Raw genomic sequence first — 56505 nt, forward strand, 5'->3', positions numbered from 1 at the left:
CGCGGCCGCTGCGGCCAAGCGTGTTGCCCAGCCTGGTCGCGAGCAGAAGTCCAGCGATGCCGCCGCCGACGATGACGATCCGGGTGGTCTGGCGCGTCGTCAAATGTCTTTCTTGCATGATTCCCTGCTCCCTTGCTCGCTTTTCAATACTGAGCAGTATAGTTATAGAGGTCGTCCGCGTCAAGTTAAATGAACTGTATGGTTCATGTATCATAAGATCACAACGTTGAAAGTCGAAGGCCAGCCACGGGCGTGCCGCCGGCCATAGCCCAAAGCCCGCAACCTCGGCGTTTTTCTTTGATGCCTGGAAGTCGAGTTGCGCTGACGGTTCACCCCGGCGACGGGGAAGGAATCGACACTGCCAGCGAGAGGAGCCGTAAGCAACGTGGGCGATTGTCCCCAAGGTGAGGTTTTTCGGTAGCCAAAGGCTTCCGTTCTACCCGGATTGAGCAATTGCCGCGAGCGCGAGGTCTCGAATGCGGGGCCGACCTCCTGGAACTCCTCACCATGGCGCACAAAGCGTCGTTCTCTCGACTCCTGGAAATCCTCACCATCCTGGAAGACCTCACCTCAACAGCTCGCTTCAACTTATAGCCCTGCATTCCAGCGTGCTCTTCGCGCACTGGACACCGACGCGCTCCGCGCTCGCTGGTCCGAAACGCAATCGTTCACCGCAACGCTGAAGCCAGCGAAGCACGCGCTGCGCGCTTCGACGCACCTCATCCCCATCGCCGTTCCGACGCAACCACCGCTCCCGTAAACCCTCACCGTAGCGCCATCTCCTGGAATTCCTCACCATTCGCGCGTCGCTCGATCCGGGCGTCGCCCATGCACGCCATTCATATCGATCATTTTTGGCCCGAATTTGACCGCGTTTATCGCCGCTCATATCGTGCAGCCATGTCGTCCGAATGTGATTCGCCCCGCTGCGTAGAGCCATCGTCATGCGGGAACCTCAATCTTCGTTCTCCCTGAGCCATGAACTCTGACGCCGTGAATTCCGATCTGAGCGCCCCGCTCGCATCACGCCGATCCGCCGCCGCGACGGGCGGCGTACGACGCGCGGTCACGACCGCCGTGCTGGGTCAAATCCTCGAATGGTATGACTTCTTCCTGTATGGAACGGCCGCGGCACTGGTATTCGGCAAGCTGTTCTTCCCCGTCGGCAGCGATCCGCTCACCGGCACCGTCGCCGCGTTCGGCGGCTTCACGGTCGGCTTCATCGCGCGGCCGATCGGCGGTGTGCTGTGCGGACATCTCGGTGACCGCTACGGGCGCAAGCTCGTGACGATGCTGACGCTGTTCGCGATGGGCACGGCGACCATGTTGATGGGCGTGCTGCCCACCTACCAGCAGATCGGCCTCGCCGCGCCGGCGCTGCTCGTGTGTCTGCGCATCGTGCAGGGGCTCGCCGCGGGCGGCGAATGGAGCGGCAGCATCCTGCTGATCCATGAGAACGCGCCGCAATCGAAGCGCGGCGCGCTCGCCGCATGGAGTCCGTGCGGCGCGGCGCTCGGCTTCGTGCTGTCGACCGGTGCGTTCCTGCTGGTGCAGAACCTGTCGTCTGCCGATTTCCTGAGCTGGGGCTGGCGCATTCCGTTCCTCTGCAGCGCCGCACTCGTCGCACTGGGCTTGTGGATGCGCCGCTCGGTCGGCGAAAGCGCCGCGTTCGCTCGAGCGAAGGCAAAGCGTCACGAGAGCCGCATGCCGGTGATCGAAGTGTTGCGGCAATGTCCTCGCGAAGTGCTGACGATCTTCGGTTTGCGCTTCGGCGAAGGCGGTGCGTCGTACATCTTCTTCGCGTTCTCGATCGCGTATGGCCAGTTCCTCGGCATCAAGTCGAGCTGGATGCTCGGCGGCCTGACTCTTTCGATGCTGCTGATGATTCCGTTCTCGCTGTTCTTCGGCTACCTGACCGACAAGGTCGGACGCAAGCCCGTGTATCTCGCCGGCGCGATCGCGATGGTGCTCGTCGCATGGCCGTATTTTGCGCTGCTCGGCTCCGGCGAATACTGGAAAGTGATCACGGCCCTCGTGCTGGCGAACAGCCTCACGCTCGGCATCCTCGAAGGCGCGCAGCCCGCGTTCATCAGCGAACTGTTGCCGGTACATCTGCGCTTCTCGGGGCTTGGCATCGGGCGCGAAATCTCCTCGGTGCTCGGCGGCGGCCTGTCGCCGATGATCGCCACGGCGCTGCTCGCGCACTATCGCAGCGCGACGCCGGTCGCTCTGTATCTCGGCGTGCTCGGCCTGATCACCGTGATCGCGACGCTGCTCGCCCGGGAGACCTATCCGAAAGCGATGCGCATCGAAGCGCATCAGAAAACCGAATGACATCGTTCACATTACCGAATCAAGAGGTAACGCGCATGCACGCCGTTCATATCGCCAGCGCCCGCGCTTGCACCGCCGACGCACCCATCATCGACACGCAGGAGGACTACCCCGAATACACGGGCCCGCTGTCGCTCGATGACCTGATCACCGAAGTCGAGCGTCGCCGCGACGAGTTCGATGCGGTTTCACACGTCCCGCGCGACATGATCCTGAAGATGAAGCGCGCGGGCATCTTCCGCGCGAGCACGCCGCAACGCTTCGGCGGCGACGCGCTGCCGCCGCCACAGTTTCTGGCGATGCTCGAACGCATCGCGATCGCCGATGGTTCGACCGCATGGGTCGCGGCCTTTGGCTCCGCGAACACGTATCTCGCGTCGCTGCCGGTCGAGACCCAGGCCCGCATCTACGCGTCCGGTCCGGACCAGGTTTTCGCGGGCGGCCTGTATCCCCTGCAACCGGCCGGGCGTGCGCCCGGCGGCTACGTCGTGTCGGGTCAATGGCGTTTCGCGAGCGGCTGCAAGGGCGCGGACTGGCTCGGCGTCGGCATCGGTGGCGCGCCGGGCAAGGTCGGCGACGCGAACGCGGGCAAGCCGTTCACGGCCGTGTTTCCGGCGAGCGAAGTCGAGATCGTCGACAACTGGAACGTGGTCGGCATGCAAGGCACCGGGAGCCACGATCTGCGCCTGAAAAACAAGTTCGTCGACGAGCAATGGACCTTCGTGCGCGGCGGTGCGCCGCTGATCGACGAGCCGCTCTACCGCTACCCCGTCGTCGCATATCAGGCACAGGTGCATGCGGCTGTGAACCTCGGGCTCGCGCGCGCGGCGCTCGACCTGCTGGCCGCTATGTCCGGCGTAACCAGAACGACGACCGGCGCGCCGCGTCTTGCCGACCGCGCGTACTATCGCTCGGGTCTCGCGCAGGCGGAAGCGAATCTGCGCAGCGCGCGCGCGTTCTTCTTCGAGTCGGCGCAAACTTCGTGGCGCACGGTCATGGCGGGCGACCCCGTGTCGCCCAGCGAGGCCAATCTGCTGCGGCTCTCCGCGACGCATGCCGCGCATACGTGCGCCGAGGTGGTCATGCAGGCGTACAAGATGGCTGGCATCGGCGCGATCTATCGCGAGAGCCGCATGCAGCGGATGGTGCGCGATTCGATCGTCGTCACGCAGCACGCGTTTCTCGGCGAAGGCACCTACGACGCGTCGGGCGCGCTGTTCGTCGGCATACCGCCGGTCACGCCCTATCCCTGAGCGACGTAGGAGCGACTGTCATGACGCACGACGAAACGCGCACGCACTTCCGCAACGCGATGGCTTGCCTCGGCGCGGCCGTCAACATCATCACGACCGATGGTCCGCGCGGGCGCTGCGGCATCACCGCGAGCGCGGTCTGTTCGGTGACCGATACGCCACCGACCATGCTGGTGTGCATCAATCAATCGAGCTATGTGCATGACGTGATGCACGAAAACGCGAACCTGTGCATCAACATCCTTGGCGCGCACTGCCAGGACCTGGCGCGCGTGTTCGCGGGCATGACGGGTTGCTCGATGGACGCGCGTTTCGATCAATGCGCGTGGCAGCCGGGAGCGCTCGGCGCTCCGGTGCTTGGCGAGGCGCTCGCGAGCCTCGAAGGACAGATCGTCGACAGCAAGACGGTGGGCTCGCACTCGGTGATGTTCGTGCGGATCGAACGGATCGCCACGCGCGATGACGGCGATGGACTCGTCTACTTCGGCAGGCAGTTCCACCGGCTTGCGCGTGCCGGTGTCGCGGCTTGCGAGGCGGCATGACGATGCAGGTCTGTCTCTTTCTGATCGGCACGAGCGACGCGCGGCAATCGCTCACGGACCCGCCCGCGCTGCTGCGGGCCGCCACGCAAGTCGCGGGGCTGCGCAAGCTGATCGTGCACGAGCCGATCGCGGGACGGGTCGATGCGCGTATCGCGCCGGCGGCGGATGCGCCGTCGTGCGTGCTGCAGTGGTACTTCGACGAACTCGAGCCGCTCGAAGCCGCGCTCGAACCTGACGGCGCGATCGCGCACGCGTTGCATTCGGCCATGCGCGCCGAATTCAGCCCGCAAAGCTTCTCGCAGCAGGTGATGGCCGTGCGCATGTTCGCGCCACCGCAGGCTGCGTCGGTCGAAGACAACGCGCAACGCTGCACCTATCTGGTCGCATACGAAGGCGTCGCGCAAGACTTCAACGCGTGGCTGACGCACTATCTAGCGCATCATCCGCCGTTGATGCTGCAATTGCCGGCGCTGCGCGAAATGGAGATCTACACGCGCATCGACAGCCGCAGCGGTTTGCCGTTTGCGCGCGCGAGCGCGATGCAACGCAACAAGGTCGTGTTCGACGATGCGAGCGCGCTCACCGATGCGCTCGCGTCGCCGGTGCGCGATGCGATGCGCCGCGATTTCCACGCGCTGCCGCCGTACAGCGGGGCGACGCCGCATTTTGCAATGCGCAGCATCTACGGTAACCTCGCCGCATATTGACCGGCGCGTCGCGCGGCCAGCGACGTGCCTTAGTTTGCGAGAGCTGCGCATGAACAAACTGAATCCCGGCATCGCCGATCTGAATCTTCTGCGCGTGTTCCTCGCGATCTGGGACCTGCGCAGTCTGACGGCGGCCGGCGATCGGCTCGGTCTCACGCAACCGGCGGTCAGTCATGCGCTGCGCCGTCTGCGCACTCTGTTCGAAGACCCGCTGTTTTCGCGCACGCCCAACGGCATGGTCCCCACCGATGCCGCGTACCGCCTCTATCCGCCGCTCGCGCAAGCGTTCGCGATCATCAACGAAGCCGTGCAGCAGCTGGCGAAGTTCGAGCCGTCGACCGCGCGACGGGTGTTTCGCGTGTCGATGTCGGACATGTCGGAGTTCTACTTCTTGCCCCCGCTCGCCGCGCTGCTCGATCGCGAAGCGCGCGGCATCCGCATCGAGGTTGCCAATGTGCCGGTCGAGTCGGTCAGCGCGGCGATGCGCGCCGGCGAAGTCGATCTCGCGCTCGGCTATGTGCCGGGTCTCGACGCGGGCTGCGTGAGCCGGACGCTGTTCGTCGACGAGCACGTGTGCGTGGTGCGCGCCGGTCATCCGCTGCGCAAGACGAGGCCGAGCCGCGAAGATCTGAGCGCGCTACGCTACGTGTACGCGAGCACCAATGCGACCGGGCATCGGATGGTCGAGCAATGGCTCGACGAGCTGAACCTGAAGCGCGAGGTCGTGCTGCGGCTGCCGCATTTCGTCGTCGCGCCCGAGATCGTGATGAATACCGATCTTGCCGTGATCTTTCCGAAAAGCATCGCGAAGCGCTTCAACCGCGGCAAGGCGTTCCGGATTCTGCCGCTGCCGTTTCCGCTGCCGCCGATCGAAATCCAGGTGCACTGCCACTCGCAGTTCGCGGCGGACCCCGGCATCGCGTGGCTGCGCGAGACCATCCATACGATGTTTCATCAGCCGGCACGCTGAGCGCCCGTGAGCTTGCCCGCGGGTGCCCGGGCACGCCGGGCATATTAGCTGCACTGATACCCGCCCTGCTTTTCGGCTAATTTGACGCCACTATCTGTCGCCTCGACACTGCGTATCGTGCGAAGCCTTTTCTGAAAGGCCGCCATCCCCCCACTTCAGATGCGAGCAGACATGTCCTCCGTTCAATCCCCGATCGCGGCCGGGCGCGCCACGGCAGAGTCGGATCGCGCACTCAGGAAAATCATCATTGCGTCGGTGGCCGGCAACGCGATGGAGTGGTACGACTTTTTCGTGTACGGCACCGCGGCTGCGCTCGTGCTCGGGCAACTGTTCTTTCCCGCCCACACGGACCCGTTGATCGGCACCATCGGGGCGTTTGCCGCGTTTGCGATCGGCTTCGTCGCGCGTCCGCTGGGCGGCATCGTGTTCGGGCATATCGGCGACCGCTATGGACGCCGCGCGTCGCTCGTCTGGACGCTGCTGATCATGGGCTTTGCGACCTTCGGCATCGGGCTGTTGCCGACCTATGAGCACGTCGGTCTGGCCGCCCCCGCGGCGCTCGTGGGCTTGCGCTTGCTGCAAGGCATCGCATCAGGTGGCGAATGGGGCGGCGGCGTGCTGATGATCAGCGAGAACGCTCCGCCCGAAAAACGCGGCTATTTCGCGGCGTGGAGTCAGCTCGGCGTGGGCGGCGGCTTCGTGCTGTCGGCGGGCGCGTTCCTCGCGGCGCAAGCGCTGCCGCACGATCAGTTCATGTCATGGGGATGGCGTCTGCCGTTTCTCGCGAGCATCGTGATTTTCGCGCTCGGCGTGTACATCCGTCACAACCTGCCGGAGAGCCGCGACTTCGAGAACGCGGAGAAAGCCGGCAAGACCGCGCATATGCCGGTGCTCGAAGCGATCAAGCGTCACCCGAAAGAGATCCTGATGGCGATGGGTCTGCGGGTCGCGGAAAACGGCGGCGCCTATATCTTTCTCGCGTTCTCGCTCGTGTACGGCAAGTTCGTCGGCATTTCGAATTCGGTGATGCTGACCGGCGTGATGCTCGCGATGGTGGTCGAAATGGGCGCGATGCTCGCGTGGGGCAAACTGTCGGACCGCATCGGGCGCAAGCCGGTGTATATGATCGGCGCGGTGTCGCTCGTGGTGATGGCGTTTCCGTTCTTCTGGCTGCTCAACACGCAGTCCACGCCGCTGATCTGGCTCGCGCTTTTGCTCGGCACGGCCGTCTGCCACGGCGCGATGATCGGCACGCTGCCAGCGCTCGTCGGCGAACTGTTCAGCACCGAAGTCCGCTATTCCGGCGTGGCGCTCGGTCACGAAGTCGCGTCGATCTTCGCGGGCGGCCTGTCGCCGCTGATCGCGACCGCGCTGCTCGCGCACTACCAGGCCTACTGGCCGGTTGCCGTGTTCCTGATCTTGCTCGGTCTCGTTACCGTCGTCACGCTGAAGTTCACGCACGAAACGCGGCAGCCGTAATGCTTCGCCTGCCTGGCGTGCAAGCCTTCGCGCGGTGACGTGTATCGCGCGAAGGCTTCGCTTTGGCCCGCGCAGTCTGAGGTAAAGGAGTGCGGTAACATGGCACTCCCCCAAAGACCCGGTCCTCATGTCAGCGCATGAAAGTCGACACCACCACCGTTCGTCTCGTCGTCGCGATGGTCGAAGAGGGCAGCATCTCGCGGGCGGCCAACCGGCTGGGGCTCGCGGTGGCGGCGGCGTCGCGGCGCGTGTCGGATCTCGAGGAGCAACTCGGCACGAAGCTCTTCAGGCGCGTACCGCACGGCGTGGAAATGACCGAGTCGGGTGGCAAGCTGCTCGGCTATCTGCAGCAGGTCGACACGCTGGTGGAGCGGCTCGCGAGCGAGGCGCAGGCACTCGTGAGCGGGTTCGACGGACGCATCGTGATCGGCGCGCCGAAAGCCGTGATCATCGAGTTTCTCGCCGCGGATATCGCCGCGATCCGGAATGCCTATCCGGGCATCTCGCTGAAGATCGTCGAAGAGAACAGCCGCATCGTGCAGCAGATGTTGCGCGACAAGATGATCGACATCGGCATCTACGAAAAGAAGAGCGGCTTTCTCGATCTGCCGCCAATGCGCTATCGCGAGGACCGGCTGGTGCTCGTTTATAGCCGCGCACACTTCCATCTTGATCCGCAGCCGATCACGCTCGACGCCTTGCTCGAGCTTCCGCTCGTCAGCCTCGGCAAGGGCTCGGCAATCCTTGCCGCCGTGCAGCGCGCGTTTCACAGCCGCGGCCGCCGCTTCGATTGCGACTATCTGGTCAATGGTTTCGACACGATGCTCGCCGTCGTGCGCCACGGGCTCGGCGTGGGTCTGATGCCGCCCGACGTGCTGCGCAGCTTCCATCCCGAGGACGGCCTCGGCGTCGTCGAGCTCGCCGGTGACTGGCATCAACGTAGCTACGTACTGTCTTGTGTGGAAGGACATGCGCAGGCGCAGACGCTGCGCAACGTCGAAGCCGCGCTCACGGCCGGACGGCGCGTGGCCGGCCGCTGAAGCGCGGGCGCAGCAGTTCCTGCGCTCGACCCCCTCGACTGCAAAGCACCCCCTTCGTCTTTTGCGAAACCAGGTATGACCGTCGCATTCTTGCGGCGGCACCCTCGCGTGCGCGACAGTTGACGCACGCCAACACGGTGCTGCAACGGCCGGCCGCGCGACGCGCTTCGCGCGACAGCGGCCCGGCAGGAAAAACAGGAGACGACATGACGCAAAGCCACGCACAAACACCATCCAGCGACGACGCGGATACGGACAACCGGCCGTTGCCGCTGCAGGGCATCCGTGTGCTCGACGTCAGCCAGGTGATGGCCGGCCCGTTCGCCTGCATGATGCTCGCCGATCTCGGCGCGGACGTCATCAAGGTCGAACCCCTCGAAGGCGACCAGACGCGCGGCGCCATGGGCTTCAAGATGAAAGGCCCGGACAGCATGGGCTTTCTGAACATGAACCGCAACAAGCGCTCGGTCGCGCTGGACCTGAAGACCGACGAAGGGCGCGAGTTTTTCTACAAGCTGGCCAGGACCGCCGACGTGATCGTCGAGAACTATCGACCCGGCGTGGTTCAGCGGCTGCGGATCGATTACGAGACGATCCGTGAAATCAACCCGAAGATCGTCTACGCGAGCATCTCGGGCTTCGGTCAAAGCGGCCCGTGGTCGCAGCGCCCCGGCTTCGACCTGATGGCGCAGGCCATGTCAGGCGTCATGAGCGTGACGGGCTACAAAGGCGGCAAGCCCGTGAAGGCCGGCGTGCCGGTGGCGGACATCGGCTGTGCGCTGTTCGCCGTGTACGGCGTGCTTTCCGCTTATATCGGCGCGCAGAAGACCGGGCAGGGGCAACACATCGACGCGTCTCTGTTCGATTCGGCGATGGCCTTCTCGATCTGGGACATGTCGGATTACTGGGGAACGGGTGTCGAGCCGACGCCGCTTGGCACAAGCAACAAGATGAGCGCGCCGTATCAGGCCGTGAAGGCGCGCGACGGTTACTTCGTGATGGGCGCAACCAACCAGAAGCTGTGGTCGCGTCTTTGCGAACTGCTGGAGCGGACCGATCTGCTGACGAATCCCGAGTTCGAGACCGTTTCCCTGCGCCTGAAGAACCGCGAAGCGCTGATCGAATCGCTCGAGAAGTCGTTCGGCCAGCGCGACTGCGAGGCATGGATCGAGACGATGCTGGCCGCGGGCATTCCCGCCGGACCGATCCTGTCGTATCCGCAAGCCTTCAGCAGCGAACATGCGCAGTATCGCCGCATGTGCATGGAGATCGACCATCCGGTTGAAGGCAAGGTCAAGAACATCGGCTTTCCGGTCAAGATGCTCGGTACGCCGCAGCGCGTGCGACGCCATCCGCCGCGGCTGGGCGAGCACAACGACGAGCTTTACGCAGAGATCAACGGGGCCGCGAAATGAGCGAAGCGACGAGTGAGAAAGTCAGGCTCGAACGTCTGACGGAGTCGGTCGCGCAGATCGTGATCGACCGCCCCGAGCGGCACAACGCGATGTCGATTCCGATGTACGAGACCTTGCTGGCATTGATCGACCAATGCCGCGCGGACGAAACCGTAGGTTGCATCGTTCTACGCGGCGCGGGCGGCAAGTCCTTTATCTCGGGCACCGACATCGACTACTTCCGCGACTTTACGGCAGGCTCGCAGGGCGTCGAATACGAAGCGCTCGTCGAACAGGTGATCGACGCGGTCGAACGCATTGCGGTGCCCACCGTCGCCGCGATCGACGGTTGGGCCGTGGGTGGCGGACTCGCCATCGCTACCGCGTGTGACTTCCGCATCTGTGCGGAGGGCTCGCGCTTCGGCGCGCCGATCGCAAAGACGTTATCGAACACGCTGTCGTCACGCAATCTCGCGAGGCTCGTGGCGGCATTCGGCGTGCCGCGCGTGAAGAAGATGCTGCTGCTCTCCGATTTCCTCAGCGCCGCCGAAGCGCACGCGTGCGGCTATGTGTATGACGTCACGGCGAAGGAACAGGTCGGCAACGCGGCGTGCGCGCTCGCCGAGCGGCTCGTTGCGCTATCGCCCGTGACGCAGCATGCGGTCAAGGAGAGCTTGCGGCGCATCGTGATCGATCAAAGCCTCGCAGACGAGGATCTCGTCGAGCAGGTGTACGGCAGCCAGCGGTTCCGCGACGCCGTCGCGGCCTTCGGCTCGGGAACGTTGAAAGGCTGAGCGTCCCGGATCGCACGCGCAATCGCGTGGCTTCACCACAAAAAATAAACCGCATCTGGAGGACGACACATGAAACGCCTGTCGCTGAAGGCCACTGTCGATCGGCGTGATGCTCTTCGGCATCGTGCTGAGCTTCTTCATGAAGCCGAACATACCGTTTTCGAATGACGCGACGCAGCCGCGCAGCGAATCGCAACGCAAGGAGGACGCGCTGTCGGGCGCTTGACACTTCAGCATAAAATAAATCGCATTGATGCAAGCACGGTTTTTTAGTCTATTTTGCTTATCCGATGCGGGGCGCTAATCTCGGCATATCGTCCCCCCCAGGAATACATCGGAAGGCAATCATGCAAGCGCAAACCCTGAAGGTTCGGGTCGACGCCTTGTGCGAAGAAGCGCACGGGGTCCGCTCGTTCAGCATTTCGCGGCTCGATGGGCTGCCGTTCGAGCGCTACGAACCCGGCGCCCATATCGACGTCACGAGTCCTTCGGGCGTCACGCGGCAATACTCGTTGTGCGGCGACCCGGAGTGTATCGAGTCGCAGATTTTCGCGGTGAAGAAGGAGGAGCAATCGCGCGGCGGCTCGCGCTCGCTCCATGAAGAGGTGAGCGTCGGCACCGAGCTGTCGGTCGGCGCGCCGCGCAACCTTTTTCGTCTCGAAGAAAGCGCGGACGAGCACATCCTGATCGGCGCGGGCATCGGCATTACGCCGTTGCTGTCGATGGCTTATCGGCTCGCCGCGCGGCACGCGCGCTTCACGCTGCACTATTTCGCCCGCAGCGAGGCGCACGCGGCCTTCATGACGCTGCTCACGCGCGAGCCGTTCGCACGGCATGTGAAGCTGCATTTCGGCGTGCAGCCCGAGGAGCTGAAACCCGCGCTCGACGCGTGCCTGCTCGATGCAGGCGCGAACGCGCATGTCTACACGTGCGGTCCCTCGCCGTTCATGGATTTTGTCGCAGCGAGCGCTCAGCAACGCTTGCCCGCGGAAGCGATTCATCTCGAACGCTTCAAGGCGGAGCCGGCTCCCGTGGCCGAAGCATCGCTCGACAGCTTCGACGTGCAATTGGCGAGCAGCGGTCAGACGGTGCGAGTCGATGCGAACACGTCGATCGTCGATGCGCTCGCGTCGATCGGTATCGAGGTGGACACATCGTGCGGCGAAGGCGTGTGCGGTACCTGCATGGTCGATGTGGTTAGCGGCGAGCCCGAGCATCGCGATCACTGTCTGAGCAAGGCCGAGCGCGCAAGCAATAGCGTGATCTGCTGCTGCGTGTCGCGCTCGCGAACCCCCGTGCTCGTGCTCGACCTCTGATTCACCTGCGCGCAATCACATTTTCTCGAATCCCGCGAGGATCTCGGTGATGAGGCCGCGCATCCACGCGATGCCTTCGTCTTCGTGGAAGTGCTCGTGCCAGTGCATCGTCACGGCGGCCTTCGGCAGCGGCACGGGCAGTGCATAGATCCGGAACGCGTCGCCGCGATTGAGGATATGCGCGAGCCGTTCGGGCAGCGTCGCGAACAGATCCGTCGCGGCCAGCACGCCAGGCACCGCGACGAAGTGCGGCAACGCGAACGCGATATTGCGGCCGACGCCTTGCGCGCGCAGCGCGTCGTCGAGCGCATGGTGACTGTGTTCGAGCGAGCGCACCTGGATGTGCGACGCGACCAGAAACCGTTCGAGCTTCAGCGTGTCACCGCTCGGCAGGTCGCGGCGCTTGCGCGTCATGCACACATACGATTCCTCGAACAGCAGGCTATGCCGCGTGCGCGGCAGCAGCGACGGCAGATTGCCGATCGCGAAGTCCAACCGGCTCGAGCGCAGCGCCTCCTCGATCTCCTCCACCGGCAACGGCTCGACGACCAGCTTCACGCGCGGCGCGGACTTCTGCAGCGCCGCGCACAGCGCGGGCAGATAGGCCATTTCGCCCGCATCCGATAGCGACAGACGAAACGTGCGCGTGCTCGTCGCCGGATCGAAACGTTCCGCGTAACGCAGCGCCTGACGCACGATATCGAGCGCGTGGCCGACGATTTCCGCGAGCTCGAGCGCGACGGGGGTCGGCTGCATACCCGCGCGCGTGCGGATAAAGAGCGGATCGTCGAACATCGTGCGCAGACGGCCGAGCGAGTAGCTGACCGCGGGTTGCGACAGCGCGAGGCGTTCGCCCGCTTTCGTCAGGCTGCGCTCCTCGACGATCGCCTGAAACACCCTCAGCAGATTGAGATCGACGTGGTCGATGGAGGTCATGGGGTCTCTTGTGATATCAGCCGAACTTATTCGGCAACCTGTTTTTAATCGATTTGACGCATGATCGTCGCAAAGCGAGACTGATGTCAACGAGAGGATGCGCTGATGTGTGGCACGCGACTCGTCGCGTCGATGTGCGTCTTCATTCCAATCACGCAACTGTCCCCCGCATACGATGAGTACGCCGACCTATCAAACCATCGACACCAGCGCTTTAGCCAGGCGCGCCGAGGCCGATCGCATCGCGCCTTCCCTCTACTACGATCCCGAGCTGTTCGAAGTCGAACTGGAGCGCATTTTCTACAAGACGTGGATCTGGGTCGCGCATGACAGCGAGCTGCCGAAGCCCGGCGATTTCATCACGACGACGATCGGCCGGCAGCCGGTGATCGTCGTGCGCGACAAGAGCGGCGCGGTCAACGTACTGCAAAACCGCTGCCGGCATCGCGGCGCGACCGTGTGCGAAGAGCACAAGGGCAATGCGAAGGGCTTCACGTGCCCGTATCACAGCTGGTCTTATGCGCTCGACGGCACGCTGCGCGCTCTGCCGTACGGCGACGGTTACGAAGGCGTATGCGAAAAGGGCGATCTGCCGCTCAAGCAGCTGCGCGTGGGCGTCTATCAGGGCCTCATTTTCGCGAGCTTCAACGAAACGATCGAACCGCTCGAAGACTTCCTCGGCGGCGCGAAGCCGTGGATCGACCTGTTCATGAAGCAGGGCGCGGGCTATCCGATCAAGGCCAACGGCGAGCACAAGTTCAAGTTCAAGGGCAACTGGAAGATCCAGCTCGAAAACACGACGGATCTGTACCACTTCCCGGTCGTGCACAAGTCGTGGATGAAGTCCATCGACGACGAAACCGCCGCCGCGATCACCAGCTTCATGACGAGCGACCAGGCGTTCTGCCGCTCGCTCGGCAACGGTCACAGCCTCGCGGTGCTGATGCCCGAGATCGTCGATCTGGACCGCGACGATGGCGCGCCGCTGCCCGAGCGCTTCAGCGAACTCGCCGCGCAACTCGCGCAAAAGCACCCGCCGGAAGAAGTGCGCCGCATCGTGCGCTCGCTGATGGGCGTCGGCTTCAACCTGAACCTGTTCCCGAATCTCGCGCTGTCGATGGCGTTTTTCCGTGTGCTGCGGCCGATTTCCGCCGAGGAAACGGAGATTCGCCACGTCGCGCTCGCGATGGACGGCGGTCCTGAAGAAGCGAACCGCGTGCGCCTGCGCATTCACGAGCACTTCCAGGGCCCGTTCGGCTTCGGCAGTCCCGACGACGCCGAAGCGTGGGAGCGCGTGCAGCGCGGCTCGCATGCGGGACCGGACGTACCGATCCTCGTCAATCGCGGTCTGAATCGCGAAACGACCGCCGCGAACGGCGAGAAAACCGCCCACGCAACCGATGAAACCGGCATGCGCGAAGCCTACAAGCAATGGCGCGCAATGATGGAGCAGGCATGATGGACGACAGAAACGCACTCTTTTCCCACCAGACCTTTGCGCGCGCGATCGAGTTCATCTGGCGCGAAGCCGAATTGCTCGATCGACGCGACTATCGCGAGTGGCTCGAGTTGTGGGACCCGGCGGGCCACTACGTGGTGCCGATCGATCCGAAGGCGACCGATTACGCGGCAACGCTGAACTACGCGTACGACGATCGGCACATGCGCGAGCTGCGCGTGCAGCGCATGACGTCGGGCTATTCGGCATCCGCGTCGGATGCCGCGCGCACGGTGCGCACGGTGTCGCGCTTCACGCTCGCGAGCGATAGCGCGGACGTGGTCGAAGTGAAGTCGTCGCAGATCGTCATTGCGTACAAGCGCGGCACGTCGACGATCTTCGCGGCCGATCTGACGCACAAGATCAGCATGGCGAGCGGCGAGCCGCGTCTCGTCGAGAAAGTGATCCGCCTGATCGATTCCACCGATGCGCTGAGCGCGATCGGCTTCCTGCTCTGACCGGTCATCATGCCGACACTCGAAGTCTATTTGCCGCAAGGCCATCCAGACGAACGCAAGGCGAAACTGATTCAAGGGTTGACCGATGCGACCGTCGAGGCAATCGCCGCGCCCGCGGAGTCCGTGCGCATTCTGCTATCGGAGCTGGCGGCAACGAACGCCGGTCTTGGCGGCAAGCTCACGCCTGCCGCGTTGCCGGTCATCATCGCAATCCTGATAGCGGGTCGCACCGACGCGCAGAAAGTCGCGTTGATTGCCCAGCTATCCGAAACGATCGCCGCGATCTTCGACCTGCCGTTGCCTTCCACGCGCGTGATGATCAAAGACATTCCCAACACGGACTTCGGCATCGGCGGCAAGACCGCGCGGGCGCTGGGCCGCTAGCTTCGCGATGCGCTCAGGCTTGGGACTGCAGGCGCAAGTGCTGGCGGTCGTCAATCTGGGCCTCGCGCGCGCGGCGCTCACGCAGATCGCGCGGGAAGGCGCCGACGTCGTGAACCGCGCGTATCGGCTGGGCGGCACGATGGCGATCTATCGCAACCATCCGCTGCAACGTCTCGCGCGCGATGCGATGGTCGTCACGCAACACGCCTTCCTCGGCGAAGGCAATTACGACGGAGCCGGCGCCGTGTTCGTCGGCGTGCAGCCGATTCCCGGCTACCTGTGAGCTCTCTTCAATCAATCGAACCAAGGAACGTTCCCATGAGCGACAACCGAAACCTGCCTTTGCGTGTGCTGTTCTGCTGCGGCGTCTCGCAGAACTTCTTCGACTTGCCGCGCGAACAGATCGGCGAAGTGTGGCAAGCGTACGGCAAGATGCTGAACGCGATCGAAGCGATGGAAAACGTGCGCGTGCTGGGCGTGATGGACGACGATCGGCTCGTAGTCGGCAACGCCGATGGCGCGCCGTGGACGTTCTACATCATGGCCGACGTCGCCGACTTCGATACCGCGGTGGCCGTGTGCAATCTGTATCGGACGACGCCGGTCGGCGACTACAACCTGTGGCGCTACGGCAAGATCGAGGCGCGCGTGGGCCGGGCGCTGACGGTGCCGCCAGCGGTCGCCAACCATGCGTGACGCGATGACCGATCCGGCTATCGACGCGCTGCTCGCGCGCGTCAAAGCGCTAGAAGCACAGAACGCGGTGCGTAAGACGATCGCGCGCTACATGGCGCTGTGCGATGTGCCCATGCGCGCGCTCGAGGGCGAGGCGCTGGCCGCGCTGTTCGCCGAAGACGCGATCTGGGAAGGCATCGGCCCGCAGTACGCGAACAAGTTCGGGCGTCTCGAAGGGCCGGCGCAGATCGTCGCGATGCTGCAGCGTTATCTGCCGCCCACGCCGCACTTCGCGACCAATGTGCACTTTCTGACTGCGGAGCATATCGAGGTGAACGGCGACACGGCGAAGGGTCGCTGGATCATGTTGCAGGCTTCGGGTTATGTCGATGCGAAAGCGGAACTGATCGCGGCGCGCCTCGAAGTCGACTTCGTGCCCGCCACTCACGATGCGGGCGCGACATGGCTGATCCGCCATTTCCGTACCGAGCGTCTTTTCGATGCACCGTGGCAAGTCAACCCGGCCCAGGGAGTTTCGGCATGAGCGCATTTCTGCAGACATTCGATCTGAGCGCGACGGACAGCGCCGACGCGCCGACGATCGCGATCAAGGACAGCATCGACGTCGCCGGCTACGCGACGACAGCGGCAAGCCGCGCGCTTGCCGACGCACCGCTTGCATCGGAGCACGCCGAAGTCGTGCGGCGTTTGCTCGACGCCGGCTGGCGCGTCACTGGCAAGACCAACATGCACGAACTCGCGTTCGGCATGACCGGCATCAACGACTTTTCCGGCACGCCGGTCAATCCGCAGGACGCGGCACGCATTCCGGGCGGATCGTCGAGCGGGTCCGCGTCGGCGGTCGGGCAGAAGTTCGTGGACGCCGCGCTCGGTACCGACACCGGTGGCTCGGTCCGCGGCCCGGCCGCATGCTGCGGCGTTATCGGCCTGAAGCCGACGTTCGGCCGCGTGTCGCGGCACGGCGTGGCGCCGCGCGTCACGACACTCGACTGCGTTGGACCGTTTACGCGCGAGACGGACACGCTGATTCGCGTGATGACGGCGATCGATCCTTCGTTTCGCGCTGACGATGCGCGTCGAGACGTTTCGCAGTTGCGCATTGGCATGGTCGCAGTCGACGCGGATGACGACATCGCCAAAGCAATCGCCGACGCTGTTGGAAAGTCCGAACTCGCCACGCAAGCGATCGAACTCGCGTCGCTGAAGGACGCATTCACGGCCGGCCTCGCGGTGATCAACGCGGAGACATCGCGCGCATTCGGCCATCTGGTGGCAAGCGGCAAGCTCGGCGCCGATATCGAAGCGCGCCTGCGCGCGGCCGCGGCCACGAGCGCCGCCGATCTCGACGCGGCGGAACGCGTGCGCCGCACGTTCACCGACGAAGTGGACCGCGCGCTCGACCGGGTCGACGTACTCGTGCTGCCGACGCTGCCTGCATTGCCGATCACGCTCGAAGCAGCACGCGCAGGCACGTCGGTGATCGGCATGTCGTCGTTGATCCGGCCGTTCAACCTGAGCGGGCATCCGGCGCTGAGCCTGCCCGTTCCGATCGAACGCTCGACGCTGAAGGCGGGCCTGCAAATCATCGGTCGCAAGAACGACGACGAAACGGTGTGCGCGCTCGCCGCGCACCTCGAAGCGCGCCTCGCGCAATCCGCCTGAACGCAATCAAGGAGTCAGCAAGATGTCGAACAGAATCGCGCTCGTGACGGGCGCCGCGCGCGGACTTGGCGCCGTTGTCGCGCGTCGTTTTCACGAAGCAGGCTACAGGGTAGCACTGGCCGATATCGCGATCGAACCCGCGCAAGCGCTTGCGCATGAACTCAGCAGCGACGGCTCGAGCGCCTGCGCAATCCGGCTCGACGTCACGCGCAAGGCGGACTTCGAGGCAGCGCGCGACGCGTTGCTCGAACGTTGGGGTGGCGTGGACGCGCTCGTCAACAATGCGGGCGCCTCGAAGGTCGTGCCCGTGATGGACATTACCGCCGAGCAGTTCGATCAGGTCATCAACGTGAATCTGCGCAGCGTGCTGTTCGGCTGCCAGGTATTCGGGCAGTACTTCGCGCAGCGCGGCGTGGGCCGCATCGTCAATATCGCGTCGCTGGCGGGGCAGAATGGCGGCTCGGCAACGGGCGCGCACTATGCGGCCGCGAAGGGCGGCGTGCTGACGCTGACCAAGGTCTTCGCGCGCGATCTCGCCGCGCGCGGTGTGACAGTCAACGCGATCTCGCCGGGGCCGCTCGATTTGCCGATCGTTCACGAGAGCGTGGCGGCGGACAAGCTGGCAAAAGTGATCGAAGCGATACCGGTCGGCAAGCTCGGGGCCGCGTCGTATGTTGCCGATGTCGCGGTGATGCTCGCTTCCGGTGACGCTTATTTCGCCAACGGCGCGTGCTGGGACGTCAACGGAGGCCTGTACATGCGCTGATGCGTCTGCCAGGGCCGAGGCGGCCGGGTCATTCCGGCCGCTCGTCCGACGGGCTCCATACTTCGAGCACGCCACGCTCGCGAGCTTGCAGGGGAAGATCGTGGAAGCGAAGGAAGTCGGCTCGCACTCGGTCATGTTCGTGGAGACCACGCAGATTCGCGTGCGCGCCGACGGCGACAGCCTGATTTACTTCGACCGGAATTTTCACCGGGTGCCGCGCGCGTGGAAGGGGCAATGAGTCATTTGAAGCGCTGCCGGCCAGCTCAGGCTCCGGCAGCGCTTGCGTTGTCGCTCCCGACATGGCTCCCGTAAAACCTCACCATTGCCCGGACCTCCTGGAACTCCTCACCATTCGCACTACTTCAGCAACGCCATCTGCACGACCTTGACGATCACGAGCGCGATCGCGAGCAGCAGATAGCCGCGCAGCACGCCCATCCAGACGCGTTTGGCGAGCGTCAGACGCGGCGGCGGCAGTTCGTCGAGCGGCGGCATGCGCCACGTGTTGCGCGCGTCCTTCGCATAGACCGGAGCCGGCTCGGCCGCGGACTCGCCGCGCAGCTTGCGCATCCCGAAGCTCGCCACATACCCGACGACCGCGAGCAACGTGCCGCCCGCCAGGACTTCGATGATCGTTTCCGCCGCGAAGTCCGGATAGATCACCGACGCGGTCAGGATGATCGACAGCATCACGAGCACCCAGATCACCGCGCCGGTAAACAGATTGAGCTTCTTCGAATTGGCCCACGGACCGAGCACCGCGCGATCGTTGCACAGCAGCAGCAGGAACACGGTCGCGCTCGGCAGCAGTACGCCGGCGAGCGTCTGCACCGCTTCGGTCAACAGACCGAGCGGGCTGCCTGGAATCAGCACCAATGCCGCGGCGGCCGCGACGATCGCGAAGTACACGACGTAGAAGCCCTTCGCATCCGACACGCTACGGTGCAGCGAATGGCGGATCTTGAACACGTCGCCGATCGCATAGGCGGTCGATAGCGACACAGCCGCCGCGCCGATCACGCACGCGTCGAACAGTGCGATCGCGAACAGCACGGCCGAGGTACGTCCCGCGTATCTCTCGAGACCAGCGATCACACCGCCCGCGTCCGTGAAGTTGCCGAACCCGGGCCGTCCGTCGAACAGCGCCGCGCTGAACGAGATCATCGCGACCGCGCCGATCAGTACGAACACGATGCCGATCCACAGGTCGGCTTTTTCGTAGTTCATGAAGCGCGGCGTGATGCGCTTGTCGACCACATAGCTCTGCTGGAAGAACAACTGCCACGGAGCAACCGTCGTGCCGACGATGCCGATTACGAGCAACATCACGTCGGACAGCTTCGAGTGCGCGGGCCAGTTCGGAATGAAGAAGTCGCGTGCGATCTGGCCGACCGGCGGGTGAATCGACACGAGCACCGGCACGAGCAGCAGGCTCAACACGCACAGCGCGACCGCGAAACGCTCGAAGCGGCGGAAGTCGCCGGTGCTGACGGCGGCCATCGTCAGCGCCGCGGCGATACACACGCCCGCGACCTTCGAGACGCCGAAGAAGTCGAGCACGAACGTGATGCCGATGAATTCCGTCACGATGGTTAGCGCGTTCAGCAGGAACAGATCGACGACGCTGAACGCGCCCCAGAACTTGCCGAAGCGCTCGAAAATAAGCCGCGCGTGGCCCACGCCCGTGACCGCACCGAGCCGCAACACCATCTCCTGATTGACGAACAGCACCGGCACCAGCAACAGCATGGTCCACAGCAACGTAGTGCCGTAGTTCTGGCCGGCCTGCGTGTAGATGCCGAATGCGCCCGCGTCGTTGTCGCCGACCATCACGATCAGACCGGGGCCGAGGATCGCGAGCAGCGTGCGCAGGCGCGCCCACCAGCTCGTGCGTGGCGCGATGTCATGGTGAGCGATCGTGCCGAGCGCGCCCTTGATATCGCCGACGTGTGCCGAATCGAGCACGGCGCTGCGCGCGGAGGAAATGTTCGTCGGAGTAGACATGTCGTTCTCTCCTGGTTGTATTTGTCGAAGGATCGCGAAACGCTATGCCACGCGCGACATCACGCGACGGCAGAAGGCGATGAACGGATGCGGTGCGTGCAGCACGAGCATGCCGTCGTAATGGGCGCGCGATTCCTGCACACGCGGGAACTGCGAAAGAAGGAGGCCGAATTGCATGAGGGATCTCCGTGCGCCGGTTTCGACGCGCTGGTGGAAAGCCAGCAGACACGGAGGCCGCGTATGTCCGGGCGCGGCGGTGGAGGTCTACTCGCTTTCCTCGGTTGATAGAACGGGGAAGCGGCATAAGGGATAACTGTCACTGTCGGGCATGGCGGCTCCTTGTCGGTGTGTAGCGGGGACTGCGTTCGAGCGTGTGAAGCGTTCGCTACGCACGTTCGCTACGCACGTGTTTATCCACGCGTTCGCGCGCATTGCGTTGACTGACAACGCGCGCGCAAACGCGACCGCAAGCGCAAGGCTCGCGATGCGACGCCGTATCGGCGCGGGAACGCGCGTGAACGCGGCGTTCCTGTCATGCGGATACGACGTTGCTTTAGGTGCACGGGAAGAAACTGCGGCGCACACCGTCTGCCAACTGGCAAGACGGCGGCTGATGAAGAGAGCGCGGACGTCCTGCCGGTCAGGCAGCGAATCTGTTCGAAAGTCGGCTACTGCAGGTGTCCAAGGCATGAGCCCCATTGGTGATGATTTTTGAATTCTAGGGTTCGCCTTCCGCCGAGGTCAACCTGTTTCTTAAGCAGAGCAGAAAAAATGTGCGGCGCGCGACGGTGGGCACTTTGAATGACATGCGGGTCGAGGCCGATATAGGGGGAGGTCGAACAGGCGGCACCGATCCGTCCGGCCGATGCCACCACGCCGTGCTCACTGATTGGCGCGCCGTCGCTCGGTCAGCCGGTTATGCACGCTTCTGACGCCGCGAACCGATCGCGCGGCGTTGCCGGCTCGCGCGATTTGCGATTGCCGCGGCACGGTGCCGGTCAGCGTAACGATGCCGTGACGCGCTTCGACACGGATGTTCGCCGAATTGAGGTTCGTGGTGCGCGTGAAAGCGCGGCGGACGTCGCGGACGATTGCGCTGTCGGACCGGTTGTTGTTCCGGTTCGAAGCCGCTGGGACCGACTGGCTTTGCATCGACGCATCGTTCGGCATCTCGCGCGTCTGTGCGTTTGCATAGGTCGCGCAAGTCGCGATGGCCACCGCGAACAGTGCACCGAGGATTCTGCTCGCGCCGTTTGTTTTCATTCTTCCTCCTTTGCCGGTTTGTCAGGAACTGCCGTTCGAGCCGCGTGCTGCCAGCGGGGAAGAGGCGGCGCAACGCACTACCGCCTCGCGACGAGTCATCGACCGTCGGCCCCGATTATATTCTGCGGCGCACGCGCCGATACTGATAGGTGAGAAGATTCGGGAGCCGCCGAGGTGAGAATATGCGCACCTGTACGCGCACTTCAAAATCGAAGGTGAGGGAATTCGGGAGTCGCCCGGACGGCGCTACAAATTGCGAATGCTTTCCTGAGAAACTAATATCGCATTCCCAACCTTGCTTCCTTTTCGTCAGGTTCGCCCACGTCGATGCAACGTTTCCGTCAGAGGCGTCATGCGGTCAGACCGTCTAGCCGGAAGCCGGCGAAGGCGGCGCGCACAAGAGACAAAGAGGCTGCTCGAACGCGAGACGGTCGACGAAGACCGTCGCAATCATCTGATCGCGTTAAGCGATGCCGCACAGGCGCTCGTCCCCGAACTCGCGCAATTGGACGATCAGAACGACGACGAATTTTGCGGCCATCTGCCCGCGCAGGTTAGAACGGCGCTCGTCGACGCGATGAAGAACGTCGTCGCGGTGCGTGGGCTGAAGAACGTGCCGATCGAATGAACGTGGCGCGTGGATCGCGTCAAAGGTGAGGACTTTCGGGAGTCGCGCGCGGGCGGTTCTTTTGCAACTAACCGGCCGGGCCAGGAACGGCACAAACCGCGCGGCAAGAGGCTCGCGGGAATGCGCGCATTTATGTCGGTCAGCCATAGGTGAGGATATTCGGGAGCCGTCGATGCTGTATCGGGCGACGGCCCGTCGTGCGACGCACAAAACGCGCTTCATGCAGTCGCTAATCATGGCATCCGTCGCGGTGACCGTGCGCCGGCTGTGTAACGTAAGTCGTTGAATGTCCAGGCGATCTGCCGCGTACGCGGCCGGCATCGGCGAAGCGATCCGGCTGCGTTCGATCAAAGGTGAGGGATTTCGGGAGCGGTGTGTGAGCGCCGCAATGCGCTCGCTGAAATGCCTCCTCGAGTCCTCTTTTAACCTCAAAGGTGAGGCTTTTCGGGAGAAACGACGACGGTAGCAGGCGCCGATCCGCCACTGCTCCGTGCTTGAGGTGAGGCTTTTCGGGAGCGCAAATACCCTGCAGCAATAGCCCGTTCAGGCCGATTTCGCGATCTCGCGAATGTCCGCGACCGGCGTCTGCCCGAACGCATCGCTGAGCGCATAGTCGATCAGCTGCGCCGCGCATTGCTCGGGCGTCGACAGTTGGCCGTTGCGCTTCAGCTCGTCGAAGCGCTGGCGCATCGGGAACTGCTCTGCGCCGCTACCGCGAATTTGCGCCTGCATGTCCGTATCGATCACACCCGGCGCGAGGCTGCAGATGCGCAGCGCGCGATTCGCGTCGAGCGCGACGGCGCGCGCGTGATGATCGAGCGCGGCCTTGGTCGCGCAGTAGATGCTCCAGCCCGCATACGCGTTGCGCGCCGCGCCGCTCGAAATGTGCACGATGCGGCGGTCGGTTGCGTCGACGGCCGTGGCGGCGAGCGCGCTCGCGAGCATCAGCGGCGTCGCGACGTTCAGGCTCACCGCGTCCGCGACGCTCGCGGCGTCCTGTCCTTCGATGGGCCCGATCGGCTGCATCATGCCCGCGTTGTTGATCAGCAGCACCGTCTGCGCGCCGCGCACGAAGTTGCTCAGTGCGTCGGTGGCGATCCATTGCGCGACGCGTGCGGGCTCGGCCAGCGGCAGCTCGATCTCTTCGAGCCGCGCGGCAAAGCGCGACTTCAGCGCGGCATGCCGCGAGCGCGACAGACCCAGCACCGTGACGTTGCGCGCGAGCAGTTGTTCGGCGAGCGCCGCGCCCAGGCCGCGCGTATGGCCGGTGACGATCGCGCGAATCGGAGAAGAGGAGGTCATGTCGTTCCTGGTGATCGTTGACGTGCAGAGTCGACGATTTTCTCACGCCGTATTCACACCGGGCGAAAGCGCTCGCGATACCGCATCGGCGTCACGCCAAGCCGCTTCGTAAACACGATGCGCATGCGGTCGGCGGTGCCGAAGCCGCAATCGTAGGCGCTCGGCTTCTTCGCCGCGGGATTCTTCGACAAGCAGACCCCCTTGCTGGTGGTCGCGCTTGCCGTGATGGGCGCGGGCGTGGTCGCGTCGATCCCGGCATTCTGGGCGCTGCCGCCAAAGCTGCTGACGGGCGCGGGCGCCGCGGGCGGTATCGCGTTGATCAACACGCTCGGGCAACTCGGCGGGATCGTGAGCCCGGTGATGGTCGGACGTGTGAAGGATCTGACCGGCAGCACGACGCCGGCGCTGTATGTGATCGGCGCGATGAGCGTGGTGTGCGCGCTGATCGTGCTGTATGGGTTGCCGGAGTCGTTGCGCAGTCGTGAAACGACGCAGTGAAATCGAGGGTGGAGGGCGCGGCCGTTGGCTTGCATCGCGTGAGGTGCCGCGCCGCTGCCCGCTCCCGCATCCGCGCACGATAGGCCTGCCGTATCAAACACTTGGCAGGCCTGTGCGCAGGTTGTCCACAAGCTTGTTCCCAAATTATGTGGACAACTGGACTTCGAGGTCGGCGCGAGTGAGACGGCATCCTTGCGAAGCCCACTCGCCAGTATCACGGACTCCACAGCGACGCTCACTGCCTACGCGTGCACCGCGCGCGGATAGTTCTCATGCTTCAAGCACTTAAGCTCGCTGTGCGAAGGTTGTCCACAGGCTTGCCAACAATTTAGGTGGACAAGTTTTGTTGCCGACGGAGTGGCGAGGAGCGGGATTCAACATCAGTTGTCCGCATCACGCCTTCAACCCGGAGGCCGAAGCGACCACCTCCTCCTGCACCTGCACCTGCAAAACCGCATCCCGCTTATCGAGCAGATGCTGCCGCAAAATCGCGCTGAGCTTCTTGCCGTCGCGAGCCTCGAGCGCCTTCAGCATTTCATCGTGATCGTGAATCGCGCGGTCCCACTTCGGCGTTTGATAGTTCGAGCGAAAGCGCAGCGCCTGCAGCCGCCGGTTGACCGACACATACGTCTGCCGCAGCGCCGAATTTCTCGCCGCTTCGTTGATCTTGTCGTGGATCGCCTGGTTGCGACTGTAGTAGCCCGGCAGATCGTTCTGCGCGCGGCACGCCAGCATCGCGTAATGCAGCGCCTTGATCTCTGCGAGTTCGGCCGCGGTGATGCGCTCGGCCGCGAGTTCGCCGGAAAACGCTTCGAGGCCGCTCATTAGCTCGAAGGTCTCACGCACCTCCGCTTCCGACATCTTCGATACCGACGCGCCCCGGTTCGGCGAAATCTCGATCAAACCTTCGGCAGCCAGCACCTTCAGCGCCTCGCGCAGCGGCGTGCGCGAAATGCCGAGCGTTTCGCACAACTCCCGCTCGTTCAGTTTCTTGCCGGGCTGCAGCGCTCCCTCGACGATAAAGCGGCGGATGTGCTCCACCACCGTGTCGTGCAGGCGCTGACGCTCGACCTTCGGCATCAGCGGGGCAGCGGTCAGACCCGCGTCGAGATGCGAATTTTGCATACAAAAACCCTCAGCTTCATATGAATAGGATTTTATCGGAACCATATCGATTAGTTAATCCATGCGCACACGCGGGTAAACACGGGCCTTAGAGGCCAATTTTCGTCTTGGGAGCATCACGGTTCCTCTGATATAGTTTTTTGCATGCAAAATTCAATTGGAGGAGTTCGATGCTGAAGCTAGATTTTCATCCCGCTGGCCGTCACTTCCTGCAGATTCCGGGGCCGAGTCCGGTGCCGGATCGCATCCTTCGCGCGATGAGCTATCCGACCATCGACCATCGCGGACCCGAATTCGGCGAGCTGGGTCTCAAGGTGCTCGACGGCATCAAGAAGATCTTCAAGACGCAGCAGCCGGTCGTCATCTATCCGGCGTCCGGCACGGGCGCATGGGAAGCCGCATTGTCGAATACGCTGAGCCCCGGCGATCACGTGCTGATGTTCGAGACCGGCCACTTCGCGACGTTGTGGAAAAAAATGGCCGTGCAGCTTGGCCTGAAGCCCGAATTCCTGGGGCTGCCAGGCATCGAAGGCTGGCGGCGCGGCGTGCAGCCGCAGATGATCGAAGAGCGTCTGCGCGCCGACACGCAGCATGCGATCAAGGCGGTCTGCGTCGTGCACAACGAAACCTCGACCGGCGTCACGTCCGACATCGCCGCCGTGCGTCGCGCGATCGACGCCGCGGGCCATCCGGCGCTGCTGCTCGTCGACACGATCTCCGGTCTCGCGTGCGCTGATTATCGTCATGACGAGTGGGGTGTCGACGTGACCGTGTCGGGCTCGCAAAAGGGCTTGATGCTGCCGCCGGGCATTAGCTTCAACGCGATCTCGCCGAAGGCGATGGCCGCCAGCCAGCACGCGAAGCTGCCGCGCAGCTTCTGGGACTGGACGGAAATCGTCGAGATGAACAAATCCGGCTACTGGCCGTACACGCCGAACACGAACCTGCTGTACGGGCTGCATGAAGCGATCGAAATGATTCTCGGCGAAGGGCTCGACAACGTGTTCGCGCGCCACGAGCGGCTCGCCGAAGCGACGCGCCGCGCGGTGCGCGCGTGGGGGCTCGACATCCAGTGTGCCGATCCCGCCGTCTATAGCCCGGTGCTGACGGGCGTGATGATGCCCGACGGCGTCGATGCCGACGCGGTGCGCAAGCTGATCTACGAACGCTTCGACATGTCGCTCGGCACGGGCCTCGGCAAGATGAAAGGCCGCATGTTCCGCATCGGCCATCTTGGCGATTGCAACGATCTGATGCTGCTCGCGACACTGGCTGGCTGCGAAATGGGTCTGCGGCTTGCTGGCGTGCCGCTCAAGGAAAGCGGCATGCCGGCCGCGATGGAGTGGCTGAGCCAGGCACCGAAGACGCCGGGATTGAAGGCCGCGGCCTGATTGTCGGGCGCAGGGAGCGCTTCCCTCATCGAGCCGCGCGCAGAACGCGGCCAGAACAACATGCAATGCGTCCATAGCGGCTCTCGCGGCCGACGGGCGACGACGCAGCGCGCCACTTCAGGCGCGCCGTCGACACATGCCATGGAGAGAGACGATGAAGCGGTTTCGTTTGACCAGTGCGACCAGTATCGTTCTAGTGATGCTCTGCATCATGTACTTCATCACGTACCTCGATCGCGTAAACGTCAGCACCGCGGCGGCGGGTTTCGGCAAGGAATTCAATCTCACGCATACGCAGGTCGGGCTCGTGTTCTCGGCCTTCGCGTATCCGTATCTGCTGTTTCAGGTGATCGGCGGCTGGGTCAGCGATCGCTTCGGCGCGCGACGCACGCTGCTGTTCTGTGGCGCCATCTGGGGTCTCGCGACGGTGTTCACGGGCTTCGCGGGCGGGCTCGCTTCGTTGCTCGCCGCGCGGCTCTTGCTCGGTTTCGGTGAAGGCGCGACGTTCCCGGCTGCAACGTCGGCGATGTCGCGCTGGGTCGCGAAAGAAAAGCGCGGCTTCGCGCAGGGCATCACGCACGCGGCGTCGCGAGTCGGCAACGCGGTCGCGCCGGCGCTCATCGTGATCGTGATGACCAACTGGGGCTGGCGCGAATCGTTCTTTATCTGCGGCGCGCTGAGTCTGGTGTGGGTGGTCATGTGGGCGCTCACATTCACCGAGCATCCGAAAGATCATCCGCGCATCACGCCCGAGGAACTCGCGGTGCTGCCCACGCCGAAGCCGAAAGTCTCCGGCCTGCCGTGGGGCAAGCTGTTTCGCCGCATGACGCCGGTCACGATCGTCTACTTCTGCTACGGCTGGACGCTGTGGCTGTTCCTGAGCTGGATTCCGCTGTACTTCCTGCATAACCATCATCTGCAATTGCAGAAGTCGGCGATCTTCGCGTCGGTCGTGTTCTTCGCGGGCGTGATCGGCGACACGCTCGGCGGCATCGTCACCGATGCGATCTTCAAGCACACCGGCAGCCTCAAACGCGCGCGCAGCTGGATGGTGTCGGTGTGCATGCTGTTCTGCCTGCTGTCGCTGATTCCTCTGATGTTCACGCATGACCTGACGCTGTCGATTGCCTGTCTCGCGTCGGGCTTCTTCTTCGCCGAGATGACGATCGGCCCGATGTGGGCGATCCCGATGGATATCGCGCCGGACTTCTCCGGCACCGCGAGCGGCATGATGAACACGGGCTCGGCGCTCGCCGCGATCATCTCGCCGGTGATGGGCGGCTTTCTGATCGACCGCTTTGGCAACTGGGATCTGCCGTTCGTGGGCAGCATGTTGCTGATGGGCATCGGCGTCGTGCTCGCGTTCCGCATGCAGCCGGAGAGCCGCTTCGAAGTTGGCGCGTCGGAGAAGGCGCACGTTTCCACACGGATGGGCGTGTAAAACATGACTTCATCATTGAGTCAGCTGCTTGCCGATGCGCGTCGCAGTCGTACGGTGCTCGATACGTTGCCGCCGGAGCAGCTTCCTTCCGATGCCGACGCGGCCTACGCAATCCAGCACGAAATCTTGAGCGCATGCGGCGCGCGAATCGGCGGCTGGAAGATCGGCGCGAAATCGGCGAGCGGACCGATTCAAGGCGCGCCATTGCCCGACACCGATCTGCACGCCGACGGCGAGCGTCTGTCGCGCGAAGGCTTCGCGCCGCTCGGGCTCGAACTCGAAGTCGCGTTCCGTTTCGGCCGGCGTTTCGAGCCGTCCACGAAACCGTACCGCGAGGACGAAGTGCTCGCGGGCATCGGCTCGATCGGCGCGACCATCGAGATCGTCGCGAGCCGCCATGCCGCGTGGCCCGCCATCGACAAACTCGCGCAGCTCGCGGACCTGCAAAATCACGGCGCGCTGATCGTCGGTGAATTCACACGGTATCGCGAGGATTTTCCGTTCGTCGCGCCGTCGCTGCGTTTCGCGTTCAACGGAGGCAATGTCGTCGAAACGACGCCCGCGAATCCGGCCGGCGATCCGCGGCGGCTGTTGACGTGGCTCGTCAATCACGCGAGTTCGCGCGGCATTGCGGTGACGCCGGAGATGGTGATCACCGCCGGTTCGTACACCGGCATGTTCTTTCCGCGCGAGGCGGGCGACGTGAGCGCGCATATCGAAGGACTCGCGCCGGTGCATCTGACGCTGTACTAGGTAATTCGAGCTGCGCGGTTCAGGCGCGCTCCTCACAGGCCGACGAAATGACGAATCCCACTGCGGGCTTGCTCGTCAAGCCGATCCATCTGGTCCCGTCCGCCGCGCGCGCAACGAGTCCGCTCGCGCAGCATCTGCGCAAAGCGCTGCGCGGCGACGTGCTGTTCGATCTCGCCAGCCGCGGCCGCTACGCGACCGATGCGTCGATCTATCAGATCACGCCGGTCGGCGTCGTGGTGCCGCGCGATCAGGACGATCTGCGCATCGCGCTCGAGATCGCGCGCAGCGAGAAAGTACCGCTGCTCGCGCGCGGCGCGGGCACGAGCCAGTGTGGGCAGACGGTCGGCGAAGCGCTGGTGGTCGATACGAGCAAGTGGCTCAACAACATCGTCGCGTTCGATGCCGACACGCGCACCGTGACGGTCGAGCCCGGCGTCGTGCTCGATCATCTGAACGCGTGGCTGAAGCCGCATGGACTGTGGTTCCCGGTCGATGTATCGACGGCTGCCCAGTGCACGATCGGCGGCATGGCCGGCAACAACTCGTGCGGCTCGCGCTCGATCGAGTACGGCAACATGGTGCACAACATCGACGCGATCGACGCGATTCTCGCCGACGGCAGCGAAGCGCGCTTCGCGTCGCTGCGCGAGCCGCCGCAAGGCGAGCGCTTGCAGCAGATCGTTGCGGGCGTCACGCGGATCGCGCAGCGCGAGCGTGACGAAATCATCGCGCGCGTGCCGAAGGTGCTGCGCCGCGTCGCGGGCTACAACATCGATCTGTTCGATTGCCAGAATCCGCGCGCCTATACCGATGACGGCAGCGCGAACCTCGCGCATCTGCTGGTCGGCTCGGAAGGCACGCTCGCATTCAGCCGGCAGATCACGTTGAAGCTCGCGCCGCTGCCCGCGCACAAGGCGCTTGGCGTGGTCAACTTTCCGACCTTCCGGCAGTCGATGGCGCTCACGCAGCACATCGTCAAGCTGAAGCCGGTCGCTGTCGAACTCGTCGATCGCACGATGATCGATCTCGCGTTGAGCAATCCCGCGTTTCGTCCGGTGATCGAGAAGGCGCTGGTCGGCGAGCCGCAGGCGATTCTGCTCGTCGAATTCGCGGGCGAGGATCGCGACGCGCAGCTCGCGTCGCTGAAGCAGCTCACGGAGTTGATGGGCGAGTTGGGCCTGCCCGATGCGGTCGTCGAGATGGCGGACGCAAATGCGCAAAAAGCGCTGTGGGAAGTGCGCAAGGCTGGTCTCAACATCATGATGAGCATGAAGGGCGACGGCAAGCCGGTGTCTTTCATCGAAGATTGCGCGGTGCCGCTCGAACATCTGGCCGACTACACGAGCCGGCTGACCGACGTGTTTCATCGCCACGGCACCGAAGGCACGTGGTACGCGCATGCGAGCGTCGGTACGCTGCACGTGCGGCCGATTCTCGACATGCGCCGCGACGGGGCGACAAAAATGCGGGCGATCGCCGAGGAAGCGGCCGCGCTCGTGCGCGAGTACAAGGGCGCGTATTCCGGCGAGCATGGCGATGGGCTATGCCGTGGCGAATGGGTCGCATGGCAATACGGGCCGCGGCTCAACCAGGCGTTCAGCGAGATCAAGGCATTGTTCGATCCGGACAACCGCTTCAATCCCGACAGGATCGTGCGTCCGCCGAAGATGGACGACGCGCGCAATTTCCGCTTTGCGCCGGGCTATCGCGAACAGCGCATCGAAACGGCGCTCGACTGGTCGACGTGGAACGTGAAGCGCGACCCGCTGACGGGAGAAGAAAGCGCGCCCGGCAGCGGCGACGATCTGAGCGGCGGCCTCGCGAAAGCGGTCGAGATGTGCAACAACAACGGCCACTGTCGCAAGTTCGACGCGGGCACGATGTGCCCGAGCTATCGCGTGACGAAGGACGAGCAACATTTGACGCGCGGGCGGGCCAACACGTTGCGGCTCGCGATTTCGGGGCAACTCGGCGAAGGCGGGCTCGCGAGCGATGACGTGAAGGAAACGCTCGACCTGTGCGTATCGTGCAAGGGCTGCAAGCGCGATTGCCCGACCGGCGTCGATATGGCGAAGTTCAAGATCGAGGCGCGGGCGGCGCGTGTCAAGACGCATGGGGTGCGGCTGCGCGACAGGCTCGTCGCGTTCATGCCGCGCTATGCGGGCGCGGCGAGCCGCATGCCGAGGCTACTGGCGCTCGCGGACAACGTGCCGGTGCTGTCGACGTGGTTCAAGCGCTCGGTCGGCTTCGCGACCGAGCGGAGTTTGCCGCGGTTCAAGAAGGCGTTTCTGGCCGATGCGGTGTCCGCGAAGCCTGCACGCAACGCTGCGCAGGCGTGCGCGCTGAAAGAAGTCCTGCTGTTCGTCGATACCTTCAACAATCACCTCGAGCCCGACAACGCGCGCGCCGCGCAACAGGTGCTCGAAGCGGCGGGCTACACGGTCCACTTCAATGCACGCCCGGGAGAGCGTCCGGTGTGTTGCGGCCGCACGTTTCTCGCGGCGGGTCTCGTCGACGAAGCGAAAGAGGAAGCGCGGCGCATGCTCGAGCTGTTCAGGCCGTTCGTCGAACGTGGCGTGCCGGTGGTGGGGTTGGAGCCATCGTGTCTGCTGTCGTTGCGCGATGAATTCCTGCAGTACGGTTTCGGCGAAGAGGCGCAGCGCCTCGCGCAGCACGCGTTTCTATTCGAGGAATTCCTCGTGCGCGAAGAAAAGGCCGGACGATTGCAGCTCGAATTGAAGCCGCTGCCGATGCAGCAGGCACTCGTGCACGGCCACTGCCATCAGAAGGCGTTCGACGCATTCACGCCGGTGCAGACCGTGCTGAAGTGGATTCCCGAGTTGAAGGTATCGACGGTCGAATCGTCGTGCTGCGGCATGGCCGGCAGCTTCGGCTATGAAGCGGAGCACTACGCGAGCTCGCAGGCGATGGCCGAGCTGTCGCTGCTACCCGCGGTGCGCAAGCTGGACGCGGCCACGCTGATGGTCGCCGACGGGACTAGCTGCCGGCATCAGATTCACGACGGCGCGGGCGTCGACGCGATCCACGTCGCGCGCGTGCTGGCGATGGCGCTGCGATGACGCGGGGCTAACTGCAAAGCGAAACTCAAACGCGAATCTCAAACACCGATAGCCTGCCGGAACCCACTCGGCGTCACCCCGACAGCCTCGCGAAACCGGTGACTAAAGTGACTCGCGTTCGCATAGCCACACTGCCCGGCGATCTGCGCGAGCGGCAACGTCGTCGTGCGCAGCAGCGTGCGCGCGCGATCGAGCCGCTGCCGCGCGATCCAGGCGGCGGGCGGCAACCCGAACGACTCGCGAAACATCCGCGCAAGATGAAACTCCGACAGCGCCGCGACACCCGACAACTCCCCGAGCGTCAACGGCTGCGCAAGATGAATGTCGATATAGTCGCGCAGGCGGCGCCGCGTCGCGGCCGACAGCCCGCCTTTCAGCGCCACGTTCGCGCGCCGTACGCCTTGGCCGCGCAATAGCAGGCTCAACACTTCGTGCGCGGTCTCGTTGGTGCGCAGCAGACCGTCGGGACTTTCCCACTCCTCGTTGACGAGCGACTGACACAGACGCGCAATGCGCGGGTCCTCGAAATAGGTGCGATCGGCGAGCGTCAGTTCGCGCGGTTCGCGGTCGAGCTCCTGCACCGCGCGTCGCGTGAAGTGCTCGGGCAGGAAGTACAGATGCATGAAGTGCATGTGGCCGCGCACCCACCAGCGCGATTCGTGATCGCCGGGCAGTGCGCACAGCCGCGACGGCGCGCCGTAGTGGCCCGGCATTTTCTGGCGCTCGGTGCGATAGCCGCCGTCCAGATAGCACGACAGCGTGTGATGGCCGGGCCGTTCGTAGACGGTCTCGTCCTCCTTCGTGTCGCGAGTCCATAGCGCGATCGCGAGTCCGTCGCCGAGCCACGCGAAGCGGTCCAGATGCGCGTTCGCACTGGCGAGCGTGTGACAGACCGACTGCAGGCCAAAAGGCATGCCGGCGGTGGATATCACGGGGACGGACGGGGCGGGGTTCACGGCGGCGCGCGGAGGTTTTCCGGTGTACGGTGCTGGTTGAGCGGCCAGTATACGGCGCGTCCCGTCAGCCTGCGCATCGGCGCGAAAAAGTGCGCAATTTTGGACAATTGCGGGCGGCGGCGCGGTTCCATAGTCGGGCTTTCTTCCATGCTGCGCGTCATCGCAGTCCGTCATTGCAGTCTGAGGCCCGACCATGAATCTCCTCCTTTATGCCATCACCGTGCTGATCTGGGGCACCACGTGGATCGCAATCAAATGGCAACTCGGCGCGGTGCCGCCACCGGTATCGATTGCGTGGCGTTTCTGGATCGCCGCGCTGCTGATGTTCGCACTGGCGCGCATCATGCGCCGCCCGATCTGGCCGCCGCGCGAAGCCTGGCGCTACCTCGCCGCGCAGGGTCTCGCGCTGTTCTGCCTGAATTTCCTGTGCTTCTACTACGCCGAAGAGCTCGTGCCGAGCGGGCTCGTCGCGGTGGTGTTCTCGACCGCGCCGCTGCTGAACTCGATCAACGGGCGGCTGTTCATGGGCCGGCCTCTGCAGCCGAGCGCGATTGCGGGTGCGTTGCTCGGGCTCGTCGGCATCGTCTGTCTGTTCGTGCAGCAGATGGCCGGGCATCTCGGCGATCACACCGCATGGCTCGGGCTCGGCGTCGCGTTTCTCGGCACGCTGTGCTTCTCGGCCGGCAACCTGCTGTCGAGCCGCATGCAGTCGATGGGCCTGCATCCGTTCGCGACCAACAGCTGGGCGATGCTGATCGGTGCTGCCGTCCTGACGCTCGGTAGTCTGTTCGCCGGCTATTCGTTCGCGGTGGAACCGTCGGCGCGCTATCTCGGTGCGCTCGCGTATCTCGTGGTGTTCGGCTCGGTTATCGGCTTTACGGCGTACTTGATGCTCGTCGGCCGTATGGGCCCGGAGCGGGCCGCCTATTGCACGGTGCTGTTTCCGATCGTCGCGCTCGCGGCATCGACGCTGTTCGAGGGCTATCGGTGGTCAGCGCTCGCGGTGGTCGGTCTAATGCTCGTGGTGGCCGGCAATCTGGTGGCGTTCGATCTGACGCGGCGGATTTTCGAGCGTCGCCGGGCGGCGCGTACATGATGAGCGTCTCGCTTAAGGTGAGGATTTACAGGAGCAGAAAAAGCGACTGAATCTCTGATCGGTGAGTCTTTACGGGAACCGGTTTTTACCGGTTTCGTGAAGGAAAGATTGTGTCGGAAACATGATTCGATGCAAATGGAATGAATTGGATGAATCGGCATTCAATAATCATTTTTTCATCAATAAATTTACTATTTTTATATGAGAGGATAAAACGCCAAATCTGATGTGCGCGTCTCGCACCTCGCAAGGATCGACTGCCGTGAAGCCTTTCTCCCGCCTTGGCTTGGCCGTGGTGTTAATCCACAGCCTGATCTCGCCGAATGTTTCCGCGCAATCCCAATTGAATTACACGACCTCATGGATCGGTAATAGTTTCGGATTCGGCGACGGCAAATGGATGCAGCAGGATATTCAGTCCATTAGCGTCGGCGCCAATGGCACCGTTTATACGAATGCGCCGTGGGACGAAAGCGGCAGTGAAATCGCCGCCTATCGCGCGGGCGACAAGCTCGCGGTGGCCGGTTCGACGCATGGCTGGGGCGCGGCCGGCGGCGACGCGGTGGCCGTCAACCAGACGTACCTCTATGCGGCGATGTCGATCGGCAATGAGAACAATGCGCTGGTCGGCGCCGACTATCCGCCGGCCAATCAGACCTGGTACGGCATCACGCGACGCACGCTTGCGAATCTCGCGACCGGCGCGCCGTTTTCCGGCGGCATCGGCAATAGCGCGAATGCGACGAAGAACAGTTTCGTCGCGGTCGATACGGTGAAGACTGGCACCGACGCGAGCATTCGCGGCCTCGCCGCAACCGACAGCGAGCTCTACGTGGCCGACACGTACGGCAACCGGATCGCCGTGTACGACGCGCAGTCCATGCAGCCGCTGCGTTCGTGGAGCGTCGCGTCGCCGGCCCGCATCGCGATCGACACCGACTCGACGCTGTGGATCATCAGCGGCTTCGGCACAGCCAATCTGAGCATCCTGCACTACCGCGCCGACGGCACCGCGCTCGCCGGTCCATTGACGCTGCCCGCCGGCACTGTGCCGAGCGACCTCACAGTGACGCCATCCGGCCAACTGCTGGTCGCCGACAACGGCGTTTCGCAGCAGATCCTCGTGTTCAACAAGGGCGCTGGCGGCCAGATGCAGGCGGGCGCGTCGATCGGCACGCGCAACGGCATTTTCCACCCGGTGCGCGGCGTGCCCGGCGATACGCGTTTCAACGGCATCACCGGCATCGGCGTCGACGCGGCCGGCAATCTGTACGTCGCGCAAAACGGCGAGGGACCGCGCGCGCTCGGCTCGGCATCCGTAGGGCAGGGCGCAGTGCTGGAGAGCTACGTGTACGGCACGCGCGTGCTCAACTGGCGGCTCTACGGTCTGAGCTTCGTCGATAGCGGCGCGTTCGACCCGGCCACGCCCGCTTCCATCTACACGGGCTCGAAGCGCTTCACGCTCGATTACAGGCAGCCGGTCGGCCACGAATGGTCGTATGCGGCGTTCACGCTCGATCGCTTCGACTACCCCGACGATCCCGCCTTTCACGAGCCGCGCGGCGTGCGTGGCGAACCGATGGTGCGCAGATTCGATGGCCAGCGCTTTCTCTATACGCTCGATCCGGGCGCGCACTATCTGAACGTCTATCGCTTCGATGCCGCGCATGGCGAGATCGCGATACCGTCGGGGATGCTCGCGCAGAATCCGCTGCCCGGCGCATGGCCCGCCGCGCAACCGACGTACGGCGAATGGCTGTGGCGCGACAGCAATGGCAATGGCGCCGTCGACGCGAGCGAGATCAGCGGCAATCCGTCGACCGGCAGCACGGTCGGCGACGGCTTCTGGTGGGTCGACGAACCCGGCAACGTGTGGCTTGCCACGCCCTTGAGCGGCGTGCGCGAGATGCCGCTGCAAGGTCTCGACTCCGCCGGCAATCCGATCTACACGTACGCGAGTGCGAAGATGTTCGCGATGCCCGCGCCATTCACGCGGCTCGCGCGGCTCGTCTACGTCGCAGCGACCGACACGATGTATCTGTCCGGTTTCACGAGTGCGATTCCGTGGGACCCGACGCACTGGAAGGAAGCGGGTCCGGTGCTGGCCCGCTACGACAACTGGAGCAGCGGCAACCCGACGCTGACATACACGGTCTCGCTGCCGTGGAACACGCAAAGCGATCCGCAGACCACCACGGTCGGCGTCGCGGTGGCGGGCAACTATATCTTCGTTGCGGAGCTGTACACCGATCGCATCGACGTCTACGACGCGCGCAACGGCGCGGCGGTCGGTTACATGACGCCGGGCGCGAGCGTCGGCGGCACGAGCGGCTGGGTCGACGTGTATCTCGGCATCAGCGCGGTGCAGCGCGATAACGGCGAGTACGTGGTGCTGGTCGAAGACGACGCGCGCGCGAAGCTGCTGATGTATCGCTGGACGCCTTGACGTGGATCGCTGTCGCGCCGAACACGAATAGACGGCGGCGCACGATCGGTATATAACAACTTTACCGATGCACTCAATGGAGCGATGTTCGATCATGACGCAAGACGTTTCTCCCAAGCCGCCCCCCGACGATCGTCCCGAGATCGAGCAGCTCGACGCGGCGCTCAGTCACGTCGATCAGCAGGTGTCGTCTGGCGGCATTGCATCGGGCGCCGCGAAAGGCATTGTGTACAGTCTGATCGAAACGCTCGGCGCACTGGTCGGCGATCCCGATCTGCCGGAGCACGCACGTTCGGGTTACGAGGGACTGCTGGAGGCCGCGCGCGAGTTGCGCGCGAAGTTGGACCGCTGAGTGGACCGCTGAACACGCGGGTCCGCTCCGGCGCAACCGTCGTGCCGTCTGTTATACAAAAGCGCACTGTGTAACTCACCGTGCGCTTTTTTCATGCTCTCTGAGGCTCACGCCCCGAGCGTCACCTCTTCACCGCTCGTCTGCGCCAGCAACTGGTGAATCTGCGCGACCACGGCCGCGCCTTCGCCGACCGCCGCGGCCACGCGTTTCGTCGAGCCGGCACGCGCATCGCCGATCGCATAGACGCCTTCGACCGTGGTCCCGAGATCGCACGCGGTGGCCGAGCCATCCGCGCTGATGCCGGTCAGCACGAAGCCTTTCGCGTCGAGCTGCACGCCGCAGGTACGCAGCCATTCGGTGTTCGGGTCCGCGCCGGTGAACAGAAACAGATGCCGGGTGTCGAAGTGATCGACGCCGCCGGGCAGCGGCCGCTTCAGCGCGACCGACACGAGCCCGTCCTCATCGCCTTCGAGCCGGCCGACTTCCGAATTCGGATGCACGAACACGTTCGGCAGCGAGCGGATGCGGTCGATCAGATAGCGCGACATGGTCGCCTCGAAACCGCTGCGGCGGATCAGTACGTGAACCTTGGCCGCGTGCGTCGCCAGATAGACGATCGCCTGGCCGGCCGAATTGCCGCCGCCAACCAGCACGACCTCCTGGCGCTTGCACAGCTTCGCCTCGACCGGCGACGCCCAGTAGTAGACGCCGCGTCCGTCGAAGCGCTCGAGCCCGTCGAGCGCCGGGCGCCGGTACACGGCGCCGCTCGCGATCACGATCGCCTGCGCGCTGATGTGGCCGCCGCATTTCAGCTCGAGCCGATACGGCGACTGCCCGCAATGCAGCGCTTTCACGTTGACTGGGATCGCAACGTGCGCGCCGAACTTCTGCGCCTGCACGAACGCGCGGCCGGCGAGCGCCTGGCCCGAGATGCCGGTCGGAAAGCCGAGGTAGTTTTCGATGCGCGAGCTCGCGCCCGCCTGGCCGCCCGGCGCGCGGCTGTCGAGCACGATCACCGAAAGTCCTTCGGAGGCCGCGTACACCGCGGCGGCAAGTCCCGCCGGCCCCGCGCCGACGATCGCGACGTCGTACACGTACGTGTCGTCGAGATCGGGCAGCATACCTAAGCGAGTGGCAAGCTCCGGCATGCTCGGATGACGCAGCACCGAGCCGTCCGGGCAGATCACGAGCGGCAGGTCCTCGCGCTGCGCGGCGAACTGCTCGATCAGACGCAGCGCGTCTTCGTCGCGTTCGTCGATCACGGAATGCGGATGGCCGTTGCGCGACAGGAAGCCTTGCAGCGTCACGAGCCGTGCGTCGCTGCTATTGCCGATCAGGATTGGCCCGCCCGCGCCCTTTTCGATCAGCGACACGCGCCGCAGAATCAGCGCGCGCATGATGCGCTCGCCGAGTTCCGCTTCGGCGACGATCAGCGCGCGCAGGCGCTCGGGCGGAATCAGCAGCGCTTCGACGGCGCCGATCGCGAGGCCGTTCACGAGCGCGGGCTTGCCCGACAGTTGCCCGACCTCGGCCAGAAAATGTCCGGCGCCGTGCTCGCCGATCAAGACTTCGCGGCCGATGCCGTCACGCTGATAGACCTTCACGCGTCCTTCGAGCAGCACGAACATGCCGGGCCCGGTGCGCCCGGTCTCGAACAGCAGTTCGCCGGACTTCCAGTGACCGATCTCGCCGAAGCGGCGCAGCCGGTCGATCTCCGCGCAGCTGAGCGCGGGAAACATCTGGTGCATGCGCGTCGATAGCGACGAAAACGGCGCGTCGGCGACGACCCCCTGCTGTCCTTCCACCTCTTGAGTCGAAACGTCCTGAGTCGAAAGCATTGAACCGCTCCTTCGATATTCATTGCACGATTGAACGCGAGGCAACGCGATGCGCGTTCGCACGCCGGACGAGCCGTGCCGCGCGCGTCAGGCGGACGATGCCGCCGCTGATTACGGCTAAACGGCTTTGGGCGCGATGTCGTCGACCGCGACTTCCGGCGGCGGCATCGCGGGCAGCGAGTCGACCGGCTTGCCCGAATCGCGCCAGGCTTCCATGCCGCCGCGCAGCGGCAGCACGTCGGAGAAGCCGGCTTCGTTGAGCTGCTTGGCCATCCATGCCGCGGAAATCTCGTTCGGGCAGGAGCAGTAGATCACGAGCTTCTGATCGTGCGCGTAGGTGGCGACGATGTCGTCGAGTTGCCGTTCATCGGCGAATTGCGCGCCGGGGATCACGAACGGATCGAGCTTGCGCTTCTCCTCCGAACGGATGTCGAACACGACCGGCGCCCGGTCAGCCGCGAACAGCTTCGCGAGTTCGTCGACCTCGATGCGCGCGGACGCGAGCTTCGCGATCAACTGACGGCGCCGGATCCACCGGTACACCGCGTACAGCACCAGCAACGCGACGACGACGAGCGCCGCCGTGCGCCCGAGCCGCCCGGCAATCGCGAACAGCATGTCGATCTGCCGCGCGAACAGCGCGCCGATGATCAGCCCGGTGCCGGACCACAGCGCGGCACCAACGCCGTCATAGCTGAGGAAGGTGCGGTAGCGCGTGCCCATCGCGCCGGCCATCGGGATCGACACGATCGACAGCCCCGGCACGAACTTCGCGACTGCGAGCACGCGCACGCCCCAGCGGCCGAAGAAGCGCTCGGTCTTTTTCACGCAGGTGTCACGCGACAGCGACAGCCGGCAGATCGTCTTCAGCGTATTGCCGCCGTAGATGCGGCCCGCGACGTACCACGCGCTGTCGCCGATCAGCGTCGCGAAGATCGACAGCACGAGGACCGGCAGCAGTTGCGTGCCGACCGAGCCGGGGTGCATCGCGGCCATCGCGCCGAACAGCACGAGCGACGGCATGGCCGGCACCGGCAGCCCGAGCGCGGCGGCCAGCACATTGAGGAAGACGAGCGCCGGTCCATATTGCGCGACGAGGTCATGTAGCATCGGTTTAACATCCGCGGCCCTTGCGGGCGCAGCGCGGTAAGGAATGCAAAGGGGAATGCAAGGATTATGGACGTATTTTCGAGACGTGCAACCGGCCCGGAAATTGGCCCGTCTTCTGGCTGCGATCAGGTTGCCCTATGTCGCCGCATGCCTCGATACACAAGCGTGGCAACCGCTTGTGACAAGTTGCTGAAGGCCGGGTAAGCGCGCTCGACGAGACGCGAAGGCGCTTGCAAAAACCCGTAGGAAAGCGGGGATTGGCGGCGTGAACGGAACAAACGGAAGCACGGCGACGAGCGCAGGCGCGCCCAATGCGAATAATCCCGCACTGGCGCGTCGAAGCGCGACGCAACCGGCGCGAGAGGCTGCCGAGTCACGCGACGGTCACACCCGCCGCGCGCCTGCTTCACTGACGATGATTGTGCTGCTCGCCCGGCAACTCGGCGCCATGCGCGCGGATCGCGGCGATCAGCTCCGCGGGCGTGATTTCGTAGCGCACTTCGCGATGGATGCCCGGCTTGCGCTCATCGACCTCGATCAGCAGGATGCCTTTGCCGTCTTCGGTCGATTCGAGGCGCAGCGAGCGAAGTTCGCGCGCCGTTGCGTCGTCGTATTCGGTGAGCAGGGCCATTGACCCGGAGGACCCGGTGATGCGCATCGAAGTTGTCCTTGTTGCGTTGGTGATGGAACCATTGTACGGGGCGGACGGCGTGCCGTCTGCCGCGTCGTCGTGCCGTGTCGCGTCTGCCTCTGTCTCGCCGGGGTTTTAGTCGAGTGTGACGCTGCCGCTAGCGGATTCGCGGTTGCGGAGCGAGCAACCAGTTTAACGCGACTCCTCGTCGCGACGGACGCATTTTTCATGCCCCGCGGTGGCGCGTCGTGCGTTCGGGTTTTGTCATGCGGGTGACGCGGGGGCGGGCTAGGAAGCGTTGGGCGCGCGCAAAAAAATAGCCCGTCCGGACAGGGACGGGCCGTTAAACGCCGTTGTTACTCGGGTCAGCCTGCCCTTGCAACATTGGGCGCTGACGGCTCCATCCTCGTGCTTCGTTGGCCGGCTGTCGAGGTGGGAGTAATGCGGATCTATCAGATCAAAGTACTGTTTTCCGGTTCGGCGTTCACACGAGGCCGGTCGTGTAATACACCGCGATCACGAAGAACACCGCGAGCGTCTTGATCACGGTGACCGCGAAGATGTCGCGATACGACTGCCGGTGCGTGAGACCCGTCACGGCGAGCAGCGTAATCACCGCGCCGTTGTGCGGTAGCGTATCCATGCCGCCGCTCGCCATCGCGACCACGCGATGCAGTACTTCGAGCGGAATATGCGCGGCTTCCGCACCCTTGATGAACGTATCCGACATCGCGGCGAGCGCAATGCTCATGCCGCCCGATGCCGAACCCGTGATGCCCGCCAGCGTGCTGACCGACACCGCGGCGTTGACGAGCGGATTCGGAATGCTTTTCAGCGCGTTGCTGACGACGAGAAAGCCCGGCAGCGCCGCGATCACACCGCCGAAGCCATATTCCGACGCGGTGTTGAGCGACGCCAGCAGCGCGCCCGCCACTGCCGCCTTGGTGCCCACCGCGAAGCGCTGGCTGACGCGACTGAACGCCGTCACGACGACCATCACGATGCCGAGCAGCAGCGCGCCCAGCACGGCCCAAATCCCCACGAGAGCCTTGACGCTCGTTTCTACCGGTGCATGCAGCCCCGGCAGGATGTCCGGGGTGACCGTGAAGGACGGACCGTACCAGGTCGGAATCCAGCGCGTCAGCAGGAAGTTCGCGACGCCGACCATGACGAGCGGCGCGAGCGCCAGCAGCGGATGCGGCAGCTGCTTCGACTCGACGCGCTCCGGCTCGTTGACGAGGTCGGTGCCGTAACCCTCGCCGGTCGCCATCGCGGCGCGGCGGCGCCATTCCAGATACGACAGACCGACCACGATGATGAACAGCGAGCCGAGCACGCCGAGCGTCGGCGCGGCCCACGAGGTGGTCTTGAAGAACGTCGTCGGGATGATGTTCTGGATCTGCGGCGTGCCGGGCAGCGAGTCCATCGTGAACGAGAACGCGCCGAGCGCGATCGCGCCGGGCATCAGCCGCTTCGGAATGTTGCTCTGGCGATACAGCTCGGCCGCGAACGGATAGACCGCGAACACGACGACGAACAGCGACACGCCGCCGTAGGTGAGCAGCGCGCACACCGTGACGATCACCGCGTTAGCGCGCGAGCGGCCGATATAGCGGATCGCGGCCGCGACGATGGACTCCGAGAAGCCCGACAGCTCGATCACCTTGCCGAATACGGCGCCGAGCAGAAACACCGGGAAGTACAGCTTCACGAAGCCGACCATCTTGTCCATGAAGATGCTCGTGAAAACCGGCGCGACGGCGGCGGGCTCGGTGAGCAGGACGGCGGCGAGCGCCGCGATCGGCGCGAACAGGATCACGCTGTAGCCGCGATACGCAGCGAACATCAGAAACGCCAGCGCGGCGATAACGATGAGAAAGGTCATTGAGTCTCCATAGCCCGGTTGTTCTACATGTTTGCCGTCCCGATCGAGCGACGGCGCGGCGCGCTCGGAACGCAGGTTCCATGCCATGCCTGCCGTTTTGCTGCCGGCCCGCCGTGGCGCATGGCGCGGCCGCGCGGCGGCGGGCCGAGGCATCGTGGGCGGATTGTACCCAAGTGTCTCCGAAACGGGACTTCCATTCGGTGAAGAACACCTGAAACCAGGGTAAGTCATGATGCATAAGGCCTATCGTGTGTCTCAATTTGGAGATAAATTCGTCCACTGATTGAGATTGATGCAATCAAAACGATAAGCGGAGACAGCGACAGCATGTTGACCGACTGGACGGGCCTGCCCGCCACCTATGACGACGTGCTTCGTCGGGCGATGGATTCGCTGTTTCGCACGTTCGAAAACTTCAGCGAAGGCACCTTCATCGTCGATGGGCAGGCGCGCGTCGTCTGGATCAACAAGCGGTATGCGGCGCGCTTCGGCTTTGCTGACCCGCAGCAGGCGATCGGCCGGGATTGCGAAGCGGTGATTCCAAACAGTCTGATGCGCGAGGTCGTCAACACCGGCAAGCCGATCCTGCTCGACATCATGGAGACCGATCGCGAGCCGCTCGTCGTCACGCGCCTGCCGCTCAAGGACGATGCCGGGGTGACGATCGGCGCGGTCGGCTTCGCGCTGTTCGACGAGCTGAAAGCGCTGTCGCCCCTCTTTTCGCAGTACTCGCGGTTGCAGCAGGAGCTGATCGCGACGCGTCAGTCGCTTGCGCAGGCGCGCCGCGCGCGCTATACGTTCGGCAGCTTCGTCGGCACGAGCGCGGCGTCGCTCGAAGTGAAGCGCCAGGCGCGGCGCGCGGCGCAACTCGAAGCGCCGGTGCTGCTGCTGGGTGAAACCGGCACCGGCAAGGAGCTGCTCGCGCATGCGATTCACGGCGGCTCGGCGCGCGCGCACAAGCCGCTCGTCAGCGTCAACGTCGCGGCGATTCCCGACACGCTGCTCGAAGTCGAGTTCTTCGGCGCCGCACCCGGCGCGTACACCGGCGCGGATCGCAGGGGCCGGGTCGGCAAGTTCGAGCTCGCCAACGGCGGCACGCTGTTTCTCGACGAGATCGGCGACATGCCGCTGCCGTTGCAGGGCAAGCTGCTGCGCGTGCTGCAGGACAAGGAATTCGAGCCGCTCGGCTCGAATCGGATCGTGCGCGCGGATGTGAGGTTCATCGCGGCGACATCGGCCGATCTGCCGGCGCTCGTCGCGGCCGGGCGTTTTCGCGCGGACCTGTTCTACCGGCTCAACGTGCTGACGATCCATGCGCCGGCGCTGCGCGAGCGTCCGTCCGACATCGAGGCGCTTGCCTACGCGATGCTCGAGGAGCTGGCCGCGCAGGCAGGCGGCGGCAGCCACTTCGAATTGCACGACGACGCGTTGCGCCTGCTGTGCGCGTGCGACTGGCCCGGCAACGTGCGCGAACTGCGCAACACATTGGAGCGCGCCGTGATGCTGTCCGACAGCGAGCGCATCGATGCGCGTGTGCTCGCGCCGTTCATCGGCTCGGGGCAGGGCGGTGCGGTGGCACCGGCGCGGACCCCGTCTGTCGCGGCCGCCAGCGTGGACGTGGCCGCGACCGCCGAACCCACCTCGTGGAGCAACGCGATGGCCGCGTTCGAAAAGCGCTTTCTCTGCGACGCGTTGCGCGCGAACGGCGGCCGCGTCATTGACACTGCGAAACAGATCGGCATGGGCCGCGCGACGCTGTACAAGAAGATCGCCGCGCACGGCATCGACGTTTGACTCGCCGCGCCCGGCCAGCCGCACCACGCCAACTGACGCAGCACGAGAGCAGCGTGGCACAATCGCGAGATCGAAAAACAAGACGTGACCGGGGTCTCCATGAAATGCCATTCCTTCTTCGCGCGCCGCTCGCGCGGCATACTGGCCGTCGCCGCGATCGTCGCGCTTGGCGGTTGCAGCAGCAGCGCGCCGCTGTTCCTGCCGGACGGCCGTGCGACCACGCTCGTGCAATGCCCGGTCGGTTCCGACTTGTGCTCGCAACAGGCGGCCGCCAGTTGCAATGGCGCGTTCGACGTCGTGCGCCAGTCGAGCGAGGGCGGTACGTTGAGCCTGATCTACGCCTGCCGCGCGACCGCGAAGTAAGTACCTGATTGATGCCGTGCCGGTGCAATGCCGGCGCGCGCGGCTGGCCGATCCGCTGGCGGCCTTCGGTTTTTTTCACCTGTTCGCAGTTATTCCCTGGCAATTCCCGATACGCTCGCTGACCACGCTCGTGTCATTCCGGTTACCACATGGCCGTCATAAATTCATGCGCCTAATGTGTGTCCGATAAGCGGTTTGCATGCGAATTGGATAAGTAAGCCGCATGCGGCATTTTTACAACGTTGAGTCACCGCGCACCGATTATCCTTTGCGCCCGGACCATGATTTATCTTTACCCTCGGGACGTGGAACGCAGTCAGTGCGGCAGGCAACGGAACGTGAAATTTGACGGCAGTATTCTTTTTTAAACCGTTGGGATTTAACCCGGCGAGCAGAAATTGCCGGTTTTTTCCGACGTAGAAGAAGTTCAGGAAGTTTTTTCCGCTGCTGGCGGGCATTACCTTGGGCCGCGCGGGCCAACGCGGCTTCATGCTTTCGATTTTTTTGCTTCAACACTAATTCAATAGAATCCGGGGAAAGCAATGAATCATCAGCAACTCGAAAAAGACATCGAGCATCTCGAGCAGATAATTTCCCATATTTCCGCAGAAGACCGTATTCCTTTGTCTTACTGGCGTAACCGCCTTCAGCACGTTTCCGGCGCGGTTCTCGTGCCGGCGCAGGCAACCCGCGTCAAACGCCTCGATGCCGCGCTTTGCGCATTGGAAAAACGGCAGAAAGCCTGAGGGTCGTCATTGTGTCCGCCAATCGGGTTCGGCAATTAGGAAAGCCGTCGTGTGCGCTTTCGCCGGACAGGGTTTATCTTTCGGTTTGATCGCCCAAAGCGACCTGGGCGCGCGCACGTTTTCTTTGACCGACACAGGATGTACATGCAGATAGCAGGACTTGCCGCGACCCGCCTCGCGACGCTGACCAACGCGATGCAGGGCTACGTGGAGCGGGGCGAAGTGGCGGGGGTGGTGTCGCTCGTATGGCGGCGCGGCGAAATCGGCTACTTCGAACCGGCAGGCCTACGCGACGAAGCCGCGCAATTGCCGATGGAGCGCGACACGCTGTTTCGCATCGCGTCAATGACGAAGCCGGTGACGAGCGCCGCGATCATGATGCTGATCGAGGAAGACCGCCTCGCGCTCGATGCGCCCATCTCGCGGTGGCTGCCCGAGCTTGCCGCGCCGCGCGTGCTGCGTGACCCGACCGGCCCGCTCGACCAGACCGATCCGGTACGCGCGCCGATTACGGTGCTCGACCTGCTCACGCATCGCGCGGGCTTCGCGTATCACTTCACGGCGACGGGTCCGCTTGGCAAAGCCTACGCAGCCGCGTTCAGCGGCTTCGAGGCGAGCGGCGGCAACAGCGCGTGGCTCGCGCGCATCGCCGCGTTGCCGCTGATGTTCCAGCCCGGCTCGCGCTGGCACTACGGCGTGGCGACCGACGTGCTCGGCGTGCTGATAGAACGCGTGAGCGGCATGACTCTTGGGGAGTTTTTCCGCACGCGCATTTTCGCGCCTCTCGGCATGCGCGACACCGCGTTCTGGGTGCCCGACGCACAGCTTGCGCGCCTCGCCACCGCGTACAACATCGATCCCGGCACGCGGCGTCGTGTGGTTGAGGATCATGCGGCGGCGAGCCGCTGGGCCAATCCACGACGCTTTCAGAGCGGCGGCGGCGGGTTGGTCTCGACCGCCGAGGATTATCTGCGATTCGCGCAACTGCTGCTCGGGCGCGGCCGCGTCGGCGACACGCGGCTGCTGTCGCATCGCTCGGTCGACTTGATGCGCAGCAATTTCCTGAGCCGCGACCAGCGCCGCCTGCCTGCCTTCGGTCACGTGATCTGGGCGGGGCAAGGCTTCGGCCTCGGCCTGTCGATCGTCGATGATCCGGCGCAGCAATTGCCGCTCGGCTACCGCTCGCTCGGCTCGTTCGGTTGGCCCGGCGCGTACGGCACGAGCTGGTTCGCCGATCCGGTCGAGAACATGATCGGCCTGATGCTGATCCAGCGCCGCTCGATCGACCCCTTCCCGATGGCCATCGACTTCGAACGCCGCATCTACGATGCGATCGACGATTGAGCGCAGCCGCCGCGCATGCGCTCGGCCGCGCGATTCACTATCCTGTGATTTATTCGTCTGATAGTGTCCGCCAACCATTCATCGCGATTCATCGCAGTGCGTCCAACCGAGGGGGAACAACGGCATGGCCTCTTACAAACAGCTGACTGCGCAACTCGAAAAACTCCACAAGGAAGTCGCAGCCGCGCGCGAAAAAGAAGTTTCGCAAGCTATCGCCGATATCAAGCAGAAGATTGCCGAATACGACCTGACCGCCGAAGAACTCGGCTTGACGAGCGCCTCGCCGAAGCCGCGCCGCAAGTCGTCGACGACGTCGGTCGCCAAGTACCGCAATCCGAAGACCGGCGAAACCTGGAGCGGCCGTGGGCGCTCGCCGGCCTGGCTCGTCGGCAAAAATCGCGAGCGGTTTCTGATCGAAGGTTGAGCTTCGTCGTGGGCGCCGACGCGTCCGTGTTCTCTGAAGTGATGTGTGGTTTGATCCGTTCCGCACCGTTGCAAAGGTCCCGAAAACGCTCACCTTTGCGTGACGCCCGAACGTACACGGCGATATTTACCGATGCATTCGAATCTCGCGGGATGCTTCGGTGAGCCAGGCTTTGTCGCGCGACGCACCTCCCCGGGTGCGAATCGCCATCGTGCCGCACCGCCCCGCGCCGCTCGCCGCAAACCCGCGACAGCCTTTGCTGGCGGGCGTTTCCAGGCGTCGAGCCGGAACCCGTTCATAGCGGTGCGAAGCTTTATCGCCGTTTTCCCGCGCATCGGGTTGGTGGCGCCCGCGACCTGGCAGGTGCGTGCACGCGCTTCGCGATCCTCACCTTTGACCGCAAATCGATATTCGCCGCCGCAAGTCCCGAAAACGCTCACCTTTGCCACAAGCATGCGCGGCGCGCCGACCCTCGCGCCGTCGCCCCGTCCGGCGCCGGGGCCCTTTCCCCCGGCCGTCGCGCCAGACGTGTATCATTCGCACCTTGCGCCGTTTTGCGCCAGCGATTCCCGCATTGTCGAACGCTGGGTCGTGACCCGTTCGCCACCGTTTTCGGACGCGGCGCGAGCGCCGGCCGATCCGGGCCCGCGCCCGATTCTCGCAGCTCGACGCCGCCGCGCCACGCGCGGCATACCGGCCGCCCACGGCCGCCGGGAACCGCCTGAACCCCTTTCCGTGACCGCCAGACCCGATGTCAGTCTCCGAACTCAAACGCCGCCGCACGTTCGCGGTCATTTCCCACCCGGACGCGGGTAAAACCACGCTCACCGAAAAACTGCTGCTGTTCTCGGGCGCGATCCAGATCGCCGGTACCGTGAAGGGCCGCAAGAGCAACCGCTACGCGACGTCCGACTGGATGGAAATCGAAAAGCAACGCGGCATTTCGGTCGCGAGCTCGGTGATGCAGTTCGAGTACGGCGATTGCGTGATCAACCTGCTCGACACGCCGGGCCACGAAGACTTCTCCGAGGACACCTATCGTGTGCTGACCGCGGTCGACGCCGCCGTGATGGTGATCGACGGCGCGAACGGCGTCGAAGCGCAGACGCTGAAGCTGCTGGAAGTCTGCCGCAGCCGCAAGACGCCGATCGTCACGTTCATCAACAAGCTCGACCGCGAAGTGCGCGAGCCGCTCGAACTGCTCGACGAGATCGAGCAGCACCTCGGCGTGGCGGCGGTGCCTTTCACATGGCCGATAGGCATGGGCAAGGATTTCCAGGGCGTCTACGATGTCCAGCGCGATCAGGTGCGCGTGTTCCGCGCCGGTCAGGACACGGCCGGCGGCGCGGTCGAAACGCTGCAGGCGCTGAGCAACGAGGAAGGCGAGCGTCGTTTCGGCCACGCGTGGGTGCGTGCGAAGGAAGAAATCGATCTGATCACCGGCGCGACGCCCGAGTTCGACCGTGAGCAGTTCCTCGCCGGCCAGCAGTCGCCGGTGCTGTTCGGTTCGGCGATCAACAACTTCGGCGTGAAGGAGATTCTCGACGCGCTGGTCGACCTCGCGCCGCCGCCGTCGATGCGCATGACCGTACAGCGTCCGGTGCAGCCGGAAGAGTCGAAGTTCACCGGCGTCGTGTTCAAGGTGCAGGCGAACATGGACCTCGCTCACCGCGACCGCGTCGCGTTCATCCGCGTGTGCTCGGGACGTTTCGAGCGCGGCATGGCGGTGAAGGTCACGCGCTCGAACAAGACGTTCCGCGCAAACAACGTGGTCACGTTCCTGTCGCAGCGTCGCGAGACGGTGAGCGAGGCGTATCCGGGCGACATCATCGGTATTCCGAACCATGGCACGCTGAGTCTCGGCGATACGCTGACCGAAGGCGAGCAGCTGCAGTTCGTCGGCCTGCCGTTCTTCGCGCCGGAAATTTTTCAGACCGTCGAAGTGGTCGATCCGATGCGCGCGAAGCAGCTCGGCGAAGCGCTGAAGCAGCTCGGCGAGGAAGGCGCGATCCAGGTGTTCCGTCCCGAAGCCAGCGGTCTGATGATTCTCGGCGCGGTCGGGCAGCTGCAGTTCGAAGTGGTGTCGCACCGTCTGTCGACGGAATACAAGGTCGACGTGCGCATGGCGCCGGCGCGTTACCGGCTGTCGCGCTGGGTGACCTGCGACGATGCGGCGGAGCTGCGCCGCTTCACCGACTCGTACTCGGCGCGAATCGCGCTCGATGCGTCCGATGCGCCGACCTATCTGGCCTCGCACGTATCGGAGATCGAAGTCGCGCAGAAGGCGTGGCCGAAGATCGTGTTCAACGAGTTGCGCGAGCACTCGGGGGCGCCGTTCAGAAAGGCGATGTAAAACCGCGAGTCCGCTGGTTTCGAAGCAAAAAAGCCGCGTCGTTCGACGCGGCTTTTTACTTTTCCGCCGCAACAACGTCCCGCGCCAGCGCGCGACTTCGCCTATGCTGACGGAACCACCCGCCTCGCCGCGAAGCCGGCTCCAATTCCTGTCCAACCGCATGGAGCGCCCGTGACCGTTCGCAACCTCGACGCCTTGTTTCGCCCGAAATCCGTCGCCGTGATCGGCGCGTCCGAGCGGCCGGGCAGCACCGGCGCGATGGTCTGGGCGCGTGTGCTGGAAGGCGGCTTCGACGGCCCGCTGTGGCCGGTCAATCCGAAGCACGCGACGCTCGGCGTCCACCCGGTGATTCCCGACGTCGGCGATCTGCCGCAGGCGCCCACCGTCGCGGTGATCTGCACGCCGCCCGCGACGTGGCCCTCGCTGATCCATAAGCTCGGTGGCATGGGCACGCGCGCCGTCATCATCGTCGGCGAGGTGCGCAGCGATGAAGACCGGCTCGAGCTGCGGCACGCGCTGTCGGCGGCGCGGCCGCATCTGTTGCGCATCGTCGGACCCGGCAGTCTCGGCGTGGTGTCGCCGGCGCTCGGCGCGCATCTGGGCGCGCCGTCGTGCACGGTCAAGGCGGGCGGCGTCGCGTGGGTGTCGCAGTCGAATGCGCTGACCAATGCAGTGCTCGGCTGGGCACGAGCGCGCGGGCTCGGTTTTTCGCACGCGGTGGCGCTCGGAGCGGAGGCCGACGTCGATGCCGGCGACGTGCTCGATTACCTCGCGAGCGACCCCGGCACCCGCGCGATCCTGCTCGAACTCGACAGCGTGCGGGCGGCGCGCAAGTTCATGTCGGCCGCGCGCGCGGCGGCGCGCAACAAGCCGGTGCTCGCGCTGCGCTCCGGCCGCGACGATCCCGCCGACGGTCTCTACACAGCGGCGTTCCGGCGCGCGGGCCTCGTGCGCGTCGACGCGCTCGACGATCTGCTCGACGAAATCGAAACGCTCGGCGTCGGCCGCGTGGCGGCGGGCGCCACCGCCACGCTGATCACTAGCGACCGCGGTCTCGCGACGCTCGCGCGCGACGCGTTCACCGCCGCCGGCGGCCTGCTCGCGCCGTGGCCGGCCGCGGCGTCGGACGCGCTGCGCGAGGCGCTGCCGCTCGCGGTCGGCGGCAATCCGCTGCTGCTCGGCGACGGCGCGCGTCCTGAGCACTTCGGCACCGCGCTGAAGCTGCTCGGCGAGTATCGCGAGACCGGCACCGCCGTCGTGGTGCACGCATCGACGCATGGCGCGCCCGTCGACGACGTCGCGCAGGCGCTGATCGAGCATCAGCGCTTTGCGTATCGCGGGCTGCTCGCGTGCTTTTTCGGCGGTGTCGATGCGATGAGGCGCGACGCGCTGCATGCGCAGGGCATCCCGGTGCACACGACGCCGCAGCGGCTCGCGCGCGCCTTCGCCCGTCTGGTCGATTACCGGCTGGGCCGCGAACTGCTGATGCAAACGCCGGAAGGCCTGCCTGCCCAGATTCCCGAGTCGATCGACGCCGCCCAGGCGCAGGCTCGCGAAGCGTTGGCGGCGGGCGCGAGCGTGCTTGCCGGGGCGGCGGCGGCGCGGTTTCTGTCGCGGTTCGGGTTGCGGGCGGAGGGTGCGCAAGGAGGGGGCGCCCACGCGTCGGGCGCCGATGCCGACGGCGCCGCAAAACCCATCGTCGACGTCGCCGTCGAACTGCACGACGACGACAACTTCGGCCCCGTGTTCCGCTTCGCCGCACCGCCGATCGACGGCGTTTCCAGTGGGTTGCACGTGTACGGCCTGCCGCCGCTCAATCCGATGCTCGCGCGCGATATCGTCACGCGTTCGCACTACGCGAGGCTGGTCGCGCCGGAGCCGACGCTCGCGGCGTTGACGGCGGTGTCGCAAGCGGTTTGCGACGTGCGCGAGATCGTCGGCCTGTCGTTGAAGCTCAGGGTCTACCGGGACCGCGTGACGGTGGTCGATCCCGTGTTGCGGCTCGGCGCGCAGCGCAGCCGTCTCGCGATCGTGCCGTATCCGCGGCGCTTCGAGGAAACGATCGACTGGCAGGGGATGCGTGTAACGGTGCGGCCGATTCGACCCGAAGACGAAAACGCGCATCGCGAGTTCGTGCAGGCGATGACGCCGGAAGATTTGCGGCTGCGTTTTTTCGCTTCAGTCGGCGCGTTCGACCACTCTCAACTCGCGCGCATGACGCAGATCGACTACGACCGGGAAATGGCGCTGATCGCGACGGTCGACAACGAAGACGGCGTCGCGCAGACGCTCGGCGTGGTGCGTGCGGTGGCCGATCCCGACAACGAGACGGCCGAATTCGCGGTGACCGTGCGCTCGGATCAGAAAGGGCGGCGCCTCGGCCAGTTGCTGATGCAGCGGATCATCGCGTACGCGCGGGCGCGCGGCACGCACTGGCTGATCGGTGAAGCGTTGCGCGAGAACACCGCGATGATCGCGCTCGCGAAGGCCAGCGGCTTCACGATCACGCGGACCGATGACCCCGGTGTGGTCGGCTTCCGGATGGCGCTCGACGAAACGGCGGGGGCGGACCCGAAGTCCGCCGCGCAGAACCAGCCGGCGCGTTGAGCGGCTGACGTCGCGAGGCCGCTCAACGCATGGCTTCACCGCCTCACGCCGCCAGCTTCTGTGCCGCCTCATCGACCTGCGCGCGCGTGACCGACAGCTCGTCGAGCCATGCCTGCGCATACACGGCGCCGGTTTCGCGTTCGAGCCGCGCGATCGTCGCGGCGCAGCGGTTCGCGTCCTTCAGCGTCGAAATGAACGCTTTCACCGACTCACCGCCCTTGAACGCGTCGAACAGCGGCACGCGAATTTCGTCGGGCAGCGCACGGGTGGTCCATTGGTACGGCTTGCCGTTGAACGTCAGCGACGGCGGCAGCACGCGCTCCTTGCGCGCGGCCGGAATCAGGCCGTAGGTGCGCGCCGCTTCGCCGATCTGCTCGGGCGAAAACAGCTCGTCGGGCGTGATGTGGAACTGCTGGATGAAGGTCTCGATGCTTTGCATCGCGGCGGCGCGGTCGTCGCGGCGCTTCTGCGCGTGGGCGACGATGTCGCGCAGTTCGTCGGCTTCTTCGGCGGTGATCGTGAAGCTCGACTGCTTCTGCTGGAGTTCGGAAAAACGCTGGAATTCGGAATCGGTCAGAAGTTTGGCCATTGCTCAATCGATGCGCGCGCATGAGCCCGTCATGCGGCGTTATTTTGGAAGGGCCGCCATTCTAAACCATGTGCGCGTGCGCGCCGCCGCGCAACTTACCGATCACGCCGCCTGCTCGCGGAACATCGACAGCGCCTGCACCGTGTCGCGCAGCAGCGTGGTGGCCGCTTCGAGCGTCGGCGCGACGTATTCGTCGATCCGCCGCAGATACGGGCAGGTCAGCACCGCGATCGCCTGTCCCGACGGCGCGAGTATCGGGAACGTCACGTCGGTGACGCCGAAGGTCTGCTGGCTGTCCTTCTGCCAGAAGCCCGCCGCGCGGACGCGCTCGCAGGCCTCCTCCAGCGCGTCGCGATCGAGCGTCACTTCGCCCTTCACCTTCGTGTGCTCCGCCAGCATCTGCTGGCGCTGCTCGACGCTCTGGAACGCGAGCATCACGCGCCCCGAACCGGTGTCGATCAGGCCGACCCGCGAACCGAGCCGCACTGACATGCCCCATGTGCCCGGTCCGTCGACTTGCGCGATCACCAGCAGGTTGCCGCGGTCGTAGACGACGAGGTGGCAAGACTGCTCGGCCGCGTCGGCGAAACGCTGCATCAGCGGCAGCGCTTCTGCGATCAGCCGGTTCATTGGCGGATGACGGTGCGCGAGCGCGAACAGCTTCAGGCTCAGCGAGTAGCGGTCGCCAGCCGCCGAGCGCACCACGTATTGGCGCGCGACGAGGCGTTCGAGCATCCGGTACATCTCGCTCGCGTTGCGGCCCAGCTGCCGCGTAATTTCGGCGCGCGTGAGTCCTTCCTTCTGCGCGGACAGTAGCTCGAGAATGTCGAGGCCTTTATCCAGCGCGGGGGCGCGATAGCGGTCGTCGTCCTTGTCTTCGGCGTCCATCGTGAGGGTCCGAGAATTCCGTGTGGAGTTTTTATTATCTGGTGTGCGCGGGCGAGTGCGTAGCATTTCGCGAACTGGAGGGCCTATGTCCAGGGAAAACCCAGGCATCCGCGCCGCGTAGTTTTCTTGACTTGGAAAAATTCGAATATGAATAATACGTTCATTGGTGAATGAATGCACTTCCCAAGCGGTGCGCGGAGTGTGACCGCCGCACCCTCGCCGCCGCATGGTAAAAAGACCACAAATCTGGAGACACGCTCATGTCGGCATCGATCGGATCGAAAATCGGGCAGCGGCGCCGTATCGGCCGCGGCTCGTTGCAGGTGAGCGGACTGGGGCTCGGCACGGCGCCGCTCGGCGGCCTGTACCGCGACCTGTCCGACGAGGAGGCCCAAGCGACGATCGCCGCCGCCTGGGACGCGGGTGTGCGCTACTTCGACACCGCGCCGCACTACGGCAACACCAAGGCCGAGCATCGGCTCGGCGCCGCGCTGCGCCACTATCCGCGCGGCGAGTATGTGCTGTCGACCAAGGTCGGCCGCCGCTTCGTGCCGCGCACGTCGCCATTCGACGACCGCGAAGGCTGGCAGAATCCGCTGCCGTTCGAAGCGATCTACGACTACACGCACGACGGCATTCTGCGTTCGTTCGAGGACAGCCAGCAGCGCCTCGGCATCATCGATATCGACGTCCTGCTCGTGCATGACATCGGTCGCGTCACGCACGGCGACCAGCATCCGCACTACTGGCGGCAACTGACCGAAGGGGGCGGCTTCCGTGCGCTCGAGCGCCTGCGCTCGACGGGCGCAATCAAGGCGCTCGGCCTCGGCGTCAACGAGGGCGCGGTGATCCTCGACGCGATGGCCGAGTGCGATATCGATTGCGCGTTGCTCGCGGGCCGCTATACGCTGCTCGAGCAGACCACCCTCGACGACCTGCTGCCCGCCTGCGAGGCGCGCGGCGTCAGCATCCTGCTCGGCGGCGCGTTCAATTCGGGCATTCTGGCGCGGGGCGTCGAAGGCGATCTGAAGTTCAATTACGGCGCCGCGCCGCCCGAGGTGATCGAGCGCGTCGCGCGTCTGGAGGCGGTATGCCGCGCGCATGACGTGCCGCTCGCCGCCGCCGCGTTGCAGTTTCCGTATGCGCACCCGGCGGTCGCCACCGTGCTGACCGGCGCGCTTAGCGCCGACGAATTGCGCGAGAACGTCGCGTCGTTCGAGCTGCCGATCCCCGCGGCCTTGTGGTCCGCATTGCGCGACGCGGGCCTGCTCGACCCCCGTGCGCCCGCGCCCGAGGACTGACCCGACCATGCCGATCGACGCTCACCAGCACTACTGGGACCCCGCGCGGGGTGACTACGAGTGGCTGACGCCGGAGCTGAAAATCCTCTACCGGCCGTTCGGGCCTGATGATCTGAAGCCGTTGCGCGAACAGGCCGGCATCGAGCGGACCGTGGTCGTGCAGGCCGCGCCGACGCTCGACGAAACCCGCTACCTGCTCGACATCGCCCGTCACGAGCCGTCGATCGCGGGCGTGGTCGGCTGGGTGCCGCTGTTGTTGCCGAACGCGCCCGATCTGATCGAGGTGCTCGCGCGCGAGCCGAAGTTCAAGGGCGTGCGGCCGATGCTTCAGGATCTGCCCGACGACGGCTGGATCGCGAACCCCGATCTCGCGCCGGCGATCGAAGCGCTGATCGCGCACGATCTCGCGTTCGATGCGCTGATCTACGCGCGTCACGTGCAATACGTCGAGATCTTCGCGCAGCGTTTTCCGGCGCTGCGCATGGTGGTCGATCATGGCGCGAAGCCGCCGATCCGCTACGGCCAGGCGGGCTACCCGGTATGGCGCGACGCGATCACGCGGCTCGCCGCGCTGCCGCAGGTGCATTGCAAGCTGTCGGGTCTCGCGACCGAGGCCTCGCCCGGCTGGACCGAGGACACGCTGCGGCCCTACGTCGAGCATCTGCTGAACACGTTCGGTCCCGCGCGGCTGATGTGGGGCAGCGACTGGCCGGTGCTCGAACTGAACGGCGACTATCTGCTGTGGCATTCGGTGGCGACCACGCTCGTCGCGTCGTTGAGCGACGCCGAGCGCGACGCCGTGTTCGGCGAGAACGCTGCCGCGTTTTATCGGCTTTGATTTCGTTGGCAGCCCATTCAACTGGAGTCGTAGATGACACAAAGACTGGCCGGCAAAACGGCCCTGATCACCGCGGCGGGACAAGGTATCGGTCTCGCCACCGCTGAACTGTTCGCGCGCGAAGGCGCGCGCGTGATCGCCACCGATATCCGCATCGACGGACTCGCCGGCAAGCCGGTCGAGGCGCGCAAGCTCGACGTGCTCGATGGCGCGGCGATCAAGGCGCTCGCCGCGGAAGTCGGCACGATCGACGTCCTGTTCAACTGCGCGGGCTTCGTACACTCGGGCAATATCCTCGAATGCAGCGAGGAGGACTGGGATTTCGCGTTCGACCTCAACGCGAAGGCCATGTACCGTATGATTCGCGCGTTCTTGCCGGCCATGCTGGAGAAGGGCGGCGGCTCGATCATCAACATGTCATCGGCGGCGTCGAGCGTGAAGGGCGTGCCGAATCGCTTCGCGTACGGCGCGTCGAAGGCCGCGGTGGTCGGGCTGACGAAGTCCGTCGCGGCGGATTTCGTCACGCGTGGTGTACGCTGTAACGCGATTTGCCCGGGCACGGTGTCCTCGCCATCGCTCGAACAGCGAATCGCCGCGCAGGCTCAGGCACAGGGCGCGTCGCTCGATGCGGTGCAGGCCGCCTTCGTCGCGCGTCAGCCGATGGGCCGCATCGGCAAGCCGGAGGAGATCGCCGCGCTCGCGCTGTATCTCGCGTCCGACGAGTCGTCGTTCACGACGGGCCAACTCCATGTAATCGACGGCGGATGGTCGAACTGATTCTGATTGACTGACGAACCGGACACTACTGAACGTAAAGGGAAGTGCAACGATGAAACTGCTTCGTTATGGGCCGAAAGGCCAGGAAAAGCCGGGCCTGCTCGACGCGCAAGGCAAGATTCGCGATTTGTCGAAGGTGGTGGGCGATATCGACGGCGCTGGGCTCGGCGATGAAAGTCTCGCGAAACTGCGCGCGCTCGATCCGGCAACGCTCCCGGTCGTCGAAGGTAATCCGCGCGTTGGACCGTGCGTCGGCAAGATCGGCAAGTTCGTCTGCATCGGCCTGAACTATGCGGATCATGCGGCGGAATCGAATCTGCCGGTACCGGCGGAACCGGTCATCTTCAACAAGTGGACGAGCGCGATCAGCGGCCCGAACGACGACATCGAAATCCCGCGCGGTTCGAAGAAGACCGACTGGGAAGTGGAACTCGGCGTCGTGATCGGCAAGGC

General features: G+C 64.8%; 50 protein-coding genes and 3 pseudogenes (1 of these 53 only partly in view). 39 read left to right on the forward strand and 14 right to left on the reverse strand.

The annotated features are described in order from the left end of the window. The first annotated feature begins 978 nt into the window (after positions 1 to 978). From HDG32_RS30465 to HDG32_RS30510, 10 genes are all read left to right on the forward strand, one after another. On the forward strand, positions 979 to 2334 hold the full coding sequence (locus tag HDG32_RS30465; protein ID WP_184073027.1) for an MFS transporter: 1356 nt from the start codon (positions 979 to 981) through the stop codon (positions 2332 to 2334). A 35-nt stretch (positions 2335 to 2369) separates the two neighbouring features. Further along, positions 2370 to 3587, forward strand: a complete 1218-nt coding sequence (locus HDG32_RS30470; RefSeq protein WP_184073029.1) for an acyl-CoA dehydrogenase family protein — start codon at positions 2370 to 2372, stop codon at positions 3585 to 3587. A gap of 20 nt (positions 3588 to 3607) precedes the next feature. After that, positions 3608 to 4129, forward strand: coding sequence for a 4-hydroxyphenylacetate 3-monooxygenase, reductase component (hpaC, locus tag HDG32_RS30475; RefSeq protein WP_184073031.1), 522 nt, complete (start codon positions 3608 to 3610; stop codon positions 4127 to 4129). A gap of 2 nt (positions 4130 to 4131) precedes the next feature. After that, entirely contained in the window at positions 4132 to 4836 is a 705-nt protein-coding gene (locus tag HDG32_RS30480) for an EthD family reductase (protein ID WP_184073133.1), read from the forward strand. A 49-nt stretch (positions 4837 to 4885) separates the two neighbouring features. After that, entirely contained in the window at positions 4886 to 5806 is a 921-nt protein-coding gene (locus tag HDG32_RS30485) for a LysR family transcriptional regulator (RefSeq protein WP_184037845.1), read from the forward strand. 171 nt (positions 5807 to 5977) lie between these two features. Continuing rightward, positions 5978 to 7285 carry an MFS transporter gene (locus HDG32_RS30490; RefSeq protein ID WP_184073033.1) on the forward strand — a complete coding sequence of 436 codons (1308 nt, stop codon included), beginning with the start codon at positions 5978 to 5980 and terminating at the stop codon, positions 7283 to 7285. A 137-nt stretch (positions 7286 to 7422) separates the two neighbouring features. Next, on the forward strand, positions 7423 to 8325 hold the full coding sequence (locus tag HDG32_RS30495) for a LysR family transcriptional regulator (protein ID WP_184073035.1): 903 nt from the start codon (positions 7423 to 7425) through the stop codon (positions 8323 to 8325). Positions 8326 to 8531: 206 nt separating this feature from the next. Continuing rightward, positions 8532 to 9740 (forward strand): CaiB/BaiF CoA-transferase family protein, encoded by a 1209-nt coding sequence (locus HDG32_RS30500; RefSeq protein WP_184073037.1) that lies wholly within the window; start codon positions 8532 to 8534, stop codon positions 9738 to 9740. After that, positions 9737 to 10513, forward strand: a complete 777-nt coding sequence (locus tag HDG32_RS30505) for an enoyl-CoA hydratase (protein ID WP_184073039.1) — start codon at positions 9737 to 9739, stop codon at positions 10511 to 10513. The genes HDG32_RS30500 and HDG32_RS30505 overlap by 4 nt, the downstream gene beginning before the upstream one ends. A 347-nt stretch (positions 10514 to 10860) precedes the next feature. Further along, positions 10861 to 11829, forward strand: a complete 969-nt coding sequence (locus tag HDG32_RS30510) for a PDR/VanB family oxidoreductase (protein WP_184073041.1) — start codon at positions 10861 to 10863, stop codon at positions 11827 to 11829. 15 nt (positions 11830 to 11844) lie between these two features. Here HDG32_RS30510 and HDG32_RS30515 read toward each other — a convergent pair whose 3' ends face one another. Beyond that, positions 11845 to 12765 (reverse strand): LysR family transcriptional regulator, encoded by a 921-nt coding sequence (locus tag HDG32_RS30515; RefSeq protein ID WP_184073043.1) that lies wholly within the window; start codon positions 12763 to 12765, stop codon positions 11845 to 11847. A gap of 175 nt (positions 12766 to 12940) precedes the next feature. On the opposite strand from HDG32_RS30515, the gene HDG32_RS30520 reads away from it, so the two are divergent. The 9 genes and pseudogenes from HDG32_RS30520 (at position 12941) to HDG32_RS37335 (ending at position 18467) form a co-directional block, all read left to right on the forward strand. Further along, a complete protein-coding gene (locus HDG32_RS30520) occupies positions 12941 to 14224 on the forward strand; it encodes a Rieske 2Fe-2S domain-containing protein (protein WP_184073045.1) in 1284 nt (427 codons plus the stop codon). Continuing rightward, entirely contained in the window at positions 14221 to 14721 is a 501-nt protein-coding gene (locus HDG32_RS30525) for an aromatic-ring-hydroxylating dioxygenase subunit beta (RefSeq protein ID WP_184073047.1), read from the forward strand. Before HDG32_RS30520 ends, HDG32_RS30525 begins: the two co-directional genes overlap by 4 nt. A 9-nt stretch (positions 14722 to 14730) precedes the next feature. After that, on the forward strand, positions 14731 to 15105 hold the full coding sequence (locus HDG32_RS30530) for a tautomerase family protein (protein WP_184073049.1): 375 nt from the start codon (positions 14731 to 14733) through the stop codon (positions 15103 to 15105). Positions 15106 to 15160: 55 nt separating this feature from the next. Further along, a pseudogene (locus HDG32_RS30535) lies at positions 15161 to 15388 on the forward strand (flavin-dependent monooxygenase); the annotation flags it as partial. A gap of 35 nt (positions 15389 to 15423) precedes the next feature. Next, complete coding sequence (locus tag HDG32_RS30540; RefSeq protein WP_184073051.1) at positions 15424 to 15801, forward strand: hypothetical protein; 378 nt, start codon at positions 15424 to 15426, stop codon at positions 15799 to 15801. Next, complete coding sequence (locus tag HDG32_RS30545) at positions 15794 to 16324, forward strand: nuclear transport factor 2 family protein (RefSeq protein ID WP_409340061.1); 531 nt, start codon at positions 15794 to 15796, stop codon at positions 16322 to 16324. The genes HDG32_RS30540 and HDG32_RS30545 overlap by 8 nt, the downstream gene beginning before the upstream one ends. Next, the gene (locus HDG32_RS30550) at positions 16321 to 17463 is read left to right on the forward strand and encodes an amidase (RefSeq protein WP_184073053.1); all 1143 of its coding nucleotides are present in this window, start codon (positions 16321 to 16323) and stop codon (positions 17461 to 17463) included. Before HDG32_RS30545 ends, HDG32_RS30550 begins: the two co-directional genes overlap by 4 nt. A gap of 22 nt (positions 17464 to 17485) precedes the next feature. Next, a complete protein-coding gene (locus tag HDG32_RS30555; protein ID WP_090808176.1) occupies positions 17486 to 18229 on the forward strand; it encodes an SDR family NAD(P)-dependent oxidoreductase in 744 nt (247 codons plus the stop codon). Continuing rightward, positions 18168 to 18467, forward strand: a complete 300-nt coding sequence (locus HDG32_RS37335; RefSeq protein ID WP_409340062.1) for a flavin reductase — start codon at positions 18168 to 18170, stop codon at positions 18465 to 18467. The genes HDG32_RS30555 and HDG32_RS37335 overlap by 62 nt, the downstream gene beginning before the upstream one ends. A gap of 119 nt (positions 18468 to 18586) precedes the next feature. Here HDG32_RS37335 and HDG32_RS30565 read toward each other — a convergent pair whose 3' ends face one another. From HDG32_RS30565 to HDG32_RS30570, 3 genes are all read right to left on the reverse strand, one after another. Further along, positions 18587 to 20233, reverse strand: coding sequence for an NRAMP family divalent metal transporter (locus tag HDG32_RS30565; RefSeq protein WP_184073055.1), 1647 nt, complete (start codon positions 20231 to 20233; stop codon positions 18587 to 18589). A 42-nt stretch (positions 20234 to 20275) separates the two neighbouring features. Then, entirely contained in the window at positions 20276 to 20410 is a 135-nt protein-coding gene (locus tag HDG32_RS36790) for a hypothetical protein (RefSeq protein ID WP_018424053.1), read from the reverse strand. A 705-nt stretch (positions 20411 to 21115) separates the two neighbouring features. Further along, complete coding sequence (locus HDG32_RS30570) at positions 21116 to 21496, reverse strand: BON domain-containing protein (RefSeq protein ID WP_090808180.1); 381 nt, start codon at positions 21494 to 21496, stop codon at positions 21116 to 21118. Between the two features lie 352 nt (positions 21497 to 21848). Between HDG32_RS30570 and HDG32_RS30575 the strand changes: the two genes are divergently transcribed. After that, entirely contained in the window at positions 21849 to 22124 is a 276-nt protein-coding gene (locus tag HDG32_RS30575; RefSeq protein WP_260336652.1) for a hypothetical protein, read from the forward strand. Between the two features lie 543 nt (positions 22125 to 22667). Here the strand turns inward: HDG32_RS30575 and HDG32_RS30580 are convergent. After that, a complete protein-coding gene (locus HDG32_RS30580) occupies positions 22668 to 23426 on the reverse strand; it encodes an SDR family oxidoreductase (RefSeq protein WP_184073057.1) in 759 nt (252 codons plus the stop codon). 53 nt (positions 23427 to 23479) lie between these two features. Next, positions 23480 to 23602: pseudogene (locus tag HDG32_RS30585) on the reverse strand (AraC family transcriptional regulator); the annotation flags it as partial. On the opposite strand from HDG32_RS30585, the pseudogene HDG32_RS30590 reads away from it, so the two are divergent. Next, positions 23583 to 23924: pseudogene (locus tag HDG32_RS30590) on the forward strand (MFS transporter); the annotation flags it as partial. The pseudogenes HDG32_RS30585 and HDG32_RS30590 overlap by 20 nt on opposite strands. A gap of 393 nt (positions 23925 to 24317) precedes the next feature. Here HDG32_RS30590 and HDG32_RS30595 read toward each other — a convergent pair. Then, entirely contained in the window at positions 24318 to 25049 is a 732-nt protein-coding gene (locus HDG32_RS30595) for a GntR family transcriptional regulator (RefSeq protein WP_184073059.1), read from the reverse strand. Between the two features lie 170 nt (positions 25050 to 25219). Here HDG32_RS30595 and HDG32_RS30600 point away from each other — a divergent pair, with 170 nt between their 5' ends. The 4 genes from HDG32_RS30600 to HDG32_RS30615 all read left to right on the forward strand — a co-directional run bounded on the left by HDG32_RS30600 (position 25220) and on the right by HDG32_RS30615 (position 31714). After that, on the forward strand, positions 25220 to 26440 hold the full coding sequence (locus HDG32_RS30600; RefSeq protein ID WP_184073061.1) for an alanine--glyoxylate aminotransferase family protein: 1221 nt from the start codon (positions 25220 to 25222) through the stop codon (positions 26438 to 26440). A gap of 154 nt (positions 26441 to 26594) precedes the next feature. Then, a complete protein-coding gene (locus HDG32_RS30605) occupies positions 26595 to 27881 on the forward strand; it encodes an MFS transporter (protein WP_184073063.1) in 1287 nt (428 codons plus the stop codon). Between the two features lie 3 nt (positions 27882 to 27884). Then, a complete protein-coding gene (locus tag HDG32_RS30610) occupies positions 27885 to 28634 on the forward strand; it encodes a 2-keto-4-pentenoate hydratase (protein ID WP_184073065.1) in 750 nt (249 codons plus the stop codon). 47 nt (positions 28635 to 28681) lie between these two features. Beyond that, positions 28682 to 31714 (forward strand): FAD-binding and (Fe-S)-binding domain-containing protein, encoded by a 3033-nt coding sequence (locus HDG32_RS30615; protein ID WP_184073067.1) that lies wholly within the window; start codon positions 28682 to 28684, stop codon positions 31712 to 31714. Positions 31715 to 31752: 38 nt separating this feature from the next. Here HDG32_RS30615 and HDG32_RS30620 read toward each other — a convergent pair whose 3' ends face one another. Further along, on the reverse strand, positions 31753 to 32628 hold the full coding sequence (locus HDG32_RS30620) for a helix-turn-helix domain-containing protein (RefSeq protein WP_184073069.1): 876 nt from the start codon (positions 32626 to 32628) through the stop codon (positions 31753 to 31755). 235 nt (positions 32629 to 32863) lie between these two features. On the opposite strand from HDG32_RS30620, the gene HDG32_RS30625 reads away from it, so the two are divergent. The 3 genes from HDG32_RS30625 to HDG32_RS30635 all read left to right on the forward strand — a co-directional run bounded on the left by HDG32_RS30625 (position 32864) and on the right by HDG32_RS30635 (position 36564). Then, a complete protein-coding gene (locus tag HDG32_RS30625) occupies positions 32864 to 33766 on the forward strand; it encodes a DMT family transporter (RefSeq protein WP_184073071.1) in 903 nt (300 codons plus the stop codon). 262 nt (positions 33767 to 34028) lie between these two features. After that, a complete protein-coding gene (locus HDG32_RS30630) occupies positions 34029 to 36212 on the forward strand; it encodes a hypothetical protein (RefSeq protein WP_184073073.1) in 2184 nt (727 codons plus the stop codon). Between the two features lie 94 nt (positions 36213 to 36306). Next, positions 36307 to 36564: a hypothetical protein gene (locus HDG32_RS30635; RefSeq protein WP_184073075.1), complete on the forward strand. Its 258-nt coding sequence runs from the start codon at positions 36307 to 36309 to the stop codon at positions 36562 to 36564. 107 nt (positions 36565 to 36671) lie between these two features. Here HDG32_RS30635 and HDG32_RS30640 read toward each other — a convergent pair whose 3' ends face one another. The 4 genes from HDG32_RS30640 to HDG32_RS30655 form a co-directional block, all read right to left on the reverse strand. Next, entirely contained in the window at positions 36672 to 38402 is a 1731-nt protein-coding gene (locus tag HDG32_RS30640; RefSeq protein WP_184073077.1) for a cyclic nucleotide-binding domain-containing thioredoxin-disulfide reductase, read from the reverse strand. A 117-nt stretch (positions 38403 to 38519) separates the two neighbouring features. Next, positions 38520 to 39512, reverse strand: coding sequence for a DedA family protein/thiosulfate sulfurtransferase GlpE (locus tag HDG32_RS30645; RefSeq protein WP_184073079.1), 993 nt, complete (start codon positions 39510 to 39512; stop codon positions 38520 to 38522). 406 nt (positions 39513 to 39918) lie between these two features. Beyond that, complete coding sequence (locus HDG32_RS30650) at positions 39919 to 40170, reverse strand: hypothetical protein (RefSeq protein WP_008921056.1); 252 nt, start codon at positions 40168 to 40170, stop codon at positions 39919 to 39921. A 457-nt stretch (positions 40171 to 40627) separates the two neighbouring features. Next, on the reverse strand, positions 40628 to 42028 hold the full coding sequence (locus HDG32_RS30655) for a GntP family permease (RefSeq protein WP_184073081.1): 1401 nt from the start codon (positions 42026 to 42028) through the stop codon (positions 40628 to 40630). A 327-nt stretch (positions 42029 to 42355) separates the two neighbouring features. Between HDG32_RS30655 and HDG32_RS30660 the strand changes: the two genes are divergently transcribed. The 7 genes from HDG32_RS30660 to HDG32_RS30690 all read left to right on the forward strand — a co-directional run bounded on the left by HDG32_RS30660 (position 42356) and on the right by HDG32_RS30690 (position 51659). Beyond that, entirely contained in the window at positions 42356 to 43822 is a 1467-nt protein-coding gene (locus tag HDG32_RS30660; RefSeq protein WP_184073083.1) for a sigma-54-dependent Fis family transcriptional regulator, read from the forward strand. A gap of 99 nt (positions 43823 to 43921) precedes the next feature. Then, entirely contained in the window at positions 43922 to 44185 is a 264-nt protein-coding gene (locus HDG32_RS30665) for a hypothetical protein (protein ID WP_184037925.1), read from the forward strand. Positions 44186 to 44727: 542 nt separating this feature from the next. Next, complete coding sequence (locus HDG32_RS30670) at positions 44728 to 44931, forward strand: hypothetical protein (protein WP_090808221.1); 204 nt, start codon at positions 44728 to 44730, stop codon at positions 44929 to 44931. A gap of 144 nt (positions 44932 to 45075) precedes the next feature. Continuing rightward, on the forward strand, positions 45076 to 46275 hold the full coding sequence (locus HDG32_RS30675) for a serine hydrolase (RefSeq protein WP_184073085.1): 1200 nt from the start codon (positions 45076 to 45078) through the stop codon (positions 46273 to 46275). A gap of 124 nt (positions 46276 to 46399) precedes the next feature. Continuing rightward, on the forward strand, positions 46400 to 46699 hold the full coding sequence (locus HDG32_RS30680) for an H-NS family nucleoid-associated regulatory protein (RefSeq protein ID WP_018424077.1): 300 nt from the start codon (positions 46400 to 46402) through the stop codon (positions 46697 to 46699). 751 nt (positions 46700 to 47450) lie between these two features. After that, complete coding sequence (locus HDG32_RS30685; protein ID WP_184073087.1) at positions 47451 to 49052, forward strand: peptide chain release factor 3; 1602 nt, start codon at positions 47451 to 47453, stop codon at positions 49050 to 49052. Between the two features lie 171 nt (positions 49053 to 49223). Continuing rightward, positions 49224 to 51659 (forward strand): GNAT family N-acetyltransferase, encoded by a 2436-nt coding sequence (locus HDG32_RS30690; RefSeq protein WP_184073089.1) that lies wholly within the window; start codon positions 49224 to 49226, stop codon positions 51657 to 51659. 43 nt (positions 51660 to 51702) lie between these two features. Here HDG32_RS30690 and HDG32_RS30695 read toward each other — a convergent pair whose 3' ends face one another. Both HDG32_RS30695 and HDG32_RS30700 read right to left on the reverse strand, forming a co-directional pair. Next, on the reverse strand, positions 51703 to 52248 hold the full coding sequence (locus HDG32_RS30695; RefSeq protein WP_184004394.1) for a hypothetical protein: 546 nt from the start codon (positions 52246 to 52248) through the stop codon (positions 51703 to 51705). 102 nt (positions 52249 to 52350) lie between these two features. Next, the gene (locus tag HDG32_RS30700; RefSeq protein WP_184073091.1) at positions 52351 to 53136 is read right to left on the reverse strand and encodes an IclR family transcriptional regulator; all 786 of its coding nucleotides are present in this window, start codon (positions 53134 to 53136) and stop codon (positions 52351 to 52353) included. Between the two features lie 260 nt (positions 53137 to 53396). Here HDG32_RS30700 and HDG32_RS30705 point away from each other — a divergent pair, with 260 nt between their 5' ends. The 4 genes in view from HDG32_RS30705 to HDG32_RS30720 are tightly spaced (at most 52 nt apart) and all read left to right on the forward strand, a layout consistent with a single transcriptional unit that may run on beyond the window. Further along, on the forward strand, positions 53397 to 54437 hold the full coding sequence (locus tag HDG32_RS30705) for an aldo/keto reductase (protein WP_184073093.1): 1041 nt from the start codon (positions 53397 to 53399) through the stop codon (positions 54435 to 54437). Between the two features lie 7 nt (positions 54438 to 54444). Then, positions 54445 to 55275: an amidohydrolase gene (locus HDG32_RS30710; protein WP_184073095.1), complete on the forward strand. Its 831-nt coding sequence runs from the start codon at positions 54445 to 54447 to the stop codon at positions 55273 to 55275. 33 nt (positions 55276 to 55308) lie between these two features. Further along, the gene (locus tag HDG32_RS30715) at positions 55309 to 56052 is read left to right on the forward strand and encodes an SDR family oxidoreductase (RefSeq protein WP_018424084.1); all 744 of its coding nucleotides are present in this window, start codon (positions 55309 to 55311) and stop codon (positions 56050 to 56052) included. Positions 56053 to 56104: 52 nt separating this feature from the next. Beyond that, positions 56105 to 56505, forward strand: partial view of an ureidoglycolate lyase gene (locus HDG32_RS30720; RefSeq protein WP_184073097.1) — the 5' portion only. It continues 448 nt past the right edge of the window; the window shows 401 of its 849 coding nt (coding positions 1–401); the start codon lies at positions 56105 to 56107; the stop codon falls past the right edge of the window.

It is taken from the genome of Paraburkholderia sp. CI2 (assembly GCF_014201055.1).
GTDB lineage: Bacteria > Pseudomonadota > Gammaproteobacteria > Burkholderiales > Burkholderiaceae > Paraburkholderia > Paraburkholderia tuberum.

What these genes read in the sequence shown, in the direction of transcription:
- HDG32_RS30465 (WP_184073027.1), top strand. Translation starts at nt 979, where the DNA reads ATGAACTCTGACGCCGTGAATTCCGATCTGAGCGCCCCGCTCGCATCA.
- HDG32_RS30470 (WP_184073029.1), top strand. Translation starts at nt 2,370, where the DNA reads ATGCACGCCGTTCATATCGCCAGCGCCCGCGCTTGCACCGCCGACGCA.
- hpaC (WP_184073031.1), top strand. Translation starts at nt 3,608, where the DNA reads ATGACGCACGACGAAACGCGCACGCACTTCCGCAACGCGATGGCTTGC.
- HDG32_RS30480 (WP_184073133.1), top strand. Translation starts at nt 4,132, where the DNA reads ATGCAGGTCTGTCTCTTTCTGATCGGCACGAGCGACGCGCGGCAATCG.
- HDG32_RS30485 (WP_184037845.1), top strand. Translation starts at nt 4,886, where the DNA reads ATGAACAAACTGAATCCCGGCATCGCCGATCTGAATCTTCTGCGCGTG.
- HDG32_RS30490 (WP_184073033.1), top strand. Translation starts at nt 5,978, where the DNA reads ATGTCCTCCGTTCAATCCCCGATCGCGGCCGGGCGCGCCACGGCAGAG.
- HDG32_RS30495 (WP_184073035.1), top strand. Translation starts at nt 7,423, where the DNA reads ATGAAAGTCGACACCACCACCGTTCGTCTCGTCGTCGCGATGGTCGAA.
- HDG32_RS30500 (WP_184073037.1), top strand. Translation starts at nt 8,532, where the DNA reads ATGACGCAAAGCCACGCACAAACACCATCCAGCGACGACGCGGATACG.
- HDG32_RS30505 (WP_184073039.1), top strand. Translation starts at nt 9,737, where the DNA reads ATGAGCGAAGCGACGAGTGAGAAAGTCAGGCTCGAACGTCTGACGGAG.
- HDG32_RS30510 (WP_184073041.1), top strand. Translation starts at nt 10,861, where the DNA reads ATGCAAGCGCAAACCCTGAAGGTTCGGGTCGACGCCTTGTGCGAAGAA.
- HDG32_RS30515 (WP_184073043.1), bottom strand. Translation starts at nt 12,765, where the DNA reads ATGACCTCCATCGACCACGTCGATCTCAATCTGCTGAGGGTGTTTCAG.
- HDG32_RS30520 (WP_184073045.1), top strand. Translation starts at nt 12,941, where the DNA reads ATGAGTACGCCGACCTATCAAACCATCGACACCAGCGCTTTAGCCAGG.
- HDG32_RS30525 (WP_184073047.1), top strand. Translation starts at nt 14,221, where the DNA reads ATGATGGACGACAGAAACGCACTCTTTTCCCACCAGACCTTTGCGCGC.
- HDG32_RS30530 (WP_184073049.1), top strand. Translation starts at nt 14,731, where the DNA reads ATGCCGACACTCGAAGTCTATTTGCCGCAAGGCCATCCAGACGAACGC.
- HDG32_RS30540 (WP_184073051.1), top strand. Translation starts at nt 15,424, where the DNA reads ATGAGCGACAACCGAAACCTGCCTTTGCGTGTGCTGTTCTGCTGCGGC.
- HDG32_RS30545 (WP_409340061.1), top strand. Translation starts at nt 15,794, where the DNA reads ATGCGTGACGCGATGACCGATCCGGCTATCGACGCGCTGCTCGCGCGC.
- HDG32_RS30550 (WP_184073053.1), top strand. Translation starts at nt 16,321, where the DNA reads ATGAGCGCATTTCTGCAGACATTCGATCTGAGCGCGACGGACAGCGCC.
- HDG32_RS30555 (WP_090808176.1), top strand. Translation starts at nt 17,486, where the DNA reads ATGTCGAACAGAATCGCGCTCGTGACGGGCGCCGCGCGCGGACTTGGC.
- HDG32_RS30565 (WP_184073055.1), bottom strand. Translation starts at nt 20,233, where the DNA reads ATGTCTACTCCGACGAACATTTCCTCCGCGCGCAGCGCCGTGCTCGAT.
- HDG32_RS36790 (WP_018424053.1), bottom strand. Translation starts at nt 20,410, where the DNA reads ATGCAATTCGGCCTCCTTCTTTCGCAGTTCCCGCGTGTGCAGGAATCG.
- HDG32_RS30570 (WP_090808180.1), bottom strand. Translation starts at nt 21,496, where the DNA reads ATGAAAACAAACGGCGCGAGCAGAATCCTCGGTGCACTGTTCGCGGTG.
- HDG32_RS30575 (WP_260336652.1), top strand. Translation starts at nt 21,849, where the DNA reads ATGCGGTCAGACCGTCTAGCCGGAAGCCGGCGAAGGCGGCGCGCACAA.
- HDG32_RS30580 (WP_184073057.1), bottom strand. Translation starts at nt 23,426, where the DNA reads ATGACCTCCTCTTCTCCGATTCGCGCGATCGTCACCGGCCATACGCGC.
- HDG32_RS30595 (WP_184073059.1), bottom strand. Translation starts at nt 25,049, where the DNA reads ATGCAAAATTCGCATCTCGACGCGGGTCTGACCGCTGCCCCGCTGATG.
- HDG32_RS30600 (WP_184073061.1), top strand. Translation starts at nt 25,220, where the DNA reads ATGCTGAAGCTAGATTTTCATCCCGCTGGCCGTCACTTCCTGCAGATT.
- HDG32_RS30605 (WP_184073063.1), top strand. Translation starts at nt 26,595, where the DNA reads ATGAAGCGGTTTCGTTTGACCAGTGCGACCAGTATCGTTCTAGTGATG.
- HDG32_RS30610 (WP_184073065.1), top strand. Translation starts at nt 27,885, where the DNA reads ATGACTTCATCATTGAGTCAGCTGCTTGCCGATGCGCGTCGCAGTCGT.
- HDG32_RS30615 (WP_184073067.1), top strand. Translation starts at nt 28,682, where the DNA reads ATGACGAATCCCACTGCGGGCTTGCTCGTCAAGCCGATCCATCTGGTC.
- HDG32_RS30620 (WP_184073069.1), bottom strand. Translation starts at nt 32,628, where the DNA reads ATGCCTTTTGGCCTGCAGTCGGTCTGTCACACGCTCGCCAGTGCGAAC.
- HDG32_RS30625 (WP_184073071.1), top strand. Translation starts at nt 32,864, where the DNA reads ATGAATCTCCTCCTTTATGCCATCACCGTGCTGATCTGGGGCACCACG.
- HDG32_RS30635 (WP_184073075.1), top strand. Translation starts at nt 36,307, where the DNA reads ATGACGCAAGACGTTTCTCCCAAGCCGCCCCCCGACGATCGTCCCGAG.
- HDG32_RS30640 (WP_184073077.1), bottom strand. Translation starts at nt 38,402, where the DNA reads ATGCTTTCGACTCAGGACGTTTCGACTCAAGAGGTGGAAGGACAGCAG.
- HDG32_RS30645 (WP_184073079.1), bottom strand. Translation starts at nt 39,512, where the DNA reads ATGCTACATGACCTCGTCGCGCAATATGGACCGGCGCTCGTCTTCCTC.
- HDG32_RS30650 (WP_008921056.1), bottom strand. Translation starts at nt 40,170, where the DNA reads ATGCGCATCACCGGGTCCTCCGGGTCAATGGCCCTGCTCACCGAATAC.
- HDG32_RS30655 (WP_184073081.1), bottom strand. Translation starts at nt 42,028, where the DNA reads ATGACCTTTCTCATCGTTATCGCCGCGCTGGCGTTTCTGATGTTCGCT.
- HDG32_RS30660 (WP_184073083.1), top strand. Translation starts at nt 42,356, where the DNA reads ATGTTGACCGACTGGACGGGCCTGCCCGCCACCTATGACGACGTGCTT.
- HDG32_RS30665 (WP_184037925.1), top strand. Translation starts at nt 43,922, where the DNA reads ATGAAATGCCATTCCTTCTTCGCGCGCCGCTCGCGCGGCATACTGGCC.
- HDG32_RS30670 (WP_090808221.1), top strand. Translation starts at nt 44,728, where the DNA reads ATGAATCATCAGCAACTCGAAAAAGACATCGAGCATCTCGAGCAGATA.
- HDG32_RS30675 (WP_184073085.1), top strand. Translation starts at nt 45,076, where the DNA reads ATGCAGATAGCAGGACTTGCCGCGACCCGCCTCGCGACGCTGACCAAC.
- HDG32_RS30680 (WP_018424077.1), top strand. Translation starts at nt 46,400, where the DNA reads ATGGCCTCTTACAAACAGCTGACTGCGCAACTCGAAAAACTCCACAAG.
- HDG32_RS30685 (WP_184073087.1), top strand. Translation starts at nt 47,451, where the DNA reads ATGTCAGTCTCCGAACTCAAACGCCGCCGCACGTTCGCGGTCATTTCC.
- HDG32_RS30695 (WP_184004394.1), bottom strand. Translation starts at nt 52,248, where the DNA reads ATGGCCAAACTTCTGACCGATTCCGAATTCCAGCGTTTTTCCGAACTC.
- HDG32_RS30700 (WP_184073091.1), bottom strand. Translation starts at nt 53,136, where the DNA reads ATGGACGCCGAAGACAAGGACGACGACCGCTATCGCGCCCCCGCGCTG.
- HDG32_RS30705 (WP_184073093.1), top strand. Translation starts at nt 53,397, where the DNA reads ATGTCGGCATCGATCGGATCGAAAATCGGGCAGCGGCGCCGTATCGGC.
- HDG32_RS30710 (WP_184073095.1), top strand. Translation starts at nt 54,445, where the DNA reads ATGCCGATCGACGCTCACCAGCACTACTGGGACCCCGCGCGGGGTGAC.
- HDG32_RS30715 (WP_018424084.1), top strand. Translation starts at nt 55,309, where the DNA reads ATGACACAAAGACTGGCCGGCAAAACGGCCCTGATCACCGCGGCGGGA.